The following is a 56,855-nucleotide window of genomic DNA, read 5'->3' as shown; positions in this document are numbered from 1 at the left end:
CGCCTTCGGTGGCGGCGGGCGCGGTCTGAAGGTCGCCCGCACCCTGGACGAGGTCCCCGAGCTGTACGAGTCGGCGGTGCGCGAGGCCGTGGCCGCCTTCGGCCGCGGCGAGTGCTTCGTCGAGCGCTACCTGGACCGTCCCCGGCACGTGGAGACCCAGTGCCTGGCCGACCGCCACGGCAACGTGGTCGTCGTCTCCACCCGTGACTGCTCCCTCCAGCGCCGCCACCAGAAGCTGGTCGAGGAGGCCCCGGCGCCGTTCCTGTCCGAGGAGCAGGTCGCCGAGCTGTACCGCGCCTCCAAGGCGATCCTGAAGGAGGCCGGCTACGTCGGCGCCGGCACCTGCGAGTTCCTGGTCGGCCAGGACGGCACGATCTCCTTCCTGGAGGTCAACACCCGCCTCCAGGTCGAGCACCCGGTCACCGAGGAGGTCGCCGGCATCGACCTGGTGCGCGAGATGTTCCGCGTCGCCGACGGCGAGGAACTCGGCTACGACGACCCGCCGTTGCGCGGCCACTCCTTCGAGTTCCGCATCAACGGCGAGGACCCGGGCCGAAACTTCCTGCCCGCCCCCGGCACCGTGACGAACTTCGCCGCGCCCTCCGGTCCCGGCGTCCGTCTGGACGCGGGCGTGGAGTCCGGCAGCGTCATCGGCCCGGCCTGGGACTCCCTGCTGGCCAAGCTGATCGTGACCGGCCGCACCCGCAAGGAAGCCCTCCAGCGGGCCGCCCGCGCCCTGGAGGAGTTCCAGGTCGAGGGCATGGCCACCGCGATCCCCTTCCACCGCGCGGTCGTCACCGACCCGGCGTTCGCCCCCGAACTCACCGGCTCCAGCGACCCCTTCACGGTCCACACCCGCTGGATCGAGACCGAGTTCGTCAACGACATCAAGCCCTTCACCGCCCTCGCCGAGGCCGAGGCCGACGAGGAGGCGGGCCGCGAGACCGTCGTCGTCGAGGTCGGCGGCAAGCGCCTGGAGGTCTCCCTGCCCACCTCGCTGGGCATGTCCCTGGCCCGCACCGGCCTCGCCGCGGGCGCCAAGCCCAAGCGCCGCGCCGCGAAGAAGTCCGGCCCCGTCGCCTCCGGCGACACCCTCGCCTCGCCGATGCAGGGCACCATCGTCAAGGTCGCCGTCGAGGAGGGCCAGGAGGTCAAGGAGGGCGACCTGGTCGTCGTCCTGGAGGCCATGAAGATGGAGCAGCCCCTCAACGCCCACCGCAGCGGCACCATCAAGGGCCTGTCGGCCGACGTCGGCGCCTCCGTCACCTCCGGCGCCGTCATCTGCGAGATCAAGGACTGATCTCCCGGAGCAGCCGCACCAGCACACGCAGGAGCCCGGCGAGCCGCGCGAGCGGCCGCCGGGCTCCGTGCTTTTCATGCTCTTCGAAGCCCTCAGCGCCTCCGGAGGTCCGCCACCCGTGCGGCCGGGCGTTCCGTGCCGTTCGGCTGGTCACCGCCCAGGGGCGCCGGGCGGAGGTTCGCGCCCGTCGGCTGGGTGCGGCGGGGGCCGGGGAGGGGCACCTCACGGCGGCGGTCGCGGGGCGGGGGCTGGTCCGTAGCCGGGTTTCCCGTCGCGCCGGTCACGGCGATCTGGACGCCCTGGTCGGCGAGGGCCTGGAGCTCGGTGGCCGCGCGGTCGTCGTGGGCCGGGGGATCGTCCGTCACCAGGCGGGTGATGAGGTCGGTCGGGACGGTCTGGAACATCGTGTCCGTACCGAGCTTGGAGTGGTCGGCGAGGACCACCACCTCCGCGGCGGCCTGCACCAGGGCCCGGTCGACGGACGCCGACAGCATGTTGGAGGTGGACAGGCCGCGCTCGGCCGTCAGTCCGCTCCCCGAAAGGAATGCCTTGGACACCCGCAGCCCGTGCAGGGACTGCTCCGCCCCCGAGCCGACGAGCGCGTAGTTGGAGCCGCGCAGCGTGCCGCCGGTCATCACGACCTCCACGCGGTTGGCGTGGGCCAGCGCCTGGGCGACCAGCAGGGAGTTGGTGACGACGGTCAGGCCGGGTACCCGGGCGAGCCTGCGGGCCAGCTCCTGAGTGGTCGTACCCGCGCCCACGACGATCGCCTCGCCCTCTTCGACGAGGCCCGCGGCGAGGTCGGCGACGGCCGTCTTCTCCGCGGTCGCGAGATGCGACTTCTGCGGGAAGCCGGACTCCCGGGTGAACCCACCCGGGAGTACCGCACCGCCGTGCCGGCGGTCGAGGAGTCCTTCGGCCTCCAGCGCCCGCACGTCCCGCCGTACGGTCACTTCGGAGGTCTGGACGACGCGGGCGAGTTCACGGAGCGACACGGCACCGTTCGCTCGCACCATTTCGAGGATCAATTGGCGACGTTCAGCAGCGAACACGAAACTGACAGTAACCCCAGCGACCGTCTGCTTTCAGCAGTTTGCGCCGAATAGCAGATGTTGTTCGCAACGCAGGGGGCGAAGTGGTATAGGACCTGTTCCGCTCGCTCGTGCCGCCGGCAAGGTCCGCAACTCCCCGTGACCGGCGGGGAGTCGGAACCCGGGCGCCTAGGCCTCGCCCGTCGCCTTGCGTGTGTGCAACTGCCGTGCCACCTCGGCGATCGATCCCGACAGCGAGGGGTACACGGTGAAGGCGTTCGCGATCTGTTCGACCGTCAGATTGTTGTCGACGGCGATCGAGATGGGGTGGATCAGTTCCGAGGCACGCGGGGCCACGACCACGCCGCCGACCACGATCCCCGTGCCCGGGCGGCAGAAGATCTTGACGAAGCCGTCCCGGATGCCCTGCATCTTGGCGCGCGGGTTGCGCAGCAGCGGCAGCTTCACGCAGCGGGCGTCGATCTTGCCGGCGTCCACGTCGGCCTGGGAGTAGCCGACGGTGGCGATCTCGGGGTCGGTGAAGACGTTGGAGGAGACCGTCTTCAGGTTCAGCGGGGCCACCGCGTCGCCCAGGAAGTGGTACATCGCGATGCGTCCCTGCATCGCCGCCACCGACGCCAGCGCGAAGACCCCGGTCACGTCACCGGCCGCGTACACGCCCGGAGCCGTCGTCCGCGACACCTTGTCGGTCCAGATGTGACCGGACTCGCGCAGTTTGACGCCGGCCTCCTCCAGGCCCAGCCCGGCACTGTTGGGGATGGCGCCGACGGCCATCAGGCAGTGGCTGCCCGTGATGACCCGGCCGTCCGCCAGCGTCACCTCCACCCGGTCCCCGACCCGCTTGGCCGCGGCGGCCCGCGAGCGCGCCATGACGTTCATGCCGCGGCGGCGGAAGACGTCCTCCAGGACGGCGGCCGCGTCCGGGTCCTCGCCCGGCAGCACGCGGTCGCGGGAGGACACCAGGGTGACCTTGGAACCGAGCGCCTGGTAGGCGCCCGCGAACTCGGCGCCGGTGACGCCCGAGCCGACCACGATGAGCTCGTCGGGCAGCTCGTCGAGATCGTAGACCTGGGTCCAGTTGAGGATGCGCTCGCCGTCCGGCTGGGCGTCGGGCAGCTCGCGCGGGTGGCCGCCGGTCGCGATCAGCACGGCGTCCGCGGTGAGCCTCTCCTCGCTCCCGTCGGCCACCCGGACGACGACCGTGCGCGACCCGTCGAGCGCCTGCATGCCCTCCAGCCGGCCACGCCCGCGCATGACCCGGGCGCCGGCCCGCGTCACGGACGCGGTGATGTCGTGGGACTGGGCGAGCGCGAGCCGCTTCACCCGTCGGTTGACCTTCCCCAGGTCGACGCCGACGACCCGGGCGACCAGGTCCGCGGGCAGCGCCTGGGCGGGGCCGCTGCCGGAGTCGGCGACGGTGATCCCTAGCTCCTCGTACGACGAGTCGAAGGTGGTCATCACCTCGGCCGTAGCGATAAGGGTCTTCGACGGCACGCAGTCGGTCAGCACCGACGCTCCGCCCAGACCGTCGCAGTCGACGACGGTCACCTCCGCGCCGAGCTGCGCCGCCACCAGCGCCGCTTCGTAGCCGCCGGGTCCACCACCGATGATCACGATCCGAGTCACGTACTCCATTGTCCCGCACCGTTCAAAGTGCTACGGCCCCGGGGCACGGCACGGTGGTCCCGCGTTGCCCGTGGGACCCGTGAGACGGATGCGCGGCTGCCGTACGCTCGACGCATGTCGCTCTATGCCGCATACGCCGGCAATCTCGACGCGCGGGTGATGTCCCGCCGCGCCCCGCACTCGCCGCTGCGTGCCACGGGCTGGATGAACGGCTGGCGGCTGACCTTCGGCGGGGAGCAGATGGGCTGGGAGGGCGCGCTGGCGACCCTTGTGGAGGATCCGATCTCCCAGGTCTTCGTGGCCCTGTACGACATCGCCCCGATGGACGAGGACGCCCTCGACCGCTGGGTGGGCGTGGGGCTCGGCGTCTACCGGCGGGCACGCGTGCGCGTCCACACCCTGGAGGGCGAGGAACGGGCCTGGGTCTACGTCCTCGACGGCTACGAGGGCGGCCTCCCCTCCGCCCGCTACCTCGGCGAGATCGCGGACGCGGCGGAGTCGGCGGGGGCGCCCCACGACTATGTGATGGAGCTGCGCAAGCGGCCGTGCTGAGCGGCGGCGCGGGGCTCCCGGAAGCCTGACCGGACCGTCGTACGGGCCCCTCCGGAGCCGTTCCTCGTCGGAAACGACAAGACAACGATCGCATTGCCGTGACCATCGGCATCTACGCGCGTAGGCGAATACCGGCTACGCTCTTCCGCGTGAACGCATCTCTCCTTCCGGACGACATCCAGGGCGACCCCTACGCCGCCGCCGACGCCGCCGCCGCGCGCCTGCGCGAACTCACGGGTGCCGAGTCCCACGACGTCGCCCTCGTGATGGGGTCCGGCTGGGCACCGGCCGTCGACGCCCTGGGAACCCCCGACGCCGAGTTCCAGGTCACCGAGCTGCCCGGATTCCCGCCGCCGGCGGTCGAGGGCCACGGCGGCAAGGTCCGCTCGTACACCATCGGGGACAGCCGTGCGCTGGTCTTCCTGGGCCGCACCCACTACTACGAGGGCCGGGGCGTCGCCGCCGTGGCCCACGGCGTGCGGACCGCCGTCGCGGCCGGCTGCAAGACGATCGTGCTCACCAACGGCTGCGGCGGCCTGCGCGAGGGCATGCGCCCCGGCCAGCCGGTGCTGATCAGCGACCACCTCAACCTGACGGCCACCTCGCCGATCGTGGGCGCCAACTTCGTCGACCTCACCGACCTGTACTCCCCGCGCCTGCGCGCCCTGTGCAAGGAGGTCGACCCCACCCTGGAGGAAGGCGTCTACGCGCAGTTCCCCGGCCCGCACTACGAGACGCCGGCGGAGATCCGCATGGCCCGCACCATCGGCGCGGACCTGGTAGGCATGTCCACCGTCCTGGAGGCGATCGCCGCCCGCGAGGCGGGCGCGGAGGTCCTCGGCATCTCCCTGGTGACCAACCTCGCCGCGGGCATGACCGGCGAGCCCCTCAACCACGAGGAGGTCCTCCAGGCGGGCCGCGACAGCGCCACCCGCATGGGCTCCCTGCTGACCCAGGTGCTGGGCCGGCTGTAGGAACCACGCGGCCCGCCGGAAGGCAGCCCCCCCCCCCCCCCAACGGCGACGGGGAGGACGCCGAACGGCGGAAGGGGCCGTGGGGGTGGGTCGACAGCCCGCCGCATACTTCGTCTCTGCCCAGTCCGACCATGGAGATACTGGGCAGTACGCCCGAGCGCGGCGGGCCGGCCCCACCCCCACGGCCCCGACCCACAACGCACCCCGGGCGCCCCGGCACCGACCGCCGGAGCAACCGGCACGCACCGCCGGAGGCACCGGCACCCACCGCCGGAGGCCCGGGCAGACACACACACGAGAGGCTGACCCCAACGTGCACGACGACCTCATCGCACGGGCCAAGGCGTGGCTGGCCGAGGACCCCGACGCCGAGACCCGTGACGAACTCGCCCGGCTCCTGGACACCGAGGACATCGAGGAGCTGACCGCGCGCTTCGCCGGCACCCTCCAGTTCGGTACCGCGGGCCTCCGCGGCGAACTCGGCGCCGGGCCCATGCGCATGAACCGCGCCGTCGTCATCCGCGCCGCCGCCGGCCTCGCCGCGTACCTGAAGAAGAACAGCCCCGCACAGGGAGAGCAGGCCGGCCTCGTCGTCGTCGGCTACGACGCCCGCCACAAGTCCGCCGACTTCGCCCGCGACACCGCCGCCGTCATGACCGGCGCCGGGCTGCGCGCCGTCGTGCTCCCCCGCCCCCTGCCCACCCCGGTCCTCGCCTTCGCTATCAGGCACCTGGGCGCGGTCGCAGGCGTGGAGGTCACCGCCAGCCACAACCCGCCCCGCGACAACGGCTACAAGGTCTACCTGGGCGACGGCTCCCAGATCGTGCCGCCCGCCGACGCGGGGATCGCCGCCGAGATCGACGCGATCAAGAGCCTCCACGACGTCCCCCGTCCGGACTCCGGCTGGGAGACGCTCGACGACTCCGTCCTGGAGGCCTATCTCGCCCGCACGGACGCGGTCCTCGCCCCGGGCTCGCCGCGCACGGCCCGCACCGTCTACACGGCCATGCACGGCGTCGGCAAGGACACCCTCCTCGCCGCGTTCGCCCGGGCCGGCTTCCCGGCCCCCGAGCTGGTCCTCGAACAGGCCGAGCCGGACCCGGACTTCCCGACCGTCGCCTTCCCCAACCCGGAGGAGCCCGGCGCGATGGACCTGGCGTTCGCCAGGGCCCGCGCGACCGACCCCGACCTGATCGTCGCCAACGACCCGGACGCCGACCGCTGCGCGGTGGCCGTCAAGGACGGCTCCGACTGGCGCATGCTGCGCGGCGACGAGGTCGGCGCCCTGCTCGCCGCCCACCTGGTCTCCCGCGGCGCGACCGGCACCTTCGCGGAGTCGATCGTCTCCTCCTCCCTCCTCGGCCGCATCGCCGAGAAGGCGAACCTGCCGTACGAGGAGACCCTCACCGGCTTCAAGTGGATCGCCCGCGTGGAGGGCATGCGCTACGGCTACGAGGAGGCCCTCGGCTACTGCGTCGACCCCGACGGCGTACGCGACAAGGACGGCATCACCGCCGCCCTGCTGATCACCGAGCTGGCATCGCGGCTCAAGCAGGAGGGCCGCACCCTCCTGGACCTGCTCGACGACCTCGCCGTCGAGCACGGCCTGCACGCCACCGACCAGCTCTCGGTCCGCGTTCAGGACCTCTCGCTGATCGCCGACGCGATGCGGCGCCTGCGCGAGCAGCCCCCGACCGCGCTCGCGGGCCTGCGCGTCACCCGCGCCGAGGACCTCACCCGGGGCACGGACCGGCTGCCGCCCACCGACGGTCTGCGCTACACCCTCGACGGCGCCCGCGTGATCGTCCGGCCCAGCGGCACGGAGCCCAAGCTGAAGTGCTACCTGGAGGTCGTGGTTCCGGTCGGCGCCCACACCGACCTCCCGGCGGCCCGCGCCGAGGCCACCGCGCTGCTCGCGTCGATCAAGCGTGACCTGTCGGCCGCCGCGGGCATCTGACCCGTACGGAAACGGAACGGGTGCCCCTCACCGCGAGGGACACCCGTTCCGGCCGGAAAACAGCGGGAGACACCCGGCGCACACACGTCCGACCGGGCACCGGACGGGCACACGCGTCACGGACACCGAACGGACGGACGCGTACGGCGCCGGACGGGCACACGCGCCGCCGGCACACACGTCGCCGACGCGCCCGCGTCAACCCACCGCGATCAGAATCGCCAGCACCACCGCGCCGGCCACCGCCGGACCCACGATCTCGTACGCCCAGCGGACCGTCACCTCGCCCTGGGCGCTCTCGGCGTGCTCGCGGACCTCGTGCAGCTCGCGCAGGTCGTCCATGAACTGGTCGCCCGCCGCGCGGACGGGACCGTCGGTGGCCGCGCCCCCGAACCGGGGGGCGCCGCCGGCGCGTCCGCCGGGTGTGCCCGCCGCCGCGCGCTCGCCCGCCGCCTCGGCCCGCGCCTGCTGCCGGGCGGCCCGCTTGCGCCCCCGCAGCGAGACGGGCACCGCCCAGAGCTGGTACTTGGTGCCGGACTGGTCGAACACCTCGTTGGAGAAGCCGGAGCGCAGGCCGGAGACCTGGCCCCAGGGCAGCACGATCACGCGGAAGGGGTTGCGGACGCGCAGCCGGTCGCTGTTGGCGTACACGGCGGGCCGCAGGGTGAAGGCGACCACGAGCGGCACGACGAGGATCATCCCGGCGAGCGCCAGCCACGGGGTGCGGCCCTCGCCGACCACCAGCGCGTCGATGCCCAGCCAGCCGACGACGGCGAGGAGCAGGACACCGCTCGCGATGCCTGCGGACGACCGGTTGACCCGGTCCTTGAACTCGGGGGCGGCGGGTCGCGGCGCGGGGGGTTCGTGCTCGGGCGTCGTCATGGTCCCGATTCTGCCCGACGGCCCGGCGGGCTCTCATCCGCGGTGCCCCGGGACGGGACGGGCACCGTGCGAAGACCGGCCGGGTCACAAGATAAGCACCGGGGCTGTACAGCCGCTACGCGCGTAGATATGCTCGCCTGGTGACCATGCCCACCACTGCACCCCCTCTCGCTGACGTCACCGCGTCCGACAGCACGCTGCGCCGCTTCCTGCACGGGCTGCCCGGTGTCGACGCGGTCGGCCTGGAGGCGCGCGCCGCCTCGCTCGGCACCCGTTCCATCAAGACCACCGCGAAGGCGTACGCCATCGACCTCGCCATCTCGATGGTCGACCTGACGACGCTGGAAGGCGCGGACACCCCGGGCAAGGTCCGGGCGCTCGGCGCCAAGGCGGTCCATCCCGACCCGACGGACCGTACGGCCCCCGCCACGGCCGCGGTCTGCGTCTACCCCGACATGGTGGCCGCCGCCAAGGAGGCCGTGGCCGGCTCGACCGTGAAGGTCGCCTCGGTCGCCACCGCCTTCCCGGCCGGCCGGGCGTCGCTGGGCGTGAAGCTGGCGGACGTGCGTGAGGCGGTCGCCGCGGGCGCCGACGAGATCGACATGGTCATCGACCGCGGGGCGTTCCTCGCCGGCAGGTACCTGAAGGTGTACGACGAGATCGTCGCCGTGAAGGAGGCCTGCGGGAGCTCCGCCCGTCTGAAGGTCATCTTCGAGACCGGCGAGCTGTCCACGTACGACAACATCCGCCGGGCGAGCTGGCTCGGCATGCTGGCGGGCGCCGACTTCATCAAGACCTCCACCGGCAAGGTCGCCGTCAACGCCACCCCGGCCAACACGCTGCTGATGCTGGAGGCCGTCCGTGACTTCCGGGCGCAGACCGGCGTGCAGGTCGGCGTGAAGCCGGCCGGCGGCATCCGCACCTCCAAGGACGCGATCAAGTTCCTGGTCCTGGTCAACGAGACCGCCGGCGGGGACTGGCTGGACAACCACTGGTTCCGCTTCGGCGCCTCCTCGCTCCTGAACGACCTGCTGATGCAGCGTCAGAAGCTGGCCACCGGCCGCTACTCCGGTCCCGACTACGTGACGGTGGACTGAGATCCCATGAACACGGAAAACCAGATTTCCCCCTTCGAATACGCACCGGCGCCCGAGTCCCGCTCGATCGTCGACATCGCGCCGTCCTACGGCCTGTTCATCGACGGCGAGTTCGCCGAGGCGGCCGACGGCAAGGTCTTCAAGACGGTCTCCCCCAGCTCCGAGGAGGTGCTGTCCGAGGTCGCCCAGGCCGGCGAGGCGGACGTGGACCGCGCGGTGAAGGCGGCCCGCAAGGCCTTCGTGAAGTGGTCGGCGCTGCCCGGCTCCGAGCGCGCCAAGTACCTGTTCCGCATCGCCCGCATCGTCCAGGAGCGCAGCCGTGAGCTGGCGGTCCTGGAGACGCTGGACAACGGCAAGCCGATCCGGGAGACCCGGGACGCGGACCTGCCCCTGGTGGCCGCGCACTTCTTCTACTACGCCGGCTGGGCGGACAAGCTCGACCACGCTGGCTTCGGGCCGGCCCCGAAGCCGCTGGGCGTGGCCGGCCAGGTCATCCCGTGGAACTTCCCGCTGCTGATGCTGGCGTGGAAGATCGCCCCCGCGCTGGCGACCGGCAACACGGTGGTGCTCAAGCCCGCCGAGACGACGCCGCTCTCCGCGCTGTTCTTCGCGGACGTCTGCCGCCAGGCGGGCCTGCCGAAGGGTGTCGTCAACATCCTTCCCGGCTACGGCGACGCGGGCGCCGCGCTGGTGGCGCACCCGGACGTGAACAAGGTCGCCTTCACCGGCTCCACGGCCGTCGGCAAGGCGATCGCGCGCACGGTCGCCGGCACGGACAAGAAGCTCACCCTCGAACTGGGCGGCAAGGGCGCCAACATCGTCTTCGACGACGCGCCGATCGACCAGGCCGTCGAGGGCATCGTGAACGGCATCTTCTTCAACCAGGGCCAGGTCTGCTGCGCGGGCTCGCGGCTGCTGGTGCAGGAGTCGATCCACGACGAGCTGCTGGACTCCCTCAAGCGCAGGCTCTCCACCCTGCGCCTGGGCGATCCGCTCGACAAGAACACCGACATCGGCGCGATCAACTCCGCCGAGCAGCTGGCCCGGATCACCGCGCTCGCCGACCAGGGCGAGGCGGAGGGCGCCGAGCGCTGGTCGCCCGCCTGCGAACTGCCGGAGAGCGGCTACTGGTTCGCCCCGACGCTGTTCACCGGCGTCACCCAGGCGCACACCATCGCCCGGGACGAGATCTTCGGCCCGGTGCTCTCCGTCCTCACCTTCCGCACCCCGGACGAGGCCGTCGCCAAGGCCAACAACACCCCGTACGGGCTGTCGGCGGGCATCTGGACGGAGAAGGGCTCCCGGATCCTGGCGGTGGCGAGCAAGCTGCGCGCCGGTGTCGTCTGGTCCAACACGTTCAACAAGTTCGATCCGACCTCGCCGTTCGGCGGCTACAAGGAGTCGGGCTTCGGCCGCGAGGGCGGTCGGCACGGCCTGGAGGCGTACCTCGATGTCTGAGAAGTCGGAGAAGTCCGGGGCGACGACCGAGCCGCGGCTTTCGGTCCTCAAGACCTACAAGCTGTACGTGGGCGGCAAGTTCCCGCGTTCCGAGAGCGGCCGGGTGTACGAGGTGAGCGACGCGAAGGGCAACTGGCTGGCGAACGTTCCGCGCTCGTCCCGCAAGGACGCCCGTGACGCGGTCGTGGCCGCGCGCAAGGCGTTCGGGGCGTGGTCCGGCGCGACCGCGTACAACCGGGGCCAGATCCTCTACCGCATCGCCGAGATGCTGGAGGGCCGCCGCGAGCAGTTCGTCCGCGAGGTCGCCGAGGCCGAGGGCCTGTCCAAGGCCAGGGCGGCCGCCCAGGTGGACGCGGCGATCGACCGCTGGGTCTGGTACGCGGGCTGGACCGACAAGATCGCCCAGGTGGTGGGCGGCGGAAACCCGGTCGCAGGCCCGTACTTCAACCTCTCCTCCCCCGAGCCGACCGGCGTGGTGACCGTCCTGGCCCCGCAGGAGTCGTCGTTCCTGGGCCTGGTCTCGGTGATCGCCCCGGTGATCGCGACCGGCAACACGGCGGTGGTGGTCGCGAGCGAGAAGCACCCCCTCCCCGCGCTGTCCCTCGGCGAGGTGCTGGCCACCTCCGACCTGCCGGGCGGTGTGGTGAACGTCCTGTCCGGCCGTACGGCGGAGATCGCCGCGCCGCTCGCCGCGCACCAGGACGTCAACGCGATCGACCTCGCGGGCGCCGACGCGGAACTGGCGCGGGAGCTGGAGGTCGCGGCGGCGGACAACCTCAAGCGCGTCCTTCGTCCACAACCTGTGGACCACGCCGCGACGCCGGGCATCGACCGCATGACGGCCTTCCTGGAGACCAAGACGGTCTGGCACCCGACGGGCTCCCTGGGCGCGTCCGGCTCGGCCTACTGAGCCGTGCGGGGCACCGCACGCGCCCCGCACGAAACGAGAGCCGCGTCTCCCCTCCGTCCGGGGGAGGCGCGGCTCTCCGTGTTCCTCGGGTCACTCGGGTCGCCCGGGTCAGCGCACCGATCCGAGCAACTGGCCGACGACCGGCACGGCGCCCACCGACGGGGCCTGGGCCACCGGGCCGGTGAGCATCTGCGAGCTGACCGGCCGGAAGTCGGCGACCTGGGTGCCGACGCCGTTGTCGAGCGGGTCGACTCCGGTGCCCGCGAGCGGGTTGGGCTTGAGGGCCGCGACCGTTCCCGTGGTGTGGCCGACCGTGCCGGCCAGCGCCTGCACGCCCGACTGCGCGTCGGCCCGGCCCAGCGAGCCGAGCAGGCGGCCCTCGCCGCCGCCCGGGAGGATCTCCGCAGAGGCCGTCGTCGCCCCCACACCCAGGGCGGCCCCGGCGGTCACGACGGCGACCAGAGCGCGCCGGGCGGTGGGACGGGGGGAGGACGCGTGTCGAGCCATGACTGGTGCCGCCTTACGCATGCGGTGGGTAACGAGAACAGCGCACAGGGTAGTTGAGACGTAACCCACGTTCCAAAGCCGACCCGCGGGGTCGGCAGGCGCGCCACCATGCGTCAAACTGGTGTTCCGTGAGCCTTCATCCTCCGTCTCCCGCCCGTGTCGTGCTGCTGTGCGGCCCCTCGGGCTCGGGCAAGTCCCTGGTCGCCGCCCGCTCCGGACTGCCCGTACTGCGCCTCGACGACTTCTACAAGGAGGCCGGCGACCCGACGCTGCCGCTGGTCGCGGGGAGTTCGGACATCGACTGGGACCACCCCGGCTCCTGGGACGCGGACGCCGCGGTCACGGCGATCGGCCGGCTGTGCGCGACGGGCACCACGAGCGTGCCGGTGTACGACATCTCGCTGAGCGCCCGCACCGGCGAGGACATCCTGCACATCGGCCGCACCCCGCTGTACATCGCGGAGGGCATCTTCGCCGCCGAGATCGTGGGACGCTGCCGGGAACTCGGCGTGCTGGCCGACGCGCTGTGCCTGAACCGCGGACCGTTCACGACGTTCCGGCGGCGCTTCCTGCGGGATCTGAAGGAGGGCCGCAAGTCGGTGCCGTTCCTGGTGCGCCGCGGCTGGCGGCTGATGCGCGCCGAGCGCTCGATCGTGGCCCGTCAGATCGCGCTGGGCGCCCGCGCCTGCGACCGGGACGAGGCCCTGGGCCGGCTGGCCGCCGCGGCGGCGGGACGGCAGGCGCAGACGCGGACGGCCGCCTGACCGGCGTACGGCTCAACCGGCGTACGTGACACGGGCATACGTGACACGGGCGTACGACCTCGTACGGCACAGGCGCCCGGAAGGGAGACACGAAAGCGGGACTGGACAGACCCCCCGGTCCTCCAGCCCCGCTCCCCTTGGTGCTCCCCCACTTTCCCCCGTGGGTTCCCCCGTGCTTTCCCCCGTGTCCCCACTTCCCCCGTGTTCCCCGGGTCCCGCGAACTTCCCCAAGTCCCCGTGGCCCGGGATCCCCCCGTCTTTCCCCTTCCCCCGTTTCCCCCTGCCCTTCGGTCGTGTCAGGCGACCAGCTCGCCGAAGGACTCCTCACGGTCACGGCCGAAGCTGAGGACCTCGTCCTCGCGCAGCCGGCGAAGGGACCGCCAGATGCTGGACTTCACCGTGCCGACGCTGATGCCGAGGATGTCCGCGATCTCCGGGTCCGTGCGGCCCTCGTAGTAACGCAGGACCAGCATGGTGCGCTGGAGCTCGGGCAGCCGGGCGAGCGCCTGCCACAGGACGGTGCGCAGCTCGGTGCCGCGCATGGCGTCCGTGTCGCCGGGCGTCTCCGGCAGTTCCTCGGTCGGGTACTCGTTGAGCTTGCGGCGCCGCCAGGCGCTGATGTGCAGATTGGTCATGGTGCGGCGGAGGTATCCGCCGACGGCCGCCTTGTCACTGATCCGGTCCCACGCCCGGTAGGTCGAGAACAGCGCGCTTTGCAGCAGGTCCTCGGCCTCGAAGCGGTCGCCGGTGAGGTGGTAGGCGGTTGCGTACAGGGAGGCGCGGCGCTCCTGGACGTAGGCGGTGAACTCCGCCTCCGACAGCGCGCGGCGCTCCCCCGAGCCCTCCCCGTACGCGGTTCCCCCGTGTGTTTCCCCCGTGTTCGCGTCAACCACCGTCATGCGGGGCGGAAGCCCCTGCGGCGCATGCGCGGTGTGCTGACGCCCGGTGCCGCGAGCGCACCCCCGCCCGCTCACGGCACCGGACTTCTCCGGAGACCGGGCCATGTCGTGCAGACGCGTGACCACTGCGCTGTGGCTGGTGCTGTGCAGCGTGTTCATTCGCGCCCCCCGTCGTGGAGTCCCGGTTCCGTCCTGCTTCCTTGCCCCGTGCCGAAAATCTTGCCGTGGTCACTTCATGGCCGTGTCCGCCGACTGTCACAGACCTGTCACAGGGGCCGGGAACCCGTTACCGCGCGCAGGTCGCCGTACGGGTGTCGAAACAGCGACCCCGCATGCGCCAGAATGAGGTCCGTGCCTTCCCTGTTGCTGATCGAGGACGACGACGCCATCCGAACGGCCCTGGAGCTCTCACTGACGCGCCAGGGACACCGGGTGGCCACCGCTGCCAGCGGCGAGGACGGTCTGAAGCTGCTGCGCGAGCAGCGGCCGGACCTGATCGTGCTGGACGTGATGCTGCCCGGCATCGACGGGTTCGAGGTGTGCCGGCGCATCCGGCGCACGGACCAGCTGCCGATCATTCTGCTCACCGCGCGCAGCGACGACATCGACGTGGTGGTCGGACTGGAGTCCGGTGCCGACGACTACGTGGTCAAACCCGTGCAGGGGAGGGTGCTGGACGCCCGGATCCGGGCCGTGCTGCGGCGCGGCGAGCGGGAGGCGAACGACTCGGCGACCTTCGGCAGCCTCGTCATCGACCGGGCGGCGATGACCGTGACGAAGAACGGCGAGGACCTCCAGCTCACCCCGACCGAGCTGAGACTGCTGCTGGAGCTGAGCCGCCGGCCCGGGCAGGCGCTGTCCCGGCAGCAGTTGCTGCGGCTGGTGTGGGAGCACGACTACCTCGGTGACTCCCGGCTGGTGGACGCCTGTGTGCAGCGGCTGCGCGCCAAGGTGGAGGACGTGCCCTCGTCCCCGACGCTGATCCGTACCGTGCGCGGTGTCGGTTACCGCCTGGACGCGCCTCAGTGACGGACGAGCAGGGCGGGCTCCGGAGCTGGGACTCGGAACGCAACAAGGGGACACTGTCCCGGCTGCGGTTCACCAGTCTGCGACTGCGGCTGGTCGTCGTCTTCGCGCTGGTCGCGCTGACCGCGGCCGTGTCGGCGTCCGGGATCGCGTACTGGCTCAACCGCGAGGCGGTGCTGACCCGCGCCCAGGACGCGGCGCTGCGCGACTTCCAGCAGGAGGTGCAGAACCGCGCGGGCGCGCTGCCGGTGCACACCACGCAGGACCAGCTCCAGCACACCGCCGGACAGATGGCCGGCAGCAGCCGGCGCTTCAGCGTGCTCCTTGTCGGCCAGGACGCGAACGGCAGGACGCTGTACGGCAACTCCGCCGGCCTGAACGGCTTCTCGCTGGAGGACGTGCCCACCTCGCTGCGCACCGCGGTGAACAGGCAGCAGCCGCTCTCCTCGGCCAACAAGGCGCCGTACCACCTGTACTGGCAGCGGATCGTCATACACGGCACCCCGTACCTGGTGGCCGGCACGCGCGTGATCGGCGGCGGTCCTACCGGCTACATGCTCAAGTCGCTGGAGCCGGAGGCCAAGGACCTCAACTCGCTGGCCTGGTCCCTGGGCATCGCCACCGGCCTTGCCCTCATCGGTGCCGCCCTGCTCGCCCAGGCCGCCGCCACGACGGTGCTGAAGCCGGTGCACCGGCTGGGGGTCGCCGCGCGCAGGCTCGGCGAGGGCAGGCTCGACACCCGGCTGCGGGTGTCCGGCACCGACGAGCTCGCCGATCTGTCCCGGACGTTCAACAAGGCGGCCGAGGCGCTGGAGAAACGGGTCGCCGACATGGCGGCCCGCGACGAGTCCTCCCGCCGCTTCGTCGCGGACATGAGCCATGAGCTGCGTACGCCGCTGACCGCCATCACCGCCGTGACGGAGGTGCTGGAGGAGGAGCTGGACTCCGAGGGCGGCGGCCTCGACCCGATGATCGAACCGGCGGTCCGGCTCGTCGTCAGCGAGACCCGGCGGCTGAACGACCTGGTCGAGAACCTGATGGAGGTCACCCGCTTCGACGCGGGCACGGCCCGGCTGGTCCTGGACGACGTCGACATCGCCGACCAGATCACCGCCTGCATCGACGCCCGCGCCTGGCTGGACGCGGTCGAGCTGGACGCCGAGCGCGGCATCCACGCCCGGCTCGACCCGCGCCGTCTGGACGTCATCCTCGCCAACCTCATCGGCAACGCGCTGAAGCACGGCGGCTCGCCGGTACGGGTGTCGGTGCGCGAGTCGGCCGCAGAGGCGGAGCGGCCCGCCGAGATCGTCATCGAGGTGCGCGACCACGGACCGGGCATCCCCGAGGACGTGCTGCCGCACGTCTTCGACCGCTTCTACAAGGCGAGCGCGTCCCGGCCGCGCTCCGAGGGCAGCGGCCTCGGGCTGTCCATCGCCCTGAACAACGCGCACATCCACGGCGGTGACATCACCGCGGCCAACTCGCCCGACGGCGGGGCCGTGTTCACGCTGCGGCTGCCGCAGGACGCCTCCGCGCTCGCAGCGGAGCGGAGCGAGCGGGAGCAGACCGAGCGGGACCGGGACGGGGCCAAGGGCTCGAAGGGAGCCGCCCGATGAACGCACGCCGACTTCTGCCGGCGGCGCTGACCGCCCTCGGCCTGCTGCTCGCCGGGTGCGGGATCCGGCCCACCGAGGTGCCCACGGACTTCGGCGGCGCGCCCTCCCGCGTGCCCTGCTCGCTGTCCCAGCCCGACGTGACCGTCCAGTCCTCGCGCGGCATGCCCGTCCAGGTGTTCCTGCTGTGCGGCTCGTCGCTGGTCACCGTCGACCGGACGGTGCGGGTGCCGGAGGGCGCCGCGGACTCGCGGCGGCGGGTGATCGTGGCCCAGGGGCTGCTCGACCAGCTCGCCGCGCCGCCGTCGCCCGGCGAGAAGGCGGCCGGCTACACCACGCACGTCCCGGGCGGTCTGAGGGTCGAGGGGCCGCGCCCCCGTGACCCCGCCGACACGCTCCGGCTGAGCAGCGCGCCGGCCGGTCTCTCCCCGTACGCCCTCGCCCAGATCGTGTGCACCCTGTCCGACTCGGCCGCCGCCGAGGGCGACGGCTCCGTCGTCCTCGGCGGCCCGGACGACACGGCCCTGCGCCGCTACGAGTGCACCGGAGAACTCCGCTCCCGCCCGGGCGGGGCCCTGCCCCCGTCGACCCAGGTGGCGGACGGCTGAGGCAGGTGCGGCGCGCGGGAGCGGCGTCGCTGCGGGGCGCCATCGCTCCAGGGCCGGCACGTGGGGACGACACCGGGTGTGGCGCAGCACTCACCTGTCAGTGGGGGGTCCGGCCGGAACCGATCGTGCCGGGGGGTGCGTCTTGTGTGGCGTGCAGCGTCAAGGCTCCAACCGCGGCAGCGCCGCGATCCACGTCCGTGTGACAGGGGGTGTCCTCCTCGTCGCCCACCTCGCGCTCGTCGCCTGGCTCACGCTGCGCCCGCTGGACGTTCCCTGGGTGACGCCGCCCAATCTGCGTCCGCTCGCCACCGTCCGGGCCGACCTGGCACTGGGCTGGCCCGAGGCGGCCCGGCGCATCGGCGAGGGACTGGCGCTGCTCGCGCCGCTGGGCGTACTGCTGCCGATGACGCACGGCTGCCTCCGCGTCTCTCCGGTCGGCTCCCTGATCCGCACGGTCGCCGCCGGCGCCCTGGCGTCCCTGGGCATCGCCCTGCTGCAGACCGGCGTACCGGGCCGAGTGGTGGACGTCGACGCGCTCCTGCTGAACACCGTGGGCGTGGCCCTCGCCCACCTCGCGGTCGTCCCCGCGGGCCGCTCCCGCCTCCGCCGCGGGGCGGAGCGTGAGGAACGGCCGGCCCCCCGCCAGGAGGACCCTTCTCATGGGCGGACCCCGACGATTCCCAGGGTCGGCCTCGGCCCGTGGAGCGACGCTCTGCCCCCTTCGTCTCCGTAACGTGGAACCAGTGCCGCGACAGGCAACGTTCGCCCCGTCGCGGCACTAGGACGGGGCAGCCGACGGGGAGGCCCCGCACCGACAGACCACGAAGGAGTCGAGATGACCGCCCTCGCCCGCCCGACCCACGGCCGCGTACTCGGCGGAGTGTGCGCTGCGCTGGCACGGCGCTTCGGCACCTCCGCGACGACGATGCGCGTGATCTTCCTGCTGTCCTGCCTGCTGCCGGGCCCGCAGTGCCTGGTCTACATCGCGCTGTGGATCCTGCTGCCCTCCGAGGAGACGGCCGGCAGCGCGTGGTGAACGCGGCACCCGCGGACACGACGGCACGGCTGGGGCGCACCCTGTAACAGGAGGTGCGCCCCAGCCGTGCCGGTGTCCACGGTGGGGGATCGCTCAGGACTCAGCCCAGCGGCAGCCCGTTCACCGGCAGGCCGTGGGTGGGCAGGCCCTGCACCGGCAGGCCGCCGAGCAGACCGGCGACCGGCTTGGTCGGGCCGTTCTGGAGCAGGCCCTGGGCGGCCGGCTGCGCGGCGGCGAGACCCGACTGCACCGCGGGCTTGGCCTGGTCCAGCGCCTGGCCGGCCCCGGGCAGCGACTTCGTGACGTTCTCCGTCGGGAGCGCCTTGTTGACGGTGCCGAGTGCCTGGCCGGCGTCCGGAACGGCCGGCGCGGCGTTCGCGGCGCCCGCGCCGACGGCGGCGAAGGCGGCCCCGAGGGCGGCGACACCGAGGGACTTGGCGGCAGACTGCTTCATGAAAACGCGTCCTTGGGTGGAAGACAGGGAACTGAGCGGTCCACGACCGTAAACACGCCGAGCCGTCCGCCGCAAACATCGAAATACGGACGGAATATGGGCCCCGGCCGTGTCGCCGTGTCCGCCGGTCACTCTTCCGGGGAAGGGAAACCCCTGGTGGACACGGTCTGCTGAAACAGCCATTCGGATTTCAGCGCCGCATATCCCGGCTTGACCACGTCATTGATCATCGCCAGTCGTTCATCGAAAGGGATGAATGCTGATTTCATCGCATTGACGGAGAACCACTGCATGTCGTCGAGCGTGTATCCGAATGCCTCGACAAGCTGCTCGAACTCCCGGCTCATGCTGGTGTGGGACATCAGACGGTTGTCCGTGTTGACCGTGGCGCGGAAATGGAGTCGGCGCAGCAGCCCGATCGGATGCTCGGCGTACGAGGACGCCGCCCCGGTCTGGAGGTTGGAACTCGGGCACAGCTCCAGCGGGATGCGCTTGTCGCGGACGTAGGAGGCCAGCCGCCCCAGTTCGACCGTGCCGTCCTCGTGGACCTGGATGTCATCGATGATGCGCACCCCGTGCCCGAGGCGGTCCGCGCCGCACCACTGGAGCGCCTGCCAGATGGACGGCAGTCCGAAGGCCTCGCCGGCATGGATCGTGAAGTGGTTGTTCTCCCGCTTCAGGTACTCGAAGGCGTCCAGGTGCCGGGTGGGCGGGTAACCGGCCTCGGCGCCCGCGATGTCGAAGCCCACCACGCCCGATTCCCGGTAGCGGTTGGCGAGTTCGGCGATCTCCAGGGAGCGGGCCGCGTGCCGCATCGCGGTCAGCAGGACGCCGACCCGGATCCGGTGACCGTTCTCCAGGGCGGTCCGCTCGCCCTCGCGGAAGCCCTCGTTGACGGCCTCGACGACCTCCTCCAGGCTCAGCCCGCCCTCCAGGTGCTGCTCGGGGGCGTAACGCACCTCGGCGTAGACGACGCCGTCCTCGGCGAGGTCCTCGGCGCACTCACGGGCGACCCGGACGAGGGCGTCGCGGGTCTGCATCACGCCGACGGTGTGCGAGAACGTCTCCAGGTACCGTTCCAGCGAGCCGGAGTCGGCGGCCTCCCGGAACCACAGGCCGAGCTTGTCCGGGTCGGTCTCGGGAAGTTGGGAGTAGCCCGACGCGCGGGCCAGGTCGACGACGGTTCCCGGGCGGAGCCCGCCGTCGAGGTGGTCGTGCAGCAGAACCTTGGGCGCCCGGCGGATCTGGTCCGAGCTCGGGGTGTTCCCCTCGTGGGCAGTCTGGCTCGTCATTTCCGCACTGTAACTCCTACGCGCGTAGATCATCGTGTGTACACATCCGTCGATATGTAACGGTGACCGCCCGGACGGGTGGCGTACAGCGGTGCTTCTGACACTGTTCTGCCATGGCACACCAAGCGACGCCGGATCGCACGGCCCGGCTGGGGAGGACGCTCGGCACGGAGCCGGGGACGGCGGGCGGAGCGGTGCTGCTGCTCCCTGGCGCCCAGGAGGTGTCCAGCCGCAGACCCTCGCCCGTGCTGGCGGCCGCCTCGGTGCGCGCGCTGGGACGCCGGCTGGCCCGTGCCGGGCGCGAGGAGGGCCTGGCCGTGCACGTGGTGCACTACCGCTACCGCGGCTGGAACGGCGCCGAGGCGCATGCGGCCGCGGACGCCGCCTGGGCGGTCGAGGAGGTCGTCCGGCGCTACGGGGACGTGCCGGTCTGCCTGGCCGGTCTCGGCATGGGCGGCCGGGCGGCGCTGCACGCCGCCGGGCACGAGACCGTCAACTCCGTGGTGGCCCTGGCCCCTTGGCTGCCCGAGGACGACATGGCGGCCCCGCCCGAACCGGTCAGGCAGCTCGCCGGGCGCCGGGTGCTGATGGTGCACGGCACGAACGACGAACGGACCGATCCCGAGCTGTCCTTCCGGTTCGCGGAGCGGGCGAAGAAGGCGAACCGGGACGTGTGCCGGTTCGAAGTGCACGCCGACGGGCACGGGTTGCGTCAGTACCGGGACGAAGTCCTCGCGCTCACCGTCGACTTCGTCATGGGCTCGTTGTTCGGGCGGGTGTTCTCGCGGCCGGTGCAGGACGCGCTGGCGGCTCCGCCGCCGCTGGGACTGCGGATGCCGCTTGCGGCCGGGTTCGGGAAGACGCTGCGGCGGTAGGGCCGGGCGGGAAGCGGCTCGCGTTCAGAGCCTCGCCTTCAGCCGGGGAGCGGTCCGCCGTCAGGTGGGGAGCAGCCTGCCGCGCTTGGCGAGCAGGAACCTCTTGAACGCCGCCACCGGCGGCGTGTCCGGGTGACCCTCCAGCCATGCCACGCCGATCTCCCGCACCGCGCGCGGGGCCGTCACCGTCAGTTCGGCGACTCCCGGGCGGGGGAAGGCCGGCGGGGGCAGCAGGGCGACCCCGAGACCCGCCGCGACCAGGCCGCGCAGGGTCTCGGCCTCCTCGCCCTCGAAGGCGACGCGCGGCTTGAAGCCGGCCTCCCGGCACAGGGCGTCGGTGATGCGGCGCAGGCCGTAGCCGGGCTCCAGGGTCACGAAGGACTCCTCGGCGGCCTCGGCCAGGCGGATGCGGCGGCGGGCGGCGAGCCGGTGGTCGGCGGGCACGACCAGGCGCAGCTTCTGCTCGTCGAGGCGGCGGGCGACCAGATCGGGGGCGTCCGGCACGGGGGACGTCAGGCAGAGGTCGAGCTCGCCCGCCCGCAGCCCCTCCAGCATGGCCTCGCCGTAGTTCTGCACCAGGCTGAAGCGGACGCGGGGGTGGTCGGCGCGGAACGCGTGGATGAGGCCGGGCACCGTCTCGGCGCCCATGGTGTGCAGGAAGCCGAAGGCGACCTTGCCGGTGGCCGGGTCGGCGTCGGCGCGTACCTCCTCGGCGGCGCGCTCGATCTCCGCGAGGGCGCGTTGCACGGAGGTGAGGAAGGTGCGGCCCGCGGGGGTCAGGGAGACCGTGCGGCCCCGGCGGGCGAAGAGGTCGACGCCGAGGTCCTGCTCCAGCCGGACCATGGCCCGCGAGAGCGTCGACTGCGGCACCCTCATCTCCTGCGCGGCCCGGGTGACGTGCTCGGTACGGGCCACGCCGGCGAAGTGCGCGAGGCGGGGCGCCAGCGACGCGACGATGTCTTCTGTGTCACCGGTCTGTGACAGACGCGGCTGCGACCTCGGCTGATGCACCATGGGAACGATTATGCCGAGTCCATGCATTGGACGGATGAGTGTGGGCCTTCCTACGGTCGACGCATGACTCCCGCCGATACCGGGGCGCCCACCGCCACGGGCGCCGTCGCCTCAGTCCCCGACTCCGACTCCCGTATGACCCCGGGCGGCCCCGGCTACCGCCGGATGAGCCTCGCCCTCTTCCTCGCCGGTGTCGCCACCTTCGCGCTGCTGTACTCCACGCAGGCCCTGCTGCCGCTGATCTCCGGCGAGTTCCACGTGGCGGCGAGCGACGCGAGCTGGACGGTGGCCGCCGCGACGGGCGGCCTGGCGCTGTTCGTGCTCCCGGCGAGCGCGCTGTCGGAGCGTTTCGGGCGGCGTACGGTCATGACGGCCTCGCTGGCGGTCGCGGTGGTCGTCGGGCTGCTGGTGCCGTTCGCGCCGTCGCTGGGCGCGCTGGTGGTGCTGCGGGCGCTCCAGGGCGCCGCCCTCGCGGGGCTGCCCGCCTCGGCGCAGGCGTATCTGGCCGAGGAGGTCCGGCCGCGGGCCCTGGTCACCGCCATCGGCCTGTTCGTGGCCGGCAACAGCGTGGGCGGCATGAGCGGCCGGGTCATCACCGGCTGGGTCGCCCAGGAGTGGGGCTGGCGGGTGGCCGTAGGAGTGGTCGGGGTGATCGCGGTGGGCTGCGCGGTGGCCTTCCGGCTGCTGCTTCCCGCGCCGCGGCACTTCAGGGCGGGCTCGCTGCGCCCGCGGGTGCTGGCGCGCTCGGTCCGCGACCACCTCGCCGATCCGCTGCTGCGCCGCCTGTACGTGATCGGCGCGCTGTTCATGACGGTGTTCGGCGGGGTCTACACGGTGATCGGCTACCGCCTGACCGAGGCGCCGTTCTCCCTGCCGCAGGGCATCGTCGGCTCGATCTTCCTGGTGTACCTGGTGGGCACGGTGTCCGCGTCGACGGCGGGGCGGCTGGTCGGCCGCCTGGGCCGCAGGGGCGCCCTGTACCTGGCGGGCGCCATGACGGCGGCGGGTCTGCTGGTGTCCCTGGCGGACTCGGTCGCGCTGGTCCTGCTGGGCCTGGTCCTGATCACCGCGGGCTTCTTCGCCGGCCACGCGGTCGCCTCCTCGGCGGTCAGCCGGATGGCGACACACGGCCGTGCCCAGGCCTCGGCGCTCTACCAGTCCGCCTACTACGTCGGCTCCAGCGCCGGCAGCACGGTGGGCGCCATGGCCTTCCACGCACAGGGCTGGCCGGGAACGGTCGGAGTCGGCCTGCTCGCCGTCCTGGGCGTCGTCACGATCACCGCACTCGGCTCCCACGCGGCAAGGACCGCGGCCCGCCGGAATCCGGTACCGGCGTAACCGCGACCGGGATCCGGTACCGGCGCAGCCGCGCCGGACCGCCCGCCACGGCCGGACACCGGACGACTCGCCACGGTGGGGATCCGGACCGCTCAGCCACGGCGGGGTGCCGGACGCCACGCCACTCAGCCGCGGCGGGAACCCGGGGCCGGGCGCCGAGCCGTCGCAGCCGCGCCGAGGAGCCGGACCGGCCACCGTGGCCAGGTGCCGGGCCACTCCCCCACGGCGGGAGCCCGGGGGCCGGGCACCGAAGCCCTCGCCGCCGGGCGCCGGACAGCCCAGCCGCGCGGAAGCCGCACCGCCGGGCCACGGCGGGTGCCGAAAGCGGGCCACTCAGCCACGGCACGAGCCCGGCCATTCAGCCGTCCTGGGCGTCGCCCACGATCACAGATCCCGGCTCCCACGCGGCAAGGGCCGCGGCCCGCCGGGATCCGGTACCGGCATAGCCGCCCCGCCCGTCACGGCCGGACGCCGCGCCGCTCAGCCACGGCGGGAGCCCGGGGCCGGGCACCGAAGTCCTCGCCGCCGGGCGCCGGACAGCCCAGCCGCGCGGAAGCCGCACCGCTGGGCCACGGCAGGTGCCGAAAGCCGGGCCACTCAGCCACGGCGGGCGCCTGTCTGTCGGCCGGGGGCGGCGCCTTCCGTCGCCTCCGGTGAAGGTCACGCGGCGGGCCCCGTACGGGGAGCTGCTCGCCCCCGCCCGGAGGGCCTGTCCCGGACGGCGGCGTGCCGGACCCGGGCACGCGCCCTCCTGACCTGGGGGTTCTTTCGCTCCAGGGGCCGTTGTCAGTGGGCTGCGGTAGCTTCCGGAGTGTTGGGCGTGAGAGGCGCGCGGACATGGACGGGACGGCCACGGGGGGCGGGTGGACGATGGGAAACGGCACGACGGCGACGACGGGGCTCGACCAGCGGTTGGAGGAGTACCGGGTCGAACTGACCGGTTACTGCTACCGCATGCTCGGCTCGTCCTTCGAGGCGGAGGACGCGGTCCAGGACACCCTGGTACGGGCCTGGCGGAGTTTCGACAAGTTCGAGGGGCGCTCCAGCCTGCGCTCGTGGCTGTACCGCATCGCCACGAACGTCTGCCTGGACATGCTGGCGGCGGGCAGCAAGCGGGCCCGGCCGATGGACCTGACCGAGTCCACGCCGCTGTCCCGCGCGGCGCTGTCCCCGCGCCCGGACCACACATGGCTGGAACCGATGCCGGACGCCCGCGTGCTGCCCCCGGTCGAGGATCCGGCGGAGGCGGCCGTCACCAAGGAGTCGGTGCGGCTCGCCTTCATGGCCGCGTTGCAGCAACTGCCGCCCAAGCAGCGGGCCGTGCTGATCCTGCGCGAGGTGCTGGCCTGGCGGGCGAGCGAGGTCGCCGAGCTGCTGGGCACATCGGTCGCCTCGGTCAACAGCGCCCTGCAGCGGGCGCGCGCCACGCTCGCCGAGCGGGGCGACAAGGCCGCCGAGGCGGCCGTCTCGGACCCGCTGGACGAGGACCAGCAAAGGCTCCTTGAGCGCTATGTGAAGGCGTTCGAGGGGTACGACATGGCGGAGCTGACCGCACTGCTGCACGAGGACGCGGTGATGACGATGCCACCGTTCGACCTGTGGCTGACGGGTCCGTCCGACATCACGGGCTTCATGACGACGCTGGGCGCGGCCTGCGCGGGCTCCCGGCTGCTGCCGGTGCGGGCCAACGGGCTGCCGGGCTTCGCCCAGTACAAGCCCGACCCGGAGAAGGGCGGCTTCAGCCCGTGGGCGGTGCAGGTCCTGGAGATGTCAGAGGGCCGTATCACCGGGTTCCACTGCTTCCTCGACACCCAGCGGTGGTTCCCGCTGTTCGGGCTGCCGCTCCATCTCGAAGGAGAGACCGACCAGACCGAGGAGGGCGTCCAGCGCGGGATCGGGGTCACGCAGCCGGATGCGGCCGCCGGCCCGGCGGGCGGTCAGCTGAAGCCGCGCCAGTAGGTCGACCACGCCTAGCCCCGGCGGTCCGAGGCCCCCGACGTCGCACACCACGACTCCGGCCCGGGTCTTCTCGAGCAGGACCCGCACGTCCGCGCACAGCCCCGCCGTCTCCTCCCGGGTGACGGGGCCGGCGAGCACGAGCACGGCAGGTGTCCTGGCATCCACGGTCTGTAGACCCCGCTGCCGGGCACAACTCATCGGGGACCGGGAGCCGAAGGCCCGCCGAAGATCACATTGACCTGCTCCACGCCCTCCCCGGAGGGTGGCCGTATGCCCCTTGGATCAGCACCGCCCTGGATACCCGACGGCCTCCTGCCCACGGAGGAGGCCGTGTGCGGGGGGTGCTGAGCGGGTTCGCGTTGATCGCGGCGGTGATCGGCGTCGGCTACGTGATCGGACGCCGCGGCTCCCTCGGCGACCAGGGCCGCGAGGTGCTGACCAGGCTGGCCTTCCACGTCGCCTCGCCCGCCCTGTTGTTCACGACACTCGCGCGGGCCGACCTGTCGGTGATCTTCTCCAGCCGGCTGCTGGTGACGGCGATGAGCACGGCCGCGGCGGCGGGCGTCTTCGTGGCGTTCGGCGCGGTACGGCGCTGGGGCGTGGGCCGCACCACGATCGGCGCCCTGTGCTCCAGCTACGTCAACTCCGGCAACCTCGGCATCCCGATCGCCGTGTACGTCCTGGGCGACGCGTCCCTGGTGGCCCCGGTCCTGCTGTTCCAGCAGATCATGGTCACGCCCATCGCCCTGACGGTGCTCGACCTCTCCGGGCCGGGCGAGAAGGGCTCCCTGTGGCGGCGCCTGCTCACCCCGCTGCGCAACCCGGTCGCGGTGGGCTCCCTGAGCGGGGTCCTGGTCTCGGCGAGCGGCCTGCGGGTGCCCGCTCCGGTCATGGACCCGATCACCCTGATCGGCAACATGTCGGTCCCGGCCGTCCTGCTGGCCTACGGCATCTCCCTGCGCGGCAGCGCGGCGCCCGGCCGCGGCAGCGACCGCCACCCGGTGCTGCTCGCCGTCGCCCTGAAGTCGGCGGGCCAGCCCCTGGCGGCCTGGGCCCTGGCGGCAGGCGTCTTCGGCCTGAGCGGGGCACCCCTGCTGGACGTGGTGGTGACCTCGGCCCTGCCCGCCGCCCAGAACCTTTTCACCTACGCGAGCCGCTACCGCGTCGGCGAGTCCCTGGCCCGCGACTCCATCCTCCTGTCGACGATCCTGTCGGTGCCGGTACTGGTGACGGTCGCGGCGCTGCTGGGGTGACGACCGTCAGTCGACGGGGAAGTCGGTGGTGTCGATGACGAGATCGAAGGGGCTGGGGAGCTTGAGCGCCTCACCGAACTTCACGCTGCTCAGCGGGCGGTACACATCACCCTTGGGCTCTCCGTAGAGCGTGGCGGTGGGGCCGTCGGGGCCCCAGCGGTCAACAAGGAGGTAGAAAGGGATGCCGGCCGTGGCGTAGGCGGCGGGCTTGCTGATCCGATCGTGCCGGGCGTTGGACTTGGAGGTCACCTCGACCACGAGTTCGGCCAAGGCGGCCGGGATATGGGTGTCCGCCTCCGTGTGCTCCCTCACCGGGGCCACCACAAGGTCCGGGATGAGCATCCCCAGTCGCGACGGCACGGCGATCGCCAGCGTCTGGAAGATCTCCCAGTCCTCGGGGATCACGGAGTAAAGGCGACGCTGGATGCGGGCCGCGATCACGTTGTGGCGGTACGCGGGAGCAGGTGACACGGTGATGATCCCCTCGATGATCTCCACCTTGCTGCCCTCGGGCCATTCCATCTCCTCCCAGAACCGGACGAGGTCGTCCCAGCTCTGCTCGGGGTCATGGCTGACGGTGAGTTCGTTCATGGCGATCTCCTGTGGGGTGCGTCACCGATCCCAGCATGAGGAACGGGACCGGTGGAGGTCCACCGATCCCGTTCCCCCGAACGAGGAAAGTACAGGTCAGGCGATACGTTCCAGCACCACCGGCGAGGCGGTGAAGTCCGTGCCGGGGGCTGCGATGTCGTACGAGCCCTCGACCGACTGGAGCGCGTACTCGAAGCGCTCGGGGGTGTCCGTGTGGAGGGTCAGGAGGGGCTGGCCCTCGGTCACCAGGTCGCCGGGCTTGGCGTGCAGTTCGACGCCCGCGGCCGCCTGGACCGGGTCCTCCTTGCGGGCGCGGCCGGCGCCCAGGCGCCAGGCGGCGACACCGACGTCGTAGGCGTCGAGGCGGGTCAGGACGCCGGAGGACGGAGCCGTGATCACGTGCTGTTCCCGGGAGGTGGGCAGCGGGGCGTCGGGGTCGCCGCCCTGGGCCGCGATCATGCGGCGCCAGACGTCCATCGCCGAGCCGTCGGCCAGGGCCTTCGCCGGGTCCGCGTCCTTCAGGCCGGCCGCGTCCAGCATCTCGCGCGCCAGGGCCAGGGTCAGTTCGACCACGTCCGCGGGGCCGCCGCCGGCCAGGACCTCGACCGACTCGCGGACCTCCAGCGCGTTGCCCGCCGTCAGGCCGAGCGGGGTCGACATGTCGGTCAGGAGGGCGACGGTCCGCACACCGTGGTCGGTGCCCAGGCCGACCATCGTGGAGGCCAGCTCACGGGCGTCGTCGAGGGTCTTCATGAAGGCGCCGGTGCCCACCTTCACGTCGAGGACCAGCGAGCCGGTGCCCTCGGCGATCTTCTTGGACATGATGGAGGAGGCGATCAGCGGGATCGCCTCGACCGTGCCGGTCACGTCGCGCAGGGCGTACAGCTTCTTGTCCGCGGGCGCCAGACCGTCGCCCGCCGCGCAGATCACCGCGCCGACGCCGTCCAGCACGGACAGCATCTCCTCGTTGGACAGCATCGCCCGCCAGCCGGGGATCGACTCCAGCTTGTCCAGCGTGCCGCCGGTGTGGCCGAGGCCGCGGCCCGAGAGCTGCGGGACGGCCGCGCCGCAGGCCGCGACCAGCGGGGCCAGCGGCAGCGTGATCTTGTCGCCGACGCCGCCCGTGGAGTGCTTGTCGGCGGTGGGGCGGGACAGGGACGAGAAGTCCATGCGCTCGCCGGAGGCGATCATCGCCGCGGTCCAGCGGGCGATCTCCCCCCGGTTCATGCCGTTGATGAGGATGGCCATCGCGAGCGCGGACATCTGCTCGTCGGCGACCTCCCCGCGGGTGTACGCGTCGATCACCCAGTCGATCTGCTCGCCGCTGAGCTCGCCGCGGTCCCGCTTGGTGCGGATGACGGAGATGGCGTCCATGGCCATGGGGTTCGGTTCCTTCCGGGGTGCGAAGGGGTCGGGCGGCTTCCCCGGACCCGAGGGGATTCGGTGCCCCAGGGGGATTCGGGAAAGCCGCCCGGGCCTTACTTGGTGAGGTGGTCCGGCCCGAAGGCCTGCGGCAGCATCTCGGACAGCGGCAGGATTCCCGCCGGGGTCTCCATGATCAGCTCCGGCCCGCCGAACTCGTACAGCAGCTGGCGGCAGCGCCCGCACGGGACGAGGATCTCGCCCTTGCCGTCCACGCACGTGAAGTGCGTCAGCCGGCCGCCACCGGTGTTCGCGAGCTGCGAGACCAGACCGCACTCGGCGCACAGGCCGAGGCCGTAGGAGGCGTTCTCGACGTTGCAGCCGGTGACGACCCGGCCGTCGTCGGCCAGGGCGGCGGCGCCGACCGGGTAGTTCGAGTAGGGGACGTACGCGCGGGTCATCGCCGCGCGCGCCTCCTGCCGCAGCCCCGCCCAGTCGATCGTCGTGTCGGCGCTCACTTGCCCTGTCCCTTCCGGTACGGCTGACCGTCCGCCTTCGGCATCCGCAGGTGCTGTGCCGACAGCGACAGCACCAGCAGGGTGACGATGTACGGCGTGGCGGTCACGACCTGCTTGGGCACCTCGTGGGTGCCGAGGTACCAGGCGAACATCCCCGCCGAGACCACGGCGGTGACGAGGGCGGGCACCAGCCTCTTCTTCCAGACCAGGTATGCCGCGCCGAACACCAGCAGGATCGCAAGCAGCAGGATCAGCGCGTGCACGTTGGTCGTGCCGCCGCGCAGGTTCAGGCTGTCGGTGTAGCCGAACAGGCCGGCGCCGAGGGCGAGGCCGCCCGGCATCCAGTTGCCGAAGATCATCGCGGCGAGACCGATGTAACCGCGGCCGGCGGTCTGGCCGTCGAGGTAGACGTTCGACGCCACGATGGACAGGAACGCGCCGCCCAGGCCGGCGAAGCCGCCGGAGATGATCACGGCGATGTACTTGTACTTGTAGACGTTGACGCCGAGCGACTCGGCGGCCACCGGGTTCTCGCCGCAGGAGCGCAGGCGCAGCCCGAAGGCGGTGCGCCACAGCACCCACCAGGACAGCGGCACCAGGGCGACCGCGACGACGGTCAGCGGCGACAGGCCGGTGATCAGACCGCCGAGCAGGCCGGCGACGTCGGAGACCAGGAACCAGTGCTTGCCGTTGAGGGTCTCCAGCCAGCCGGACAGGCCCGGTACGTCGAAGGTGCCGAGCGACTCGATCGGCGGGGACTGCTTCGAGGAGCCCTGGGGGGCGTGCTCGAAGGTGAACTTCGACAGGTAGCGGGTGGTGCCGAGGGCCAGGATGTTGATCGCCACACCGGAGACGATGTGGTTGACGTTGAAGGTCACCGTGGCGATGGCGTGCAGGACGGCGCCGAGCGCGCCGCCGATGATGCCGAAGACGACACCGGCCCACGGACCCCACTGGTAGCCGGCCCAGGCACCGAACCAGGTGCCGAGGATCATCATGCCCTCGAGGCCGATGTTGACGACGCCGGACCGCTCGGCCCACAGACCGCCGAGGCCGGCGAGGCCGATCGGGACGGCCAGGCGCAGCGCGGTGGACATCTGGCCGGTCGAGGTGATGCCGTGCGCGCCGGTGACGATGCGGACGACCGAGGTCAGGACCAGCACACCCGCGATGATCAGCAGGAGTACCGGGAGGGAGACACGGCGGCTGCCCTTGCCGGGCTGTTTGGCCTGCGGCTTGGCGATGGTCGCGGTGGACATCAGGCCGCCACCTCCTTCTTCTGGACGTTGTTCTGGGCGGCGGCCGCGGCGAGCTCGGCGCCGACCTGCTTCTGCTGGCGGCGCAGGCCCCACTGGCGTACGGCCTCGTAGGAGATGACGACCGCGAAGACGATCAGGCCCTGCATGATGGTGGCGATCTCCTTCTCGTACGCCACGGGGGTGGCGTAGTCGAGGGCGGGAGAGGCCTTGTCGAGGAACGCGATCAGGAGGGCGGCGAAGGCGATGCCGACCGGGTTGTTGCGGCCGAGCAGGGCGATGGTGATGCCGGTGAAGCCGAGGCCGGTCGGGAAGCTCAGGCTGTAGGTGTGGGCGTCGCCGAGCAGCAGCGGCAGGCCGGACAGGCCCGCGACCGCGCCGGAGATCAGCATGGCGGTGAGCACCATCTTCTTGGCGTCCACGCCGGAGGCGGCGGCGGCGCTCTCCGACTCGCCGGTGGCGCGCAGGTCGAAGCCGAAGCGGGTGCGGTTGAGGACGATCCAGTAGACGACGCCCATGGCGACGGCGAGGAGTACCAGGCCGTAGATCTGGCCGACGTCCGAGCCGAGGTCGATGCCCGGGACCCAGCCGGACTCCTTCATGGTGCCGGTCGTCATGTTGTTGCCGACCTGCACACCAAAGACGTCGCTGAGGGTGAGGTAGCCGATGAGGCTGGTGGCGATGGCGTTGAGCATGATCGTGGCGACGACCTCGCTCACGCCCCGGCTGACCTTCAGCAGACCCGCGACACCGGCCCAGAGGGCGCCGGTGAGCATGCCGACGAGCAGCAGCGTCGGTATCTGCAGGAAGGACGGCAGCGCCAGGTGGGCGCCGACGACGGCGGTCATCATCGCGGCGAGCCGGTACTGGCCGTCGACGCCGATGTTGAACAGGTTCATGCGGAAGCCGACGGCCACCGCGAGCGCCGCCAGGTAGTACATCGACGCCTGGTTGATGATCAGCACCTGGACGTCGGAGTACGACGCCTGCTCGAGCATCAGCGTGTACGGCTCGATCGGGCTCTTGCCCGAGGCGATCAGCACGACCGAGGTCAGCAGGATCGCCGCGACGAGCGCGATGACCGGGCCGGCCACCGCGAGGAGCACGCGCTCCTTGTCGAACTTCTTCATCGGGCCTCGTCCTCCGGACCGGCGTCTTCCGCGGTGGTTTCGGTGTCTTCCAGATGGCCGGACGCGGCACCCGTCATGGCCGAGCCCAGCTGCTCGGGGGTGATGGTGGCGGGGTCGGCGTCGGCGACCAGGCGGCCGTTGTAGATCACCCGCAGGGTGTCGGACAGACCGATCAGCTCGTCCAGGTCGGCGGAGATCAGCAGCACCGCCAGGCCCTCGCGGCGGGCCTCACGGATGTGGTCCCAGATCGCGGCCTGCGCGCCGACGTCCACACCGCGGGTGGGGTGGGCGGCGATCAGGAACTTGGGGCTGTGGCTCATCTCACGGCCGACGATCAGCTTCTGCTGGTTGCCGCCGGACAGGGAGGCGGCGGTGACGTCGATGCCGGGGGTGCGGACGTCGTACTCCTCGACGATCCGGCGGGTGTCCTCCTGGGCGCCCTTGGGGTCGAGCCAGAAGCCCTTGGCGTTGGGGCGCTCGGTGACGTGGCCGAGGATGCGGTTCTCCCACAGCGGGGCTTCCAGCAGGAGCCCGTGCCGGTGGCGGTCCTCGGGGATGTAGCCGACGCCGGACTCGCGGCGCCTGCGGGTGGGCCAGGAGGTGACGTCGTCGTCCCCGAGGGTGATCGTGCCGGAGTCCGCGGACTTCAGGCCGATGAGCGCCTCGATCAGCTCGGTCTGGCCGTTGCCCTCGACGCCCGCGAGGCCGAGGACCTCGCCGGCGCGGATGGTGAAGCTGATGTCGTCGAGGACGGCCCGGCCGCCCTCGACCTCCAGGCGCAGCTTGTCGACGGTGAGGACCGCGCGGTCGGTGACCGTGGACTCGGCGGTCTCCGGGGTGGGCAGTTCGCTGCCGACCATCATCTCGGCGAGCTGGCGCGAGGTGGTCTCGGCGGGGACGGCCGTGCCCACGGTGGTGCCGCGGCGGATGACGGTGATGTCGTCCGCGACGGACAGGACCTCGCCCAGCTTGTGGGAGATGAAGATGACCGACAGGCCCTCGGCCTTGAGCTCGCGCAGGTTGTCGAAGAGCGCGTCGACCTCCTGCGGGACGAGCACGGCGGTCGGCTCGTCGAGGATGAGGGTGCGGGCGCCGCGGTAGAGGACCTTGAGGATCTCCACGCGCTGGCGGTCGGCGACGCCGAGGTTCTCGACCAGGGCGTCGGGGCGGACGCCGAGGCCGTAACGGTCGGAGATCTCCTTGATCTTCCTGCGGGCCCCGCCGCCGATGCCGTACAGCTTCTCGCTGCCGAGGGCGACGTTCTCCAGCACGGTCATGTTGTCGGCCAGCATGAAGTGCTGGTGGACCATGCCGATGCCGCGGGCGATGGCGTCGGCGGGGCTGCCGAAGCTCACCTGCTCGCCGTCGATCGCGATGGTGCCCTCGTCCGGCTTCTGCATGCCGTAGAGGATCTTCATCAGGGTGGACTTGCCGGCGCCGTTCTCACCGACGAGGGCGTGCACGGTTCCCTTGCGGACGGTCAGGTGGATGTCGTGGTTGGCCACGACCCCGGGGAACCGTTTGGTGATGCCCGCGAGCTCTACCGCGATGGTCGGCTGGGCGGTGAGCGGAGGGCTGCTGGACGCGTCGATGGCGACTCTCCTTGGGGAAAGGGGCCGCTCTACGCGCGTAGCGCCCCTGCTTTAAATAGTGCCCGGACCTGATCGACCTTGATTTGTCCTCGATCCGTTCCGAGCATTCTGCCGCGTGAACGGGGTGAGAGTCGCTGTGCGCTTCCACACCCCGTTCCGCCGCCGTGACGCTGCCGCCGCAGCGTCGTTCAGGCCATCCCTACGAGGGGCCCGCGGCCGTTCGGTCAGGAGTCCTTGACCGTGATCGAGCCGCTCTTGATGGCTTCCTCGGCCTTCTTGATCGCCTTCTGGAGGCCGGCGTTGTTCTTGAAGACGGGGTTGGAGTCGGAAAGGCTCACACCGCCGGTGGCCAGGCTGGCGCGCACCTCACCGGTCTGGGGCTTGCCGTCCTTGACGGACTTGGCCAGGTTGTAGACCGCGCCGGAGACATCCTTCATGGCCGAGGTGAGGATCGAGTCCTTGTACTTGGCCAGCGCGCCCTGCTGGTACTGGTCGGAGTCGACGCCGATGGCCCAGACCTTGTGCTCGGAGGCGGCCTTGATCACACCCTGTCCGGACAGGCCCGCGGCGGCGTAGACGACGTCGGCACCGGCGTCGATCTGGCCGTTGGCTGCGTTCTCACCCTTGTCGGGGCTGGCGAAGCCGCCCTCCTCGGCGGTCTGGGTCAGGTACTGCGACTTGACCGTGACGCCCTTCTTGGTGTCCGCGACGCCCTGCTTGAAGCCCGCCTCGAACTTGTGGATCAGCGGGACGTCCACGCCGCCGATGAAGCCGACGGTGTTCGACTTGGTCGTCTTGGCGGCGGCGACACCGGCCAGGTAGGAGGCCTGCTCCTCGTGGAAGACCAGGTCGGCCACGTTGCTCGCCGTGATCGTGCTGTCGTCGACGATGCCGAAGGTGGTCTTCGGGAACTTGGCGGCGGCGGCCTTGACGGCCGGCGCGTACGCGAAGCCGACGCCGACCACCGGGTTGTAGCCCTGCTTGGCGAGGGTCTCCAGGCGCTGTACCTTGTCCGCGTCCGACTCGCCGTCCTGCGGCTCCTTGGCAGTGCTCTTGTAACCGAACTCCTGGTCGGCCTTCTCCATGCCGGCCGTGGCGGCGTCGTTGAAGGACTGGTCGCCCTTGCCGCCGACGTCGTAGGCGAGGGCAAGACCGAGGTTCTTGTCGCCGCCACCGGACGACGAGCTGGACGAGCTGCTGCCACATGCGGAAACAGTGACGGCGAGAGCTGCGGTTGCGACACTCGCGACCGCTATACGGGACACCCGGCGCATGGAACGAGACTCCTTCGTGCAAGCGCCCATACCAGGCGCTGGTTCCGCCGCAGCGTAACGCGCGTAGACATGGCGGAAAACCCCTCCTTGCCAGAGTGTTATCCGACCGTTTTGATCCTTCGGTTCCAATCTGGTCCGGCGTGGGCACGCGCGGGGGACGCCCACCGGCCCGTGACCTGGTGGGCCCGTGCCCGGGGGGCACGCGCGGCGCGTGCGGGGACCGGGACGCGGGAGGGCCCCGGACCGGTGCGGTCCGGGGCCCTCCCGTCAGCGCTTCGGGCCTGACGGCGCGGTCACTTGGTGTTGACGGTGACCTTGCCGTCGATGATGTCCTGCTTGGCCTTGTCGACGGCGGCGACGACGTCCTTCATGGCCTGGTACTTCGGGTTGGAGTCGGCGAAGCCCACACCGCCCGACTTCAGGTCGCCGCGCACCTCGCCGGACAGCGGCTTGCCGTCGACGACGGACTTGGTCAGCTCGTAGACCGCGCCGCCGACGTTCTTCAGGGCCGAGCCGAGGATCCAGTCCTTGTACTTGGCCAGCGAGCTCTGCTGGTACTGGTCGGAGTCGACGCCGATCGCCCACACCTTGTGCGCGGCGGCGGACTTGATGACGCCCTGACCGGACAGGCCGGCCGCGTGGTAGATGACGTCGGCGCCGGCGTCGATCTGGCCGTTGGTGGCGCTCTCACCCTTGTCGGGGCTGGAGAAGCCGCCCTCCTGCGGGGTCTGCGTCAGGTACTGCTTCTCGATCTTGATCTTCGGGTTGACCGACTGGGCACCCTGGACGTAGCCCGCCTCAAACTTGTGGATGAGCGGGATGTCCACACCGCCGATGAACCCGATGTGGTTCTTCTTGGTGGCCTTGGCGGCGGCGACACCGGCGAGGTAGGAGGCCTGCTCCTCGTGGAAGACCATGTCGGCGACGTTGTCGGCCTTCACGGTCTCGTCGTCGATGATGCCGAAGGTCGTCTTCGGGAACTTGGCGGAGACCGCCTTGACCGCCGGGCCGTACACGAAGCCGACCCCGATGATCGGGTTGTAACCGGCCTTGGCGAGCTGTTCGAGGCGCTGGATCTTGTCGGCGTCGGACTCGCTGTCGTTCGGGTCGACGTCCCGGCCGCCGATCTTGAACTCGCTCTCGGCCTTCTGGAAACCGGAGAAAGCGGCGTCGTTGAAGGACTGGTCGCCCTTGCCGCCGATGTCGTACGCCAGGCCTATGCCCTTGCCGGAGTACGCGCCGGACGCGTCGGAGCCGCCGCCGCCGGACGAGTCGTTGCTGGACTTGCCGCACCCGGCGGCCGCGAGAGCGATGACCGCTACGGTCACCGCGGCTCGGGAGAACCTGGTCCTCGATGAGTTCAGACGCACAGCAAGCACCCCTTCTTGCCCACGGCACCGTCGCCGGCCCGCTTTCCCCATGAGCCGCCGCTGGTGGCGATTCCGGCGCACAGTAACGCGCGTAGAGACGGAGGGAAACGGGGTTGATCCCGGCCGTTACCGAACCGTGCCGACAGGGGGTGATTCGTGGGTCCCGGGACGGGGACGGGTGACACGGCCGGAGGAAGGGGCACCTTCCGGGCGCCCCTTCGCCGGCCGGATCAGTGCGTCGGGTGCAGCAGGGCGGCGGCGGTGAACAGCTCCACGCCCACCCTGATGGCGGACTCGTCGGCGTCGAAGTCCCCCTGGTGCAGGTCGCGCACGGTCCGCTCGCCCGGGGTGCGCACCCCGAGCCGGGCCATCGCGCCGGGCACCCGCTCCAGGTACCAGGAGAAGTCCTCGCCGCCGAGGCTCTGCTCGGTGTCCTCCACGGCGGCGGTGCCGCGCCGGGCGGCCATGGCCTCGCGCAGCAGTTCGGTCACCACCGGCTCGTTGACGACCGGCGGCACCCCGCGCACGTAGTTGATCTCGGACTTGGCCTTGTGCAGGTTGGCGACCTCGTCGATCGCGGCGACCACGATGTCGGGCGCCTGCCGCCAGGCGTTGATGTCGAGGCAGCGGACGGTCCCGGCGAGTTCGGCGTGCTGCGGGACCACGTTCGGGGCGTGCCCGGACTCGATCCGCCCCCAGGTCACGGCGAGCCCGGCGCGGGTGTCGACCCGCCGGCCGACGAGCGCGGGCACGTCGGTGACGACCCGGGCGGCGGCGGTGACGAGGTCCGTCGTCAGATGCGGTCGCGCGGTGTGCCCGCCCGGGCCGTCCAGCATCACCTCCAGCCGGTCGCAGGCTGAGGTGATGGGGCCCTGGCGCAGTCCGATCCGGCCGGCGTCGACCCGGGGGTCGCAGTGCACGGCCACGATCCGGGCCACTCCGTCCAGCGCGCCGCTCTTGATGACCTCGGCGGCGCCACCCGGCAGCACCTCCTCGGCGGGCTGGAAGATCAGCCGCACGGGCCGCGGCAGCAGCCCCTGCCGGTGCAGGTCGGCGAGGACCAGTCCGGCGCCGAGGACGACGGAGGTGTGCACGTCGTGCCCGCAGGCGTGGGCGCGGTCGGGCACGGTGGAGCGGTACGGGCTCTCGCTCTTGGTGTCGGGGATGGGCAGGGCGTCGATGTCGGCGCGCAGGGCGAGCACACCCGGCCCGCCGCCTCCGGGGTCGCCCCCGATGTCGCAGACGAGCCCGGTCCCGGTCGGGAGGACCCGCGGCGTGAGCCCGGCCTCCTCCAGCCGCTCCTTGATCGCGGCGGTGGTACGGAACTCCTGGTTGCCGAGCTCGGGGTGCATGTGCAGGTCGCGCCGGAACGCGACGAGCTCGGCGAACAGCGCCTCCGGCAGGGTGCCGGGAAGGGCGGCTTCCGCGGTGGCATCAGCGGGGAGATCGGCCTCGGACTCTGGGGACATCAGTTGCTTCACCCTCTGAAGGGTAGGACGCCGGGGTGGTCAACTGACCCTCGATCAACAAAACTTCAACCCGTTAGGGGAAGGAAAAGTGGCCGCCCGGCGCATACGTATCGACTGGGATGGGTAAACTCGCCCGCCTTCGCCGGCCGAGCGGATCACGGAGTCCCGAGGAGAGTGGCTCGCGTCACACCCCTGGCACCCCGCCCCATTTGTTCTTTTCTCCACGCATACCACGTCCCACGGGAACCACGCCCGTAATGTTCACCTGGCGGACGGCCGTCCGTGGGGCTCCCGTCCCCTCCATGCCTCTCGGAGCCGCCCGGGAGAGCCCCGGAGGGCCGTTCAGCCCGCCTGGGCCGTACGGGCGAGGCGGTGCACGTCACGGGCGGTGCCGGTCACCCCGGACAGGAAGCCCTGGGCCCGCGGGGAGGCGTGCGCCGTCAGCCAGCTCGGGTCGATGTCGCAGACCGTGACGCGCACCTCCGTTCCGGCCAGGGCGAGCGGCAGGGTGTGGACGACGGTGGAGGGAAAACTGAGGATCGTACGGCCGATCGGGCCCCGGCGGGCGATCAGCTCCAGGGGAAGTTCGGGGCGGACGATCTGCAGGCCCGTCTCGACGGCCAGCCGGTGCAGCTTCTCGGTGCTCTCGCGCCGGTGGGCGAAGTAGCGGATCGCCCCGTGCGCCTTGGCCAGGGCCCGCACGGCGCCCACGTACCGGTCGGCGTCGACGACGCCCGTCTCCACCAGTGACGTGCCGACCAGGTCGGCGCCCGCGGTGACGGCGGGCGGGCCGAAGCGGGCGCGGGTCCAGGCGAAGCGGTTCGCCGTGACGGTCACGCCCCGCGGGGTCTCGTCGATCGGCATGGAGGAGAACACCTCCACCCGGCGCTCACCGCGAGGGGTGAGCCGGCGCCGGGCGACGGCCGACACCGGGCCGAGGACGAGGTCGCGCGGGCCGCGGCGGCCGCCCTTGCGGTGCCAGCGCACCAGCCGCTCCCCGCGGGCGAGCTGGCCGACGAACTCCATCGTCGCCGTGCCGTCGTCCACGACCACGAGCTCCCGCGCCCGGGTGATCGTCAGCAGGAGCTGCACATACCGCGAGAACGGGTCCCCCATCACGACCCGCTCGGCCCGCCGGAGCGGCCCGGCCAGGCCGCCGATGGTCTGCAGCGGCGCCCCTGCCCCGCCCCGGGCCTCCTCCCAGCGCACCTCGTGCCCCTCTTCCCGGGCGAGCTGGGCCATCCGCCGCAGCTGGCCGCGGCTCATCGGATCGGTCGGCGACAGCACGACGAGGGTGAGCCCCGATTCCGGGCGGGCGCCGGAAGCGGTCCCGCCCGGATCGGGGGCGCGGTCGGTCGTGTGACCGCGGGCGTGAGCCCACTCCAGCACGTTCAGCAGTTGTACCGGGCTCTCGACGAAGGCGAGGGTGCGGGGGCTCATCGGCGCGGGACCGTCCGTCGTAAGGGGCTGGGGCTCACACCGCGACCGGCTCGCCCGCGGCGGCGGCGATCTCCGCCTCGGCGACGACGCCGGTGACGCGGCGCAGCTTCTTCATCGGGCCCTGCTCCGAGTCGTAGACCTTCTTGACGCCGTCGCCGAGGGAGGCCTCGATGGTGCGGATGTCGCGGACCAGGCGCTGCAGGCCCTGCGGCTCGACGGAGGCGGCCTGGTCGGAGCCCCACATGGCGCGGTCCAGGGTGATGTGTCGCTCGACGAAGACGGCGCCGAGGGCGACCGCGGCCAGCGTGGTCTGCAGGCCCGTCTCGTGGCCGGAGTAGCCGATCGGGACGTTCGGGTACTCCTTCTCCAGGGTGTTGATCACGCGCAGGTTCAGCTCCTCGGCCTTCGCCGGGTACGTCGACGTGGCGTGGCACAGCAGGATGTTCTCCGAGCCCAGCACCTCCACCGCGTGACGTATCTGCTTGGGCGTGGACATGCCGGTGGAGAGGATGACCGTGCGGCCCGTCGCGCGCAGGGCGCGCAGCAGCTCGTCGTCCGTCAGGGAGGCGGAGGCCACCTTGTGGGCGGGCACGTCGAACTTCTCCAGGAAGGCGACGGCCTCGGTGTCCCACGGGGAGGCGAACCAGTCGATGTTCTTGCTCTTGCAGTACTCGTCGATGGCGCGGTACTCGTCCTCACCGAACTCCACGCGGTGGCGGTAGTCGATGTAGGTCATCCGGCCCCAGGGGGTGTCGCGCTCGATGTCCCACTGGTCCCGCGGAGTGCAGATCTCGGGCGTGCGCTTCTGGAACTTGACGGCGTCGCAGCCGGCCTCGGCGGCGGCGTCGATCAGCTTGAAGGCGTTCTCGAGGTCGCCGTTGTGGTTGATGCCGATCTCACCGGTGACGTAGACCGGGCGGCCGGGGCCGGCCTCGCGCGAACCGAGCTTGCGGATGCGGGAGTTGATGCTCATGGCAGGAGATGTCCTTACTTGGTGAGGGAATCGAGAGAGGGGCCGAGGATCCAGCTGGCGATCTCTCGGATCGCGCCGTCGCCACCGGGGACGGTGGTGACCGCGCGTGCGGCGCCGCGTACGACGTCGTGGGCGCTCGCGACCGCCACGGGCCAGCCCACGAGGGAGAAGCACGGGAGGTCGTTGACGTCGTTGCCGACGTAGAGCACGCGCTCGGGCGCGATGCCCTGCTCCTCGCACCACTGCTTCAGCGCGAGGTCCTTGCGGTCGATGCCGTGCAGCACCGGGAGCCTGAGCTTCCGGGCGCGGGCGGCGACGACCGGGTTCTGTTCCGTGGACAGGATCAGCATCGTCAGGCCGCTGTCGCGCAGCGCCGCGATGCCGAGGCCGTCCCCGCGGTGCACGGAGACGAACTCCCGTCCGTCGGAGTCGATCAGCACCCTGTCGTCGGTCTGGGTGCCGTCGAAGTCGAGTACGACCGCGTCCACGTCGGCGGCGGTCGGCAGCGCGCCCGGCCGGCCGGCGTCGAACAGCGGGGCCAGTGCCCGCGCCCGCGCCAGGTCGTGCGGGTCGTCGATCTCCAGGACCCGCGCCGGGTCGGTGCGCACGAGCTCCGTGCGGCCGAAGAAGCGGTGCCGGTGGGCGCGGAACCCGGGCGCCGTCATGGCGTAGGCGGCGCCGGTCTCCAGCAGGTCCTGGGGGCGGTCCTGGCGGCGCGGGCGGAAGGACTTGTCGTGGTTGACGCCGTGACCGCCCCCGGTGGCAGCGGACTCGGCGGCACTCTCCGGCGCCGTGCCGTCGGTCTCCGGGTCGTCGTCGGCGTCCCGCCACACGAAGCCGTGGAAGGGCGCCACCGTCACCGCGGTGTCGGCGCCGGCCTCGACGACCGCGCCCGCGACCCCGTCGACGTCCTCGCTCGTCAGGAACGGGCTGGTGCACTGCACGAGCAGCACCACGTCCACCGGGGCGCCGTGCAGTGCCTCGTGCGCGTCCATGGCGTGCAGCACGGCGGCCTCGGAGGTTGCGGTGTCACCGGCGATGGCGGCGGGCCGCAGCACCACCTCGGCGCCGGCCTGGCGGGCGGCGGCCGCGATGGCCTGGTCGTCGGTGGAGACCACCACGTCGGTCACCAGCCGGGCCGCTCGGCACTCGCGCACGGCACGGGCGACCAGCGGGACACCGCCGACGGGGGCGAGGTTCTTCGCGGGTACGCCCTTGGAGCCGCCGCGCGCGGGTATCACCGCGAGCACGCGGCGCGCCGGGGCGCCGGGTCCCGCGTCCGGGTGGACGTCGGTCATGGGCTGCACTCCTTGAGGTGGGATGCGGTCGCTCACAGCTCCCCCATCCGCCGGATCACGGGCGCCACGCGCTGCACGCCGTGGCGGTAGGCGCCGCGGGCCGCATGGCGGAAGATCCGGCGCACCGGGCCGGGCGACCGGTCGGCGGTGGGCGCGCCCGGCAACAGGCTGCCGTCGGGGGCGAGATGGTGGCGGGCGAGCACGCCGGGCAGATAGCCGGGGGCGGTGACGGGGGTGTAGTAGGGCTTCAGCGGCGGGAGTTCACCGGCGCCGAGCAGTTCGTCGACGCGGTGGCGGGCCCTGTCGAAGGCGGCCTCGTACGTGCTTCCGGTGGCGACGCCCTGGCGGGCCACCCACCGCGGGTCGGGTTCGGGCTCGTGCCCGTCGTCGAGCTGGTCCCAGGAGGCCAGGCAGCCGGAGCCCACGAAGTGGTGGTTGCCGAGCGCCTCGCGCACCCCGAGGTCGGTCAGGACGACGGTGGGGACGCGCCGGTGCAGGGACTCCAGGGCGGCCGTCGAACTCACCGTGACCAGCAGGTCGGTGCGGTCCAGGACCTCGCCCATGTTCCCGTACACCAGCCGGAGGTTGGCGGGCAGTTCCTTGCGCTGGGCCAGCTTCTGGTACGGCAGTTCCTCGATGTGCGTGGTGTGCTCGCCCGGCTTGGAGCGGAGCTTGAGCAGCACCTCGCGCCCGGGGTGCCGGCGGGCGTGCTGGATCAGCCGGTCCAGCAGGTAGGCCCGGTCCTGGCGGCTCTGCGGCACGGAGGGCTGCGCGGCGAACACGACCGTGTAGGGGTCGTCCTTCTTCCGGTCCGGGGAGTGCGCGTCGCCGCCGAGGAACGGCAGCGCCACCTCGGTCACCGACGAGGCGTCGGCGCCCACTCCCTCGTACACGGCCCGGAAACGGTCCGCGTCCTGACGGGAGTTGGCGAGGACGAGGTCGGCGCCGTGCCGCAGCAGCAGACCGTCGGTGAGCTTCTCGTAGACGACGCCGACGTAGCCGGTGACGACCACGGGCCGCTCGATGCGCCCCTGCCAGGCGTGCGCCAGTCCGTGCAGCATGGCCTGGACCCCGCCACCGACGAGGGCGAGCACGAGGACGTCGTACGGCTCCCGCGCCATCTCGCGCAGGAACTCGGCGGCGGTGACCTCACGCAGACGGTCCGCGCGGACGCCGACCTCCTCGAGCTGGCGGGCGGTGGGGGTGGCACGGCCCCGCAGCAGATAGCCGTCGAGGCGGATGTCCGTTTCACCCGGGTCGGGGGAAACACCGGCGGAAACCAAGCGGTTCGCCGTGAGCGCACCCCATTTCCACCGGGTGTCGGAATCCGCGAGAACAGCGACTCGCCGGGACTTCTTCGCACTGGCTGGCACGCCGAAGACCGTAGGAAGGCATTTCTAGGAACCGCCCAACCCGAACGCAACAAACGGTTAACAGCACATCGCCGAATGGCGAACCAGGCCGCCGACGGCCCGGAACAGCGGCTGGTTAACGGCGCCGCCACACGTCGTTCACTCAAGCTCAAGGTGGAGGTAAAGAGGGAGGGAGGGGCCGCGCCCTAACGTCACCCGCGTGGTCAAGCTCTCCGTCATCGTGCCGTTCTACAACGTCCGGCAATACGCGTCCGACGCCTTGAGGAGCCTGCGCGCGAACGCCCGCGAGGACTTCGAATTCATTCTCGTGGACGACTGCTCGCACGACGGGACGCCGGACATTCTCGCGCGCGCGGAGCGCGAGTTGCCGGGGGCGGTGTACGTCCGACACGAGCAGAACGGCGGCCTCGCGACCGCGCGCAACACCGGCATCGACACGGCGCGCGGCGAGTACCTGACCTTCCTGGACGGCGACGACTGGCTGGCCCCCGGCTACTACCCGCGACTGCTCGCCGCGATCGAGGACCTGGGCTGCGACTTCGTCCGCACCGACCATGTGCGGTGCACCGGGCGGACGCGCACGGTCCAGCGTGTCCCGCACGGCCGGCGGGGCGAGGTGATGGACCCGAGGCGGGCGATCCTGCCCGCCGGCCGCACCACCTCCGTCGACTACCCCTACGCCTGGGCGGGCGTCTACCACCGGCGGCTGGTCGACCGGGGGCTGCTGCACTTCACCGACGGTCTGCGCACCGCCGAGGACCGGCCGTGGATCTGGAGGCTGCACCGGGAGGCGGAGTCGTTCGCGGTGGTGGGTCTGCTGGGCGTCTTCTACCGGCGCGGCGTGACCGGTTCCCTCACGCAGATCGGCGATGTGCGCCGGCTCGACTTCATCCGCGCCTTCGACCAGGTGATCGAGGAGACCGCCGCCGACCCCGAGGCCGACCGGCTGCTGCCCAAGGCGGTGCGCACCTACTGCGCGATCATCGCCCACCATCTGTCGGAGATCGACAAGTTCGAGCCGTCGGTGGCCAGGCAGTTGCGGACCATGAGCGCCGCGGCGCTCAAGCGGCTGCCGCAGGAGCTGCTCACCGACGTCCTCGACACCATGGACCTGACCCGTTCCTCCAGGCTGCGCCGACTGCGCCGCCGGGTCTCCGCAGCGAAGGCGGCCTCCTGATGCCCCGCACCACCCAGATCTTCTGCGCCTCGACGCTGTACGGCGCCGCCACCCTGGCCGCCGCGATCGAGTCCGACTGCTTCCCGGAGGCGGACCGCCGCCTGCTGCTGGTGTGCAACAACGCCGCGACGCCGGAGGTCACCCCGGCCATCGACGCGATGCCGGGCTTCGCACCGCTGCGCGAGCACTTCGACGGCGTGCTCTCCTGGAACGAGGCGATCAGCCCCTACCACCCCGCAGCCTGGTCGCCGCGCCCCGACGACTTCCCGCTGTTCGAGCGCCATCTGCGGCTGCTGTGGGACCTGGGCGACGACCGCGTGGCCCTGGTGGTGGAGTCACTCCAGGTCAACCCGGCCCTGGCCGTCGCCCAGTCGTTCCCCGAGGCGCCCGTCGACGTCTACGCCGACGGGCTGATGAGCTACGGACCCACGCGCACCAAGATCGATCCGCTGGTCGGCACGCGCGTACGGCGGCTGCTCCACCTGGACCTGGTCCCCGGTCTGACCCCGCTGCTGCTCACCGAGTTCGACGTGCCCGCGCGGATCGTACCGGCCGATGCCTTCCGGAAGGTGCTCGGCCGGCTCGGCGACGCCGTTCCCCGGCTTCCGTCCCTGCCCGAGGGGGCCGCCCTGCTGCTCGGGCAGTATCTGTCCGCGTTGGACATCCTCTCCCCGCGGGAGGAGGAGGACCTGCACGTGCGGATGCTGCGGGGCGCGGTCGCCCGCGGCCACCGCACGGTCGTCTTCAAGCCGCATCCGACCGCGCCGGCCCGCCACACCCGCGTCCTGGAGGACGCGGCCGGCGAACTCGGTGTGGACCTCACCGTCCTGGACCTGCCCGTCCTGGCCGAGGTGCTGTTCGAGAAGACCCGGCCCGCGCTGGTGGCCGGATGCTTCTCGACCGCGCTGTTCACCGCGTCCGCGTTCTACGACCTGCCGGTCGCCCGCCTCGGGACCGACACGCTTCTGGACCGGCTGACGCCCTACCAGAACAGCAACCGGATCCCCGCCGTCCTGGCCGACGCGGTGCTGCCGGACCTGGCGCCCGGCAAGGGCGAGCAGGCCGTCCCGGCCGACGAGCTGAACGACCTGGTCACCGCGCTCGGCTTCACCATGCAGCCGCAGATCCACCCGTCCCTGCGCCCGGCCGCCGAGCGCTATCTCTCGCGGCACTCGGGCCCGCGCACCCAGCGCTACTTCAAGCGCAAGCGGCTCACCTCGCTGGGCCTGCCCGGCGGCGTCCCGGCGCAGTTGGCGTTCCTGTCCCGCAACTCCACCGCGCGCCGGATGGTGCGGCGGGCGCGGGCGCTGAAGAACGCCGTACGGGGCTGAGGGACCGGGCATCCCGGTCCTCGCCGGGCGACGGCGTCCGGCCGACCGCACCACCGAACCGGGACTGTTTACCGGCCGTCCACCAGGAGGACACTCGGCACGCGTCGCACTGGGGCACGATGCGTCCTCCGATCGGAGGACGGTGGAACGGATGACGAACCCCCTGGCGGGACTGTTCAGGGCACGGCAGAAGGAGGCCGCCAGGCTGGAACTGTTCGCCCGGAGCATGCGCCTGTGCGGTGAGTACCTCGCGGCGCGGAACGAGACGCCCTCTCCCCGGCACACCCGCCTCACGCAGGCGATCGGCGCCTTCGCCACCTCCCTCGACACACCGTCGGCCGATCCCTTCGACTCCCTGCTCAAGGTCGGCGAGCGCGCCCTGGAGGCCGGCGGGGACAGCGGACTGACCCTCGCCCTGGGCGTGGCCGAGACGTCGACCCGGATCCGGCAGCGGTCCAAGGGGGCCTGGCGGCTGCACGGCCTGGCCCTCGACGGGCTCGGCCGCGAGGCCGAGGCACTGGAGTGCTACGAGCGCCACCTCACGCTGGTGCAGGACAACGGCGCGGCGAAGGAGGTCGTCCGCAGGATCGACACCCTGCGGCGCCGGCGGGCGTGCCTGGAGGAGGCCGACGCGCTCTTCCCCCGGGCCGGCTCCCCGCTGCGCGACCTGCTCGGACAGCCCACCGCCGGCACGGCCCCGGAGTTCGCCGCGTTCGTACGGGCGAGGGTGGCCGAGCACGGCGTCGCGGATCCCGCGGTGCGGCGCCTGCTGAAGTTGTACGGGACGTACCGGCGGCTGGTCGAGCGGCCCGCGCTGTCCGACCCGCTGCTCGGCGGGAGCACCCCGATCGGCGTCGGCGGGCTGCGGGGACTGATCGAGGGGCGGACGGTGTGCCTGGTCTCGGGTGCGGGCGACGTCGCAGGGAGCGAGGCGGGCGCCGGGATCGACGGCTACGACCTGGTGGTGCGCTGCGACTCGTTCCAGGTCCGCGCAGAGAGCCCCGGCGGGCGCACCGACCTGCACGCCGTCTCGTTGCGGGGCGAGAGCCCGTGGGACGGACCCGCCTGGACGCAGCCGGCCGGCATCCGGCTGGTGTTCGGCTCCCCGGGCACTCAGTGGCGCCGCGCCACGCGGCAACGGCTCGTACCCGGAGCGCAGGAGCACATCGGTGACGCCTCCCTGCGCGCGCCCCTGACCGACCCGGCGCTGATCGGCGAGGACGACTGGGAACCGGCGACCACCACCGCCTTCACCGTCCTGCGGCTCCTGGACTTCCTGGACGTCAGCCCTCGCCTGGACCTCGTCGGCTTCGGCCTGCCCGGCGGGCTGCGGCCGAGGGAGGCCGAGTGGGTCATGGACCGCGCGACACACGTCGACGACAGCAAGATGAGGATCGCCCTGCGATGACCCACTCCTTGGCGGACGACCGGAGCACCGTCACCGGCAGACGCCGGATCGCCTTCGCCGTCCACACCGACAGCGACCGCCTGCCCGCCCTGGCCACGCTGCTGCGCAGTCTGGCGCTGACCAACCCGGGCGTGTGCGAGGACTTCGTGGTCCTGCACCCGGGACCGGACGGCTCCTCGTTCGACGCCCTGCGCCGGCTGCACCCGCGGGTCGTCACCCGCCGGGCGGAGGGCCGCGCGGACCTCTTCCGGCTGGAGGGCTACGACACGGTCATCGCCCTCGGCCCGGACATGGTGGTGCTGGGGGACCTCGGCGAACTGCTGCGGATGCGCCGTGGTGTGGGCGCCGTCCCGCAGGCGCTGTACGACGGGGAGGGCGGGGAGCGGCGCGCCGTCCTGCCCGGCGGCCTCCTGGTGATCCAGCGCACCGACGTGGACGACGCCCTGGCGGCCCGGCTCTCCGGCGACGGCGGTCCGGACCCCGCGTCGGCGGACGTCGTGGTTCCGGTGGACGCGCGGTTCGACTTCCTCACCCACCGGCTCGCAGGCGACTCGCCGGTGCCCGCGAACGTCGCCGTCCTCCGCTTCACGGGCCCCTCCGACGCGCCAGGGCACGGTCCGGCGGCCGAGGCGCGGCGCCGCTTCGAGATGAGCGACGAGGAGTTCCGGGCGGCCTACTGCGCCCTGCCCGGCGACAAGCACCCCGACCTTCTGGCGCACTGCGCGCCGCCGCTGCTCGAAGCGCGTCCCTCCCTCGGTCTCGCCCGTACGGTAGCCGATGTGTACCGCCGGCAGGGCCGCTACGACGAGGCCGTCGACGTCCTCGCCCCGGTCGTGGGCGACCGGCTGGACGCGCCCCGCTGCCAGGAGACGCTGGGCGTCTGCCTGATGGCGCTGTCCCGCTACGCCGAGGCCGAGGCGCATCTGCTGCTGGCGGCGGCCTCCCCCGATGTCGCCCCGCGTGCCTTCGCCCAGCTCGCCCGCCTGGCGTGGCTGTGCGGGCGGGAGGAGGACGCGCACGCGTACGCCCGTGAGGGCCTGGACGCCGATCCCACCGACGCCGGTTGCCACGGCTGGTACGTGCGCACCCGCCCCGAGGGACCGGAAACGGAGCGGCCGGACTCCGCCGGACACCAGTTGGCGCACGTCGCGTTGTTCGCCGAGGGCCAGGAGAACGCCGGGGACAAGGTCCTGCCCGAGGCCGTGCGCATGTGCTTCGACACCGACACCGGACCGCGCCGCTGGTACCGGCAGCCGGTGCACCGGCTGGTCGACGAGGCGGCGCTGGAGGAGCTGAACGCGCGGCGCGCGGTGATCGTGGGCGGCGGCGGGCTCTTCCTCCCGGACACCTCCCCCAACGGCAACAGCCACTGGCAGTGGAACGTCCCGGACGAGCTGCTTCAGCGGATCACCACGCCCCTGGCCGTGTTCGCGGTCGGCTACAACGTGTTCGACGGGCAGCTCTACCGCCGGAGCCGGTTCGCCGAGAGCCTGCGGGTGCTCGTCGAACGGTCGGCGTTCTTCGGGCTGCGCAACCACGGCTCGATCGAGCGGGTCCGGGAGCTGCTCCCCGAGGAGCTGCGCGACCGGGTGCGCTACCAGCCCTGCCCGACCACCGTGGCGCGGTGCCTCGCCCCGGACCGGTTCGACCGGGCCGGGAGATCCGAGACCGTCCTGGTCAACTGTGCCTACGACCGTGCGGGGCTGCGCTTCGGCCACGACTACGGCCATTTCCTCGCCGAGATGGCCGCGGCGCTGCGGGAACTGCGGGACCGGGCCGACGTGCGGTACGCGGCCCATATGCCCGCGGACGAGAAGTTCGTGCACGACCTGCGCCGGGAGCACGGCCTCACGCTGCCCGTGGAGCGTCTCCACAACATGTCGAACGACGGCATCCGCGAGCTGTACGGCCGGTCGCGCCTGGTGATCGGCATGCGCGGGCACGCGGGCATGATCCCCTTCGGCTGCGGCACGCCGATCCTCAGCCTCGTCTCCCACCCGAAGCTCGCCTATTTCCTGTCCGACATCGGCCGCGAGGAATGGGGGCTGTCCGTGCACGACCGGGAACTCGGCTCCCGGCTCACGGAACGGGCCACGGCGATCCTCGACGACCACGCGAACGCGGTGGCGGAGGTGCACGACGCGCAGAAGTTCCTGTGGGAAACGACCCGTTCGAACATCGACGAGCTGAGGAAGACCTTTGGCCTGGCATAGAACGCCGACCATTCACCGATGATTTGAACACAATTCATCTCTCCCCACCCCGGGCGACACTGCACCCCTCGGGAGCGTCGTTAGCCTGTTCCAATCTCCAACCGTCGAGCGTGAGAGGCCGCTGTGCCGAGACTGTCCGTTGTCGTCCCCATGCACAATGTGGGAGCGTTCGCCGAGAGCACGCTGCGAAGCCTCGCCAACAATGCGCATTCCGACGTCGAGTTCCTGCTCGTGGACGACTGCTCCACTGACCACACCCCCGGGATCATCGACCGCTGGGCGGAGAAGCGTCCGGGCGCCAAGGTGATCCGGCACGAGAAGAACATGGGCATAGCCCAGGCGCGCAACAGCGGTATCGACGCGGCGAGCGGTGAGTACATCACCTTCCTCGACGGCGACGACTGGTACGGGCCGGGCCACCTCGCCGAACTGGTGTGCGCCATGGACGAACTGGGCTGCGACTTCGCCCGTACCGATCACGTCCAGGCCACGGGCACCGAGCGGGTGATCCGGCGGCCCCCGGCCCCGGTGCGCAACCTCGTGATGGATCCGCGCGACGGAATAGCCCCGGCCGAATCGGAGACGATGGTCGACTACCCCTTCGTCTGGGCGGGGATCTACCGCCGGCACCTCTTCGACGACGGGGGCATGCGCTTCGCGACCGAACTCCGCACCGCCGAGGACCGGTTGTGGATCTGGCGCCTGCATCTGAAGGCCAGGACGTACGCCTCGCTCGGTGTGCACGGCGTGTTCTACCGGAGGGGCGTCGCGACCTCGCTCACCCAGATCAAGGACGCGCGTCAGCTCGACTTCATCCCGGCCTACGACGCGCTGCTGCAGGATGTGCTGCGCGACTCGGAGAGCGAACGTTTCCTCCCCAAGGCCGTACGGACCTACTGCGCCATGATCGCCTTCCATGTCGGCAAGGCGGGCGAGTACGAGCCCGCGACGGCCCAGCGACTGCGGCGTGAGGCGAAGGCCGCGCTCCACCGCATGCCCGAGCGAACGCTCGAGGAGACCCTCTCCACCATGGACAGCACTCGGAGCAGGTTGCTCAGCCGCCTGCGTGACGGGCGGAAGGCTGCCTGAACCATGCCCCGCAAGACCCAGATCTTCCAGGTCTCGACCCTCTACGGAGCGGCCACTCTCGCCGCGGCGCTCGACGCGGGCCTGTTCGGACCGCGCCACGAGGCCCGGCGCGTCCTGCTGGTCTCCAACAACGCCGCTGTACCGGAGACGGCCCTGCGCCTCGACGAGATGCACGGCCATGCGCGCATAGCCGGCCGCTTCGACTCGGTGGTGAGCTGGAACGAGGCGATCAGCCCCCACCACCCCAGCTCCTGGGGCCCCCGGGGCAATGACACGGTGATGTGGCAGCGGGCGTTCCGCCGGCTGTGGGGCATCGACGAGCGGGACCTGATCGAGCTCGCCGTCGAGTCGATCCAGGTCAACCCGGCCCAGGCGTTGGCGGCGATCTTCTCCGAGAGCGCCGTCCATGTGTACGCCGACGGCCTCATGAGCTACGGGCCGACCCGGGACAGGCTGCCGCTGACCATCGCGCGCCGCATCCGGCGGCTGCTCCATCTCGACCTGATACCCGGCCTGAAACCGATGCTGCTGTCCGAGTACGGCGTCGAGCCCGAGATCGTCCCGGACGAGGCGTTCCGCGGCGTGCTCGACGAGATCTCCCGGGACGCGGCGGACGACCCGCGGCTGGCGCCCGTCCTGGACGAGGCGCCGACGGCCGTGCTCCTCGGCCAGTACCTGGCGGCGATCAACATCCTGAGCGCGCAGGAGGAGGAGGACCTCCATGTCCGCATGCTCACCGGGGCCGTGCGCGCCGGGCACCGTTCCCTGGTCTTCAAGCCCCATCCGACGGCACCCGCCGACTACTCGGCGGCGCTGAGCAAGGCGGCGGCGGACGCCGGCGTGCGGCTCACCGTGCTGGACGCGCCGCTGCTGGCCGAGACGCTGTACCAGCACTGCCGTCCCGCGCTCGTCGTCGGCTGTTTCTCGACGGCCATGGTGACCGCCTCCGCCTACTTCGACGTGCCCGTCGCACGGGTCGGGACCGCGCTGGTGATGCGGCGCCTGACGCCCTACCCCAACAGCAACCGCGTGCCCCTGGCCGTGGTCGACCACCTGGTGCCCGATCTGGAGCGCGAGGAGACCCCGGCCCTTGTCGGCACGGCCCCCGAGTCGCTGTCACCGCTGGTCCGGGCGATCGGTTTCTGCATGCAGCCCAAGGCATACCCGCGCCTGCGGGAGTCGACGGCGGACTGGCTGCGGAACAACCTGGCCGGCAGCCCCGGCTACTACTTCCCCGAACTGCGCCTGGCCGAGCTCGGCCTTCCCGGCAGCCACCCGCGATCGCGCGCGAGGATCCAGGTGCGCCGTGCGAAGCGCGTGGTGCGCAGGGCGGTACGGCGGCGCGTCCGGAAGTGACACGGGGGTGAACCGGAGGCGACAGCCGCGGCGTCCTGCCCGGCCCGGCCCGTCGGCCGGGCCGGGCAGGACGCGTTTCGCCGTTTGAACTCGGCCCCCGTGGTGTGACCTGCCCATTCACCCGTCCCGGACGGCCAACTGAGACCCGTCGGCCACAGTGGAGCCACTGCCTCTTCAACTCCCGTACACCGGGCACCATGAGAGTTGCGCGGTGCCCAATGACATAGCCGTACACGTGCCGCAGCAGAGAAGCGCCCCGTCCGATCAGGCCGCCCGACCACGGGAACACCGCTACGACATCGACCTGATGCGGCTGATCTGTTCCGCCATGGTCATGCTGGGACATACGGGCGCCCAGTTCATCAAGTCCACCGGCAACGACCCGGCCAACGGCTCCGGGTCGTACTGGGCAGGACACGTGGTCGAGGGCATCCACGCCTTCGCCGTTCCCACGTACTTCGCCATCGCCGGCTGGGCCGTGCTGGTCGGCGCGCCCCCGCGCGACAGCGCCCGGATGTGGCAGAGAGTCGTCCGCAACACCGTTCCGCTCTTCGTGTGGACGGCGGTCTATCTGGTCTGGGCCTGGCTGCGGGACCGCAACGACCGGCCGATGACCGAACTGGCCACAGGCTCCCTCTTCGGTACCGTTCGGCCCGCCTACCACCTGTGGTTCATGTACAGCTACATCCCGATCACCGTGCTGCTCGCCTTCGCGATGCTGGTCAAGGCCGGGAAGCGGCCCTGGGGGCTCGGAGCGGCCCTTCTCGGCATCGCGGTCCTGCCGAGCGTGCTGACCACCCTCGCCGAGGTCACGGATCACAAGATGCCGACGGCGACCTGGGGGTTCGGTACCTATTCGCTGGTGTACGCGGTCGGGGGCGCGTTCCTGTTCGCCCTCCCGGCCGGCGCCGTACGGTGGCGCTGGCCGCTGTTCGTCGTGATGCCGCTCGCCATGGCCGGGTGCCTCTGGTACAACACCCAGGTCCATTACGTGATCCCCAACGCCCACCTGTTCGTCGCCGTCCTGACCATCTGTGTGCTGCTCGTGGTCAACCGGATCCGCATCCCCGAGAAGCTGCGGCCGCTCCTGCGGAAGCTGGCCGGTGCCGCGCTCGGCGCGTACATGGTGCATGTGCTGTTCGTCGAGGAGGTCGTCGCCCCGCTGGTGTCGCCGGACCTGAGCGGACCGGTGGCGGGACTGCTTCTGGTCGGCCTGCTGATCACGGTCATGGCCCTGTCGTTCGGCACCAGCCTGCTGTGGGGCAGGCTGAACCTGCGGCGGCTGCTCGGCTGACCCGGCGTTACGTGCTCGCCAGGGACAGCTTGACCGCGAAGCCCAGGAACAGCACGCCCGCCGCGGAGGTCGCCGACGCCGACAGGCGCTTGCGGCGGCGGAAGGCGGCGGCCAGCTTCATGCCGCCGAATATCAGCGCGCTGAGGTAGAGGACGCTGGCGAACTGGAGGAAGGCGCCGAGGATGACGAAGGACAGCGCCGGATAGGCGTAGGCCGGGTCGACGAACTGCACGAAGAAGGCGATGACGAACAGGATCGCCTTGGGGTTGACGAGGCTGACGACGAGAGCGCGGCGGAACGGCCGCTCGCCTGCGGCCACCGTCGCGGAGTCCTCCGCCGGCGCCGCCTTCTCCCGCCGGGCCCGCCACATGCCCCAGCCGGTCCGCAGCATGCCGATCGCGATCCAGGTCAGATATCCGGCGCCCGCGTACTTCACGATCCCGAACAGCACGGGATTCGCCTTCAGCAGGGAGGCGGCCCCGGCCGCTCCCAGCGTCATGAGCACGGTGTCCCCGCACCAGACACCCGCGGCGGCGGTATACCCGGCACGTACCCCGCGCCGGGCGGCGACGGACAGCACGTACAGCGAGTTGGGCCCGGGGAGCAGGACGATGAGGACGAGCCCTGCCAAGTAGGTGGGGAGATGGATGACTCCGAACATGGCAAGGAGTGTCGCACGACGGTACGACACTCCGTTTCCGGGTTCCAGGGGACGAGACGGGCGGCCCGCCCGGCCCCGGGCCCTGGGCCCGCCGTCCCTCAGAACGCTTCGCTCGGCACGTAGTTGCCCCACACCTCCCGCAGCGCGTTGCACACCTCGCCCACCGTCGCCCGGGCCCTCAGCGCCTCCTTCATCGGGTACAGGACGTTGTCCTCGCCCTTGGCGGCCTTCCTCAGGGCGGACAGGGCCGTGTCCACCGCCGTCCCGTCGCGCTCGGCGCGCAGCCCGGCCAGGCGTTCGGCCTGCTGTGCCTCGATGGCGGGGTCGACGCGGAGCGGCTCGTAGGGCTCCTCCTCGTCGAGTTCGAAGCGGTTGACGCCGACGACGACCCGCTCGCCGGAGTCCGTCTCCTGGGCGATGCGGTAGGCGCTGCGCTCGATCTGCTGCTTCTGGAAGCCGTGCTCGATCGCCGCGACCGCGCCCCCGAGGTCCTCGACCTTGCGCATCAGCTCGACGACGGCCGCCTCGACGTCGTCGGTCATCCTCTCGACGACGTAGGAGCCGGCGAACGGGTCCACCGTCGCGGTCACGTCCGTCTCGTACGCCAGGACCTGCTGGGTGCGCAGGGCCAGACGCGCACTCTTGTCGGTGGGCAGCGCGATCGCCTCGTCGAAGGAGTTGGTGTGCAGCGACTGGGTGCCGCCGAGCACCGCCGCCAGGCCCTGGACGGCGACCCGGACCAGGTTCACCTCGGGCTGCTGCGCCGTGAGCTGGACCCCCGCCGTCTGCGTGTGGAAGCGCAGCATCATCGACTTGGGGTTCTTCGCGCCGAACTCCTCCCTCATCACACGCGCCCAGATCCGGCGGGCCGCGCGGAACTTGGCGACCTCCTCCAGGATCGTCGTACGGGCGACGAAGAAGAACGACAGGCGCGGGGCGAAGTCGTCGACGTCCATGCCTGCCGCGACCGCCGTGCGGACGTACTCGATGCCGTCGGCGAGGGTGAACGCGATCTCCTGCGCGGGGGACGCGCCCGCCTCGGCCATGTGGTAGCCCGAGATCGAGATGGTGTTCCACTTGGGGATCTCGGCCCTGCAGTACTTGAAGATGTCCGCGATCAGCCGCAGGGAGGGCTTCGGCGGGAAGATGTACGTCCCGCGCGCGATGTACTCCTTCAGCACGTCGTTCTGGATCGTGCCCGTCAGCTCGCCGGCGCCGACCCCCTGCTCCTCCGCCACCAGTTGGTACAGCAGGAGCAGGAGGGCCGCGGGGGCATTGATCGTCATCGACGTCGACACCTTGTCCAGCGGGATCCCGCCGAACAGCACCCGCATGTCGTCGATCGAGTCGATGGCCACGCCGACCTTGCCGACCTCGCCGTGCGCGATCGGCGCGTCGGAGTCGTGGCCCATCTGGGTGGGCAGGTCGAAGGCGACGGACAGGCCCGTCGTGCCGTTGGCGATCAGCTGCTTGTAGCGGGCGTTGGACTCCACCGCCGTGCCGAAGCCGGCATACTGGCGCATGGTCCAGGGGCGGCCCGTGTACATGGTGGGGTACACACCGCGGGTGAAGGGGTAGGCCCCCGGCTCGCCCAGCTTCTCGGCCGGGTCCCAGCCCTTCAGGACGTCCGGCCCGTAGACCGGCTCGATCGGCAGCCCCGACTCCGACTCGCGTGCCATGGTGTGTGCCTCCGCGTTCCTCGCCACTCGCTGGTTGTCCACCAGCCGGACCGCTCGTCCATCTCCCCACCTTGCCCCGTGGTTCGCCGCCCGTCACGCGCGGGGAGACATTCCGGTGTACGCCGGCGACGGACACCGGTGGGACAGCGGGGGGCGCCATGCGTACCAGGGGCACGAGAAGCACCAGGAGAGCGAGCGCCGCCGTCGCCGCGGCCGCGGCACTGACCGCTCTGTGCGGCTGCACGGTGCAGCCCACGGACCCGGACGGACGGCCGCGCTCGCCGGTGCACATCGAGATCCCGGACAACACCCCACAGCCCGGTGCCCGTACCGGCGGCCCCGGCGACGCGGGACCGGGCAGGACGCCCCGCCCGGTCCGCAGCACCGCCCAGGTCCTGTGGTCCCGCGGCGACAGCGGTCGTGACGTGCGGGAACTCCAGGCCCGGCTGCGCCAGATCGGCTGGCTGTTCGACGGGCCCACCGGCTCCTACGACGACCTGACCGAGCAGGCCGTCCAGGGCTTCCAGGGAAAGCGCGGGCTGCCGCGCACCGGGCGGACGGACACGGTCACCTGGCAGCGCCTGCTGGCGATGACCCACGAGCCGGGCCGGTGGGAGCTGTACCTGATGGGCGGGCAGCCGGCCGGGCCGCCGGACCGGCGCTGCCTGACCGGCCGGGTGCTGTGCATCGACAAGACCAGCCGCACGCTGCGCTGGATGGTGGACGGACGCACGCTCTCGACGATGGCGGTGCGCTTCGGAACCGAGTACACACCCACCCGCGAGGGTGTTTTCCAGGTCTACTGGAAGTCCCGACACCATGTGTCGACGCTCTACGACTCCCCCATGCCCTACGCGCTGTTCTTCAGCGGCGGCCAAGCCGTGCACTACTCCTACGACTTCGCGGCGCGCGGCTACGCGGGCGGCTCGCACGGGTGCGTCAACGTACGCGACGAGGCGGCGATCTCACGGCTGTTCGCGCAGGTGCGGGTCGGCGACCGGGTCGTCGTGCACTGGTGACGCGCGGGAGCGGGAGAAGCGGAGGGAGAAGACGGGGGCGCGGGCGGGACCGGGGGAACGTGTCCCGCCCGCGCCGAAATGCACGAGCCGTGGGTACGGGGGGAACCCCGGCTCTGTGCGGCGGCCGATGACCAGTCGGCTCACTCACTACTGCGCCACCGCCGCGGAAAACGTCACACCCCCGGGGAGACAACTATCCGTGTGCCACGAACCCGCAGGTCAGAGGGGTGGGATCAGCAGGCACCGCAGGTGGGGCCCGGTGTGGGCGCCGAGGGCGAGGCCGGCTCTTGCGTGACCGACGGCTGTCGCCGGGCCGACGGGGTGGCGTCCGGGCGCGGCGGGGTGAGCGTCCTCGGTGCGTAGCTCTTGCGGAGGCCGCGGCCTTCGCCGTCGCGGCCGTCTCTGTCGCCGCCTCTGTCGTCGGCTCTGTCGCCACCTTGGTCGTCGCCCTGGTCGTCCTGGTCGCCCTGGGAACCCTGGTTGCCCTGGCCGTTCCGGCTCTTCCCGCCGCTCTTGCCGTTCTGGCCGCCGTTCTCGTTCCCGCCCTGGTCGTCGCGCCCCGTGTCGCCGGAGCGCCCGTCGGCCGCCTTCAGGACACCCCGGCAGTACGACCACACGCGCGCGGAGCCGCCGGCCGCCGTCTCCAGATCGCGTCGGCGGTCCGAGTCCAGGCTCCTGCCGTCACGCAGGTCGCGGCAGGACGACACCAGCCGGTTCCAGCGGTCGGACGCGCCCCGGTCGTCGCCGGAACCGGCGGGGGCCGTGGCGGTGGGGTCGTGCCCGGGGGCGGTGCCACCCTCCGGTGCGGTGCGCCCGGCATCGCGGCCGGCGGAGCCGGTCGTGGCGCCGCCGGGCGTCGGCGTGCCCGGACCGCTGCCCGTGGCGCGACCGGGTGAGGGCGACACCATCGGGTGTTCCGGGGTCTCCGCGACGGAGACGGAGGTGCCGGGAGCGGGCTCGTCGCCGCCGAACGGCGTCGGCAGCACGCCGGTGGTGGCCGCCGCCGCGACCCCGCCGACCGCACCCGCGGCCAGCGCGGCCGACAGCGCGAGCCGCAGCGGCCGGCGCCGGCGCCCCGGCCCGGCACGCCGGGAACGCCCTCCCGTACCGCCACGCGCGTGCGTGCCGATCCGGACGAGCCCGGCGTCGTCGGAGACCGCGGGACGCGGACGGGAGTGCGCCGCGGGGACCGCGCCGGGCGCGCCGGCGCCCTCCGCGGCCCGCTCGGCGCGTGCCTTGCGGAAGGCGGCCAGTGCGGCGGCCTCACCGGGCAGTGCCTCGTCGGCCGCGGTGGGGCACGCCGAGGCGGGCGAGGAGGCGGAGAAGGCGGCCGGGTCCTGGAAGACACGGGCGGCCGGCGGAGGCGGGGACGACTCTGCGGACAGGGCGCCGAGCGCCTTGGCGAGCCGTTCGGCCTGGTCACGGACAGTGATGTCGACGGTGTCCAGTGGCTCCCCGCGCAGCAAACGCTCCGCGGTGTCGCGGTCCAGCCACCTGTGCTGCTCCTCGGCCATCACATGTCCTTCTGCGTCCGGG

General features: G+C 71.9%; 50 protein-coding genes and 1 pseudogene (2 of these 51 only partly in view). 25 read left to right on the top strand and 26 right to left on the bottom strand.

What is annotated here, in order from left to right; genetic code table 11:
- Positions 1-1,300 carry the 3' portion of an acetyl/propionyl/methylcrotonyl-CoA carboxylase subunit alpha gene (locus tag ACF09J_RS09345; protein ID WP_392304775.1) on the top strand. The gene continues 473 nt to the left of window position 1, outside the view, so the window shows 1,300 of its 1,773 coding nt (coding positions 474-1,773); its start codon lies off the left edge, out of view; the stop codon is at positions 1,298-1,300.
- A 92-nt stretch (positions 1,301-1,392) separates the two neighbouring features.
- Here ACF09J_RS09345 and ACF09J_RS09340 read toward each other — a convergent pair whose 3' ends face one another.
- On the bottom strand, positions 1,393-2,352 hold the full coding sequence (locus tag ACF09J_RS09340) for a DeoR/GlpR family DNA-binding transcription regulator (protein ID WP_392304774.1): 960 nt from the start codon (positions 2,350-2,352) through the stop codon (positions 1,393-1,395).
- A gap of 168 nt (positions 2,353-2,520) precedes the next feature.
- On the bottom strand, positions 2,521-3,987 hold the full coding sequence (locus ACF09J_RS09335) for an NAD(P)H-quinone dehydrogenase (RefSeq protein WP_392304773.1): 1,467 nt from the start codon (positions 3,985-3,987) through the stop codon (positions 2,521-2,523).
- Between the two features lie 105 nt (positions 3,988-4,092).
- Here ACF09J_RS09335 and ACF09J_RS09330 point away from each other — a divergent pair, with 105 nt between their 5' ends.
- From ACF09J_RS09330 to ACF09J_RS09320, 3 genes are all read left to right on the top strand, one after another.
- Positions 4,093-4,530 (top strand): gamma-glutamylcyclotransferase, encoded by a 438-nt coding sequence (locus ACF09J_RS09330; RefSeq protein ID WP_392304772.1) that lies wholly within the window; start codon positions 4,093-4,095, stop codon positions 4,528-4,530.
- Between the two features lie 149 nt (positions 4,531-4,679).
- On the top strand, positions 4,680-5,504 hold the full coding sequence (locus ACF09J_RS09325; protein ID WP_392304771.1) for a purine-nucleoside phosphorylase: 825 nt from the start codon (positions 4,680-4,682) through the stop codon (positions 5,502-5,504).
- A gap of 313 nt (positions 5,505-5,817) precedes the next feature.
- Entirely contained in the window at positions 5,818-7,461 is a 1,644-nt protein-coding gene (locus ACF09J_RS09320; protein WP_392304770.1) for a phospho-sugar mutase, read from the top strand.
- Positions 7,462-7,659: 198 nt separating this feature from the next.
- Here the strand turns inward: ACF09J_RS09320 and ACF09J_RS09315 are convergent, their stop codons facing one another.
- Positions 7,660-8,343 carry a PH domain-containing protein gene (locus tag ACF09J_RS09315; protein WP_392304769.1) on the bottom strand — a complete coding sequence of 228 codons (684 nt, stop codon included), beginning with the start codon at positions 8,341-8,343 and terminating at the stop codon, positions 7,660-7,662.
- A gap of 146 nt (positions 8,344-8,489) precedes the next feature.
- Here ACF09J_RS09315 and deoC point away from each other — a divergent pair, with 146 nt between their 5' ends.
- Genes deoC through ACF09J_RS09300 form a run of 3 tightly spaced genes read left to right on the top strand, consistent with a single transcriptional unit; the run spans position 8,490 to position 11,808 of the window.
- On the top strand, positions 8,490-9,440 hold the full coding sequence (gene deoC / locus ACF09J_RS09310; protein ID WP_392305107.1) for a deoxyribose-phosphate aldolase: 951 nt from the start codon (positions 8,490-8,492) through the stop codon (positions 9,438-9,440).
- A gap of 6 nt (positions 9,441-9,446) precedes the next feature.
- Positions 9,447-10,898, top strand: coding sequence for an aldehyde dehydrogenase family protein (locus ACF09J_RS09305; protein WP_392304768.1), 1,452 nt, complete (start codon positions 9,447-9,449; stop codon positions 10,896-10,898).
- Positions 10,891-11,808: an aldehyde dehydrogenase family protein gene (locus ACF09J_RS09300; RefSeq protein ID WP_392304767.1), complete on the top strand. Its 918-nt coding sequence runs from the start codon at positions 10,891-10,893 to the stop codon at positions 11,806-11,808. The genes ACF09J_RS09305 and ACF09J_RS09300 overlap by 8 nt, the downstream gene beginning before the upstream one ends.
- 108 nt (positions 11,809-11,916) lie before the next feature.
- On the opposite strand, the gene ACF09J_RS09295 is transcribed toward ACF09J_RS09300, so the two are convergent.
- On the bottom strand, positions 11,917-12,315 hold the full coding sequence (locus tag ACF09J_RS09295; protein WP_392304766.1) for a hypothetical protein: 399 nt from the start codon (positions 12,313-12,315) through the stop codon (positions 11,917-11,919).
- 128 nt (positions 12,316-12,443) lie between these two features.
- Here ACF09J_RS09295 and ACF09J_RS09290 point away from each other — a divergent pair, with 128 nt between their 5' ends.
- Entirely contained in the window at positions 12,444-13,079 is a 636-nt protein-coding gene (locus ACF09J_RS09290; RefSeq protein WP_392304765.1) for a uridine kinase, read from the top strand.
- A 296-nt stretch (positions 13,080-13,375) separates the two neighbouring features.
- On the opposite strand, the gene ACF09J_RS09285 is transcribed toward ACF09J_RS09290, so the two are convergent.
- A complete protein-coding gene (locus ACF09J_RS09285) occupies positions 13,376-14,137 on the bottom strand; it encodes a SigE family RNA polymerase sigma factor (protein ID WP_392304764.1) in 762 nt (253 codons plus the stop codon).
- Between the two features lie 192 nt (positions 14,138-14,329).
- Between ACF09J_RS09285 and afsQ1 the strand changes: the two genes are divergently transcribed.
- The 5 genes from afsQ1 to ACF09J_RS09260 all read left to right on the top strand — a co-directional run bounded on the left by afsQ1 (position 14,330) and on the right by ACF09J_RS09260 (position 18,261).
- The gene (afsQ1, locus tag ACF09J_RS09280) at positions 14,330-15,007 is read left to right on the top strand and encodes a two-component system response regulator AfsQ1 (RefSeq protein WP_037868090.1); all 678 of its coding nucleotides are present in this window, start codon (positions 14,330-14,332) and stop codon (positions 15,005-15,007) included.
- A complete protein-coding gene (locus ACF09J_RS09275; protein ID WP_392304763.1) occupies positions 15,004-16,620 on the top strand; it encodes an ATP-binding protein in 1,617 nt (538 codons plus the stop codon). The genes afsQ1 and ACF09J_RS09275 overlap by 4 nt, the downstream gene beginning before the upstream one ends.
- The gene (locus ACF09J_RS09270; RefSeq protein ID WP_392304762.1) at positions 16,617-17,225 is read left to right on the top strand and encodes a hypothetical protein; all 609 of its coding nucleotides are present in this window, start codon (positions 16,617-16,619) and stop codon (positions 17,223-17,225) included. Before ACF09J_RS09275 ends, ACF09J_RS09270 begins: the two co-directional genes overlap by 4 nt.
- 151 nt (positions 17,226-17,376) lie before the next feature.
- Complete coding sequence (locus ACF09J_RS09265) at positions 17,377-17,958, top strand: VanZ family protein (RefSeq protein ID WP_392304761.1); 582 nt, start codon at positions 17,377-17,379, stop codon at positions 17,956-17,958.
- 102 nt (positions 17,959-18,060) lie between these two features.
- Positions 18,061-18,261, top strand: coding sequence for a PspC domain-containing protein (locus tag ACF09J_RS09260; protein ID WP_392304760.1), 201 nt, complete (start codon positions 18,061-18,063; stop codon positions 18,259-18,261).
- A gap of 100 nt (positions 18,262-18,361) precedes the next feature.
- Here the strand turns inward: ACF09J_RS09260 and ACF09J_RS09255 are convergent, their stop codons facing one another.
- On the bottom strand, positions 18,362-18,715 hold the full coding sequence (locus ACF09J_RS09255; protein ID WP_392304759.1) for an ATP-binding protein: 354 nt from the start codon (positions 18,713-18,715) through the stop codon (positions 18,362-18,364).
- Between the two features lie 128 nt (positions 18,716-18,843).
- Complete coding sequence (locus ACF09J_RS09250; protein ID WP_392304758.1) at positions 18,844-20,007, bottom strand: adenosine deaminase; 1,164 nt, start codon at positions 20,005-20,007, stop codon at positions 18,844-18,846.
- A 113-nt stretch (positions 20,008-20,120) separates the two neighbouring features.
- On the opposite strand from ACF09J_RS09250, the gene ACF09J_RS09245 reads away from it, so the two are divergent.
- Positions 20,121-20,882: an alpha/beta hydrolase gene (locus ACF09J_RS09245; protein ID WP_392304757.1), complete on the top strand. Its 762-nt coding sequence runs from the start codon at positions 20,121-20,123 to the stop codon at positions 20,880-20,882.
- 60 nt (positions 20,883-20,942) lie between these two features.
- Here ACF09J_RS09245 and ACF09J_RS09240 read toward each other — a convergent pair whose 3' ends face one another.
- Positions 20,943-21,896, bottom strand: coding sequence for a LysR substrate-binding domain-containing protein (locus ACF09J_RS09240; protein WP_392304756.1), 954 nt, complete (start codon positions 21,894-21,896; stop codon positions 20,943-20,945).
- Positions 21,897-21,959: 63 nt separating this feature from the next.
- On the opposite strand from ACF09J_RS09240, the gene ACF09J_RS09235 reads away from it, so the two are divergent.
- Entirely contained in the window at positions 21,960-23,234 is a 1,275-nt protein-coding gene (locus ACF09J_RS09235; protein ID WP_392304755.1) for an MFS transporter, read from the top strand.
- 870 nt (positions 23,235-24,104) lie between these two features.
- A complete protein-coding gene (locus ACF09J_RS09230; protein WP_392304754.1) occupies positions 24,105-25,193 on the top strand; it encodes a sigma-70 family RNA polymerase sigma factor in 1,089 nt (362 codons plus the stop codon).
- Here the strand turns inward: ACF09J_RS09230 and ACF09J_RS09225 are convergent.
- A pseudogene (locus ACF09J_RS09225) lies at positions 25,152-25,391 on the bottom strand (hypothetical protein); the annotation flags it as partial. The gene ACF09J_RS09230 and the pseudogene ACF09J_RS09225 sit on opposite strands and share 42 nt — an antisense overlap.
- A 134-nt stretch (positions 25,392-25,525) precedes the next feature.
- On the opposite strand from ACF09J_RS09225, the gene ACF09J_RS09220 reads away from it, so the two are divergent.
- Positions 25,526-26,446 (top strand): AEC family transporter, encoded by a 921-nt coding sequence (locus tag ACF09J_RS09220; RefSeq protein WP_392304753.1) that lies wholly within the window; start codon positions 25,526-25,528, stop codon positions 26,444-26,446.
- 6 nt (positions 26,447-26,452) lie between these two features.
- Here the strand turns inward: ACF09J_RS09220 and ACF09J_RS09215 are convergent, their stop codons facing one another.
- From ACF09J_RS09215 to ACF09J_RS09155, 13 genes are all read right to left on the bottom strand, one after another.
- Complete coding sequence (locus tag ACF09J_RS09215) at positions 26,453-27,037, bottom strand: Uma2 family endonuclease (RefSeq protein WP_392304752.1); 585 nt, start codon at positions 27,035-27,037, stop codon at positions 26,453-26,455.
- Between the two features lie 96 nt (positions 27,038-27,133).
- Positions 27,134-28,417, bottom strand: coding sequence for a thymidine phosphorylase (locus tag ACF09J_RS09210; protein WP_392304751.1), 1,284 nt, complete (start codon positions 28,415-28,417; stop codon positions 27,134-27,136).
- 98 nt (positions 28,418-28,515) lie between these two features.
- Positions 28,516-28,917, bottom strand: coding sequence for a cytidine deaminase (locus tag ACF09J_RS09205; protein ID WP_392304750.1), 402 nt, complete (start codon positions 28,915-28,917; stop codon positions 28,516-28,518).
- Positions 28,914-30,176 carry an ABC transporter permease gene (locus ACF09J_RS09200; RefSeq protein ID WP_392304749.1) on the bottom strand — a complete coding sequence of 421 codons (1,263 nt, stop codon included), beginning with the start codon at positions 30,174-30,176 and terminating at the stop codon, positions 28,914-28,916. Before ACF09J_RS09200 ends, ACF09J_RS09205 begins: the two co-directional genes overlap by 4 nt.
- Entirely contained in the window at positions 30,176-31,303 is a 1,128-nt protein-coding gene (locus ACF09J_RS09195) for an ABC transporter permease (protein WP_392304748.1), read from the bottom strand. The genes ACF09J_RS09200 and ACF09J_RS09195 overlap by 1 nt, the downstream gene beginning before the upstream one ends.
- Positions 31,300-32,895 (bottom strand): ABC transporter ATP-binding protein, encoded by a 1,596-nt coding sequence (locus ACF09J_RS09190; RefSeq protein ID WP_392305106.1) that lies wholly within the window; start codon positions 32,893-32,895, stop codon positions 31,300-31,302. Before ACF09J_RS09190 ends, ACF09J_RS09195 begins: the two co-directional genes overlap by 4 nt.
- Positions 32,896-33,119: 224 nt before the next feature.
- Complete coding sequence (locus tag ACF09J_RS09185) at positions 33,120-34,169, bottom strand: BMP family protein (protein WP_392304747.1); 1,050 nt, start codon at positions 34,167-34,169, stop codon at positions 33,120-33,122.
- A gap of 293 nt (positions 34,170-34,462) precedes the next feature.
- A complete protein-coding gene (locus tag ACF09J_RS09180; protein ID WP_392304746.1) occupies positions 34,463-35,497 on the bottom strand; it encodes a BMP family protein in 1,035 nt (344 codons plus the stop codon).
- Between the two features lie 272 nt (positions 35,498-35,769).
- Positions 35,770-37,008, bottom strand: coding sequence for an amidohydrolase (locus tag ACF09J_RS09175; RefSeq protein WP_392305105.1), 1,239 nt, complete (start codon positions 37,006-37,008; stop codon positions 35,770-35,772).
- A 342-nt stretch (positions 37,009-37,350) separates the two neighbouring features.
- A complete protein-coding gene (locus ACF09J_RS09170) occupies positions 37,351-38,448 on the bottom strand; it encodes a hypothetical protein (RefSeq protein WP_392304745.1) in 1,098 nt (365 codons plus the stop codon).
- 34 nt (positions 38,449-38,482) lie between these two features.
- Positions 38,483-39,421, bottom strand: coding sequence for an N-acetylneuraminate synthase family protein (locus ACF09J_RS09165; protein WP_392304744.1), 939 nt, complete (start codon positions 39,419-39,421; stop codon positions 38,483-38,485).
- Between the two features lie 14 nt (positions 39,422-39,435).
- On the bottom strand, positions 39,436-40,719 hold the full coding sequence (locus tag ACF09J_RS09160) for a cytidylyltransferase domain-containing protein (RefSeq protein ID WP_392304743.1): 1,284 nt from the start codon (positions 40,717-40,719) through the stop codon (positions 39,436-39,438).
- A gap of 32 nt (positions 40,720-40,751) precedes the next feature.
- Positions 40,752-42,092 carry a DUF6716 putative glycosyltransferase gene (locus ACF09J_RS09155; RefSeq protein WP_392304742.1) on the bottom strand — a complete coding sequence of 447 codons (1,341 nt, stop codon included), beginning with the start codon at positions 42,090-42,092 and terminating at the stop codon, positions 40,752-40,754.
- 199 nt (positions 42,093-42,291) lie between these two features.
- On the opposite strand from ACF09J_RS09155, the gene ACF09J_RS09150 reads away from it, so the two are divergent.
- The 7 genes from ACF09J_RS09150 (at position 42,292) to ACF09J_RS09120 (ending at position 51,960) form a co-directional block, all read left to right on the top strand.
- Complete coding sequence (locus ACF09J_RS09150) at positions 42,292-43,269, top strand: glycosyltransferase family 2 protein (RefSeq protein ID WP_392304741.1); 978 nt, start codon at positions 42,292-42,294, stop codon at positions 43,267-43,269.
- Positions 43,269-44,600 (top strand): polysialyltransferase family glycosyltransferase, encoded by a 1,332-nt coding sequence (locus ACF09J_RS09145; protein WP_392304740.1) that lies wholly within the window; start codon positions 43,269-43,271, stop codon positions 44,598-44,600. Before ACF09J_RS09150 ends, ACF09J_RS09145 begins: the two co-directional genes overlap by 1 nt.
- Positions 44,601-44,751: 151 nt before the next feature.
- Complete coding sequence (locus tag ACF09J_RS09140; protein WP_392304739.1) at positions 44,752-46,008, top strand: hypothetical protein; 1,257 nt, start codon at positions 44,752-44,754, stop codon at positions 46,006-46,008.
- Positions 46,005-48,221 carry a polysaccharide pyruvyl transferase family protein gene (locus ACF09J_RS09135; RefSeq protein WP_392304738.1) on the top strand — a complete coding sequence of 739 codons (2,217 nt, stop codon included), beginning with the start codon at positions 46,005-46,007 and terminating at the stop codon, positions 48,219-48,221. The genes ACF09J_RS09140 and ACF09J_RS09135 overlap by 4 nt, the downstream gene beginning before the upstream one ends.
- A gap of 123 nt (positions 48,222-48,344) precedes the next feature.
- Positions 48,345-49,310 (top strand): glycosyltransferase family 2 protein, encoded by a 966-nt coding sequence (locus ACF09J_RS09130; protein ID WP_392304737.1) that lies wholly within the window; start codon positions 48,345-48,347, stop codon positions 49,308-49,310.
- A gap of 3 nt (positions 49,311-49,313) precedes the next feature.
- The gene (locus ACF09J_RS09125; RefSeq protein ID WP_392304736.1) at positions 49,314-50,666 is read left to right on the top strand and encodes a polysialyltransferase family glycosyltransferase; all 1,353 of its coding nucleotides are present in this window, start codon (positions 49,314-49,316) and stop codon (positions 50,664-50,666) included.
- Between the two features lie 235 nt (positions 50,667-50,901).
- The gene (locus ACF09J_RS09120) at positions 50,902-51,960 is read left to right on the top strand and encodes an acyltransferase (RefSeq protein ID WP_392304735.1); all 1,059 of its coding nucleotides are present in this window, start codon (positions 50,902-50,904) and stop codon (positions 51,958-51,960) included.
- Between the two features lie 7 nt (positions 51,961-51,967).
- Here the strand turns inward: ACF09J_RS09120 and leuE are convergent, their stop codons facing one another.
- Together leuE and ACF09J_RS09110 are read right to left on the bottom strand one after the other, a co-directional pair.
- Positions 51,968-52,621, bottom strand: coding sequence for a leucine efflux protein LeuE (gene leuE / locus ACF09J_RS09115; protein ID WP_392304734.1), 654 nt, complete (start codon positions 52,619-52,621; stop codon positions 51,968-51,970).
- A 98-nt stretch (positions 52,622-52,719) separates the two neighbouring features.
- Complete coding sequence (locus ACF09J_RS09110) at positions 52,720-54,300, bottom strand: methylmalonyl-CoA mutase (RefSeq protein ID WP_392304733.1); 1,581 nt, start codon at positions 54,298-54,300, stop codon at positions 52,720-52,722.
- Between the two features lie 158 nt (positions 54,301-54,458).
- On the opposite strand from ACF09J_RS09110, the gene ACF09J_RS09105 reads away from it, so the two are divergent.
- The gene (locus ACF09J_RS09105) at positions 54,459-55,319 is read left to right on the top strand and encodes a L,D-transpeptidase family protein (RefSeq protein WP_392304732.1); all 861 of its coding nucleotides are present in this window, start codon (positions 54,459-54,461) and stop codon (positions 55,317-55,319) included.
- A gap of 233 nt (positions 55,320-55,552) precedes the next feature.
- Here ACF09J_RS09105 and ACF09J_RS09100 read toward each other — a convergent pair whose 3' ends face one another.
- Positions 55,553-56,833, bottom strand: coding sequence for an extensin (locus ACF09J_RS09100; RefSeq protein ID WP_392304731.1), 1,281 nt, complete (start codon positions 56,831-56,833; stop codon positions 55,553-55,555).
- Positions 56,833-56,855: the end of an RNA polymerase sigma factor gene (locus tag ACF09J_RS09095; RefSeq protein ID WP_392304730.1), read on the bottom strand. The gene runs 640 nt beyond the window's last position; 23 of the gene's 663 nt are visible here — the last part of the coding sequence; its start codon lies off the right edge, out of view; its stop codon occupies positions 56,833-56,835. Before ACF09J_RS09095 ends, ACF09J_RS09100 begins: the two co-directional genes overlap by 1 nt.

This window comes from Streptomyces sp. NPDC014889 (genome assembly GCF_043081205.1).
Taxonomy (GTDB): Bacteria; Actinomycetota; Actinomycetes; order Streptomycetales; family Streptomycetaceae; genus Streptomyces.
Note: the sequence above shows the minus strand (reverse complement) of the source record. Positions and strands in the feature narration are given on the sequence as shown.

What these genes read in the sequence shown, in the direction of transcription:
- leuE (WP_392304734.1), bottom strand. Translation starts at nt 52,621, where the DNA reads ATGTTCGGAGTCATCCATCTCCCCACCTACTTGGCAGGGCTCGTCCTC.
- ACF09J_RS09255 (WP_392304759.1), bottom strand. Translation starts at nt 18,715, where the DNA reads ATGAAGCAGTCTGCCGCCAAGTCCCTCGGTGTCGCCGCCCTCGGGGCC.
- ACF09J_RS09100 (WP_392304731.1), bottom strand. Translation starts at nt 56,833, where the DNA reads ATGGCCGAGGAGCAGCACAGGTGGCTGGACCGCGACACCGCGGAGCGT.
- ACF09J_RS09140 (WP_392304739.1), top strand. Translation starts at nt 44,752, where the DNA reads ATGACGAACCCCCTGGCGGGACTGTTCAGGGCACGGCAGAAGGAGGCC.
- ACF09J_RS09300 (WP_392304767.1), top strand. Translation starts at nt 10,891, where the DNA reads ATGTCTGAGAAGTCGGAGAAGTCCGGGGCGACGACCGAGCCGCGGCTT.
- ACF09J_RS09315 (WP_392304769.1), bottom strand. Translation starts at nt 8,343, where the DNA reads ATGACGACGCCCGAGCACGAACCCCCCGCGCCGCGACCCGCCGCCCCC.
- ACF09J_RS09160 (WP_392304743.1), bottom strand. Translation starts at nt 40,719, where the DNA reads ATGACCGACGTCCACCCGGACGCGGGACCCGGCGCCCCGGCGCGCCGC.
- ACF09J_RS09285 (WP_392304764.1), bottom strand. Translation starts at nt 14,137, where the DNA reads ATGAACACGCTGCACAGCACCAGCCACAGCGCAGTGGTCACGCGTCTG.
- ACF09J_RS09210 (WP_392304751.1), bottom strand. Translation starts at nt 28,417, where the DNA reads ATGGCCATGGACGCCATCTCCGTCATCCGCACCAAGCGGGACCGCGGC.
- ACF09J_RS09175 (WP_392305105.1), bottom strand. Translation starts at nt 37,008, where the DNA reads ATGTCCCCAGAGTCCGAGGCCGATCTCCCCGCTGATGCCACCGCGGAA.
- ACF09J_RS09215 (WP_392304752.1), bottom strand. Translation starts at nt 27,037, where the DNA reads ATGAACGAACTCACCGTCAGCCATGACCCCGAGCAGAGCTGGGACGAC.
- ACF09J_RS09185 (WP_392304747.1), bottom strand. Translation starts at nt 34,169, where the DNA reads ATGCGCCGGGTGTCCCGTATAGCGGTCGCGAGTGTCGCAACCGCAGCT.
- ACF09J_RS09195 (WP_392304748.1), bottom strand. Translation starts at nt 31,303, where the DNA reads ATGAAGAAGTTCGACAAGGAGCGCGTGCTCCTCGCGGTGGCCGGCCCG.
- ACF09J_RS09250 (WP_392304758.1), bottom strand. Translation starts at nt 20,007, where the DNA reads ATGACGAGCCAGACTGCCCACGAGGGGAACACCCCGAGCTCGGACCAG.
- ACF09J_RS09305 (WP_392304768.1), top strand. Translation starts at nt 9,447, where the DNA reads ATGAACACGGAAAACCAGATTTCCCCCTTCGAATACGCACCGGCGCCC.
- ACF09J_RS09145 (WP_392304740.1), top strand. Translation starts at nt 43,269, where the DNA reads ATGCCCCGCACCACCCAGATCTTCTGCGCCTCGACGCTGTACGGCGCC.
- ACF09J_RS09240 (WP_392304756.1), bottom strand. Translation starts at nt 21,896, where the DNA reads ATGGTGCATCAGCCGAGGTCGCAGCCGCGTCTGTCACAGACCGGTGAC.
- ACF09J_RS09170 (WP_392304745.1), bottom strand. Translation starts at nt 38,448, where the DNA reads ATGAGCCCCCGCACCCTCGCCTTCGTCGAGAGCCCGGTACAACTGCTG.
- ACF09J_RS09335 (WP_392304773.1), bottom strand. Translation starts at nt 3,987, where the DNA reads ATGGAGTACGTGACTCGGATCGTGATCATCGGTGGTGGACCCGGCGGC.
- deoC (WP_392305107.1), top strand. Translation starts at nt 8,490, where the DNA reads ATGCCCACCACTGCACCCCCTCTCGCTGACGTCACCGCGTCCGACAGC.
- ACF09J_RS09105 (WP_392304732.1), top strand. Translation starts at nt 54,459, where the DNA reads ATGCGTACCAGGGGCACGAGAAGCACCAGGAGAGCGAGCGCCGCCGTC.
- ACF09J_RS09295 (WP_392304766.1), bottom strand. Translation starts at nt 12,315, where the DNA reads ATGGCTCGACACGCGTCCTCCCCCCGTCCCACCGCCCGGCGCGCTCTG.
- ACF09J_RS09330 (WP_392304772.1), top strand. Translation starts at nt 4,093, where the DNA reads ATGTCGCTCTATGCCGCATACGCCGGCAATCTCGACGCGCGGGTGATG.
- ACF09J_RS09165 (WP_392304744.1), bottom strand. Translation starts at nt 39,421, where the DNA reads ATGAGCATCAACTCCCGCATCCGCAAGCTCGGTTCGCGCGAGGCCGGC.
- ACF09J_RS09125 (WP_392304736.1), top strand. Translation starts at nt 49,314, where the DNA reads ATGCCCCGCAAGACCCAGATCTTCCAGGTCTCGACCCTCTACGGAGCG.
- ACF09J_RS09245 (WP_392304757.1), top strand. Translation starts at nt 20,121, where the DNA reads ATGGCACACCAAGCGACGCCGGATCGCACGGCCCGGCTGGGGAGGACG.
- ACF09J_RS09200 (WP_392304749.1), bottom strand. Translation starts at nt 30,176, where the DNA reads ATGTCCACCGCGACCATCGCCAAGCCGCAGGCCAAACAGCCCGGCAAG.
- ACF09J_RS09270 (WP_392304762.1), top strand. Translation starts at nt 16,617, where the DNA reads ATGAACGCACGCCGACTTCTGCCGGCGGCGCTGACCGCCCTCGGCCTG.
- ACF09J_RS09260 (WP_392304760.1), top strand. Translation starts at nt 18,061, where the DNA reads ATGACCGCCCTCGCCCGCCCGACCCACGGCCGCGTACTCGGCGGAGTG.
- ACF09J_RS09135 (WP_392304738.1), top strand. Translation starts at nt 46,005, where the DNA reads ATGACCCACTCCTTGGCGGACGACCGGAGCACCGTCACCGGCAGACGC.
- ACF09J_RS09235 (WP_392304755.1), top strand. Translation starts at nt 21,960, where the DNA reads ATGACTCCCGCCGATACCGGGGCGCCCACCGCCACGGGCGCCGTCGCC.
- ACF09J_RS09110 (WP_392304733.1), bottom strand. Translation starts at nt 54,300, where the DNA reads ATGGCACGCGAGTCGGAGTCGGGGCTGCCGATCGAGCCGGTCTACGGG.
- ACF09J_RS09230 (WP_392304754.1), top strand. Translation starts at nt 24,105, where the DNA reads ATGGGAAACGGCACGACGGCGACGACGGGGCTCGACCAGCGGTTGGAG.